Annotated in this window: 54 protein-coding genes and 10 pseudogenes (1 of these 64 running past the window's edge); 50 read left to right on the top strand and 14 right to left on the bottom strand. The window is 46.2% G+C overall.

The window, feature by feature from the left end; all coding sequences use genetic code 11:
• The 31 genes and pseudogenes from JCM19039_RS16095 to JCM19039_RS15950 form a co-directional block, all read left to right on the top strand.
• Positions 1-224: the 3' portion of a D-glycerate dehydrogenase gene (locus tag JCM19039_RS16095; RefSeq protein ID WP_042429100.1), read on the top strand. The gene continues 739 nt to the left of window position 1, outside the view; 224 of the gene's 963 nt are visible here — the last part of the coding sequence; its start codon lies beyond the left edge, outside the window; it ends in the stop codon at positions 222-224.
• Positions 225-245: 21 nt separating this feature from the next.
• Positions 246-1,195: pseudogene (locus tag JCM19039_RS16090) on the top strand (ribose-phosphate diphosphokinase).
• A gap of 18 nt (positions 1,196-1,213) precedes the next feature.
• Positions 1,214-1,489, top strand: a complete 276-nt coding sequence (locus JCM19039_RS16085) for a hypothetical protein (protein ID WP_042429098.1) — start codon at positions 1,214-1,216, stop codon at positions 1,487-1,489.
• Positions 1,490-2,041: 552 nt separating this feature from the next.
• Positions 2,042-2,380 carry a hypothetical protein gene (locus tag JCM19039_RS22470; protein ID WP_052398880.1) on the top strand — a complete coding sequence of 113 codons (339 nt, stop codon included), beginning with the start codon at positions 2,042-2,044 and terminating at the stop codon, positions 2,378-2,380.
• Positions 2,311-2,715 (top strand): ABC transporter substrate-binding protein, encoded by a 405-nt coding sequence (locus tag JCM19039_RS26705; protein WP_052398879.1) that lies wholly within the window; start codon positions 2,311-2,313, stop codon positions 2,713-2,715. Before JCM19039_RS22470 ends, JCM19039_RS26705 begins: the two co-directional genes overlap by 70 nt.
• Positions 2,643-3,671, top strand: coding sequence for an ABC transporter substrate-binding protein (locus JCM19039_RS22460; protein ID WP_081834575.1), 1,029 nt, complete (start codon positions 2,643-2,645; stop codon positions 3,669-3,671). The genes JCM19039_RS26705 and JCM19039_RS22460 overlap by 73 nt, the downstream gene beginning before the upstream one ends.
• A gap of 173 nt (positions 3,672-3,844) precedes the next feature.
• Positions 3,845-5,694: pseudogene (locus tag JCM19039_RS27455) on the top strand (prolyl oligopeptidase family serine peptidase).
• Positions 5,695-6,129: 435 nt separating this feature from the next.
• The gene (locus JCM19039_RS16070) at positions 6,130-6,954 is read left to right on the top strand and encodes a hypothetical protein (RefSeq protein WP_042429095.1); all 825 of its coding nucleotides are present in this window, start codon (positions 6,130-6,132) and stop codon (positions 6,952-6,954) included.
• Positions 6,951-7,727 (top strand): Flp pilus assembly protein CpaB, encoded by a 777-nt coding sequence (locus tag JCM19039_RS16065; protein ID WP_042429094.1) that lies wholly within the window; start codon positions 6,951-6,953, stop codon positions 7,725-7,727. The genes JCM19039_RS16070 and JCM19039_RS16065 overlap by 4 nt, the downstream gene beginning before the upstream one ends.
• Before the next feature lie 17 nt (positions 7,728-7,744).
• Positions 7,745-8,860, top strand: coding sequence for an AAA family ATPase (locus JCM19039_RS16060; RefSeq protein WP_042429091.1), 1,116 nt, complete (start codon positions 7,745-7,747; stop codon positions 8,858-8,860).
• Between the two features lie 87 nt (positions 8,861-8,947).
• The gene (locus tag JCM19039_RS16055; protein WP_081834574.1) at positions 8,948-10,216 is read left to right on the top strand and encodes a CpaF family protein; all 1,269 of its coding nucleotides are present in this window, start codon (positions 8,948-8,950) and stop codon (positions 10,214-10,216) included.
• The gene (locus JCM19039_RS16050) at positions 10,185-10,760 is read left to right on the top strand and encodes a type II secretion system F family protein (RefSeq protein WP_042429089.1); all 576 of its coding nucleotides are present in this window, start codon (positions 10,185-10,187) and stop codon (positions 10,758-10,760) included. The genes JCM19039_RS16055 and JCM19039_RS16050 overlap by 32 nt, the downstream gene beginning before the upstream one ends.
• Positions 10,679-11,143 (top strand): type II secretion system F family protein, encoded by a 465-nt coding sequence (locus tag JCM19039_RS16045; RefSeq protein WP_081834573.1) that lies wholly within the window; start codon positions 10,679-10,681, stop codon positions 11,141-11,143. The genes JCM19039_RS16050 and JCM19039_RS16045 overlap by 82 nt, the downstream gene beginning before the upstream one ends.
• Positions 11,144-11,146: 3 nt before the next feature.
• Complete coding sequence (locus JCM19039_RS16040) at positions 11,147-11,989, top strand: type II secretion system F family protein (protein ID WP_052398876.1); 843 nt, start codon at positions 11,147-11,149, stop codon at positions 11,987-11,989.
• A gap of 126 nt (positions 11,990-12,115) precedes the next feature.
• Positions 12,116-12,340 (top strand): hypothetical protein, encoded by a 225-nt coding sequence (locus JCM19039_RS16035; RefSeq protein ID WP_042429084.1) that lies wholly within the window; start codon positions 12,116-12,118, stop codon positions 12,338-12,340.
• 30 nt (positions 12,341-12,370) lie between these two features.
• A complete protein-coding gene (locus JCM19039_RS16030; RefSeq protein WP_042429082.1) occupies positions 12,371-12,775 on the top strand; it encodes a TadE/TadG family type IV pilus assembly protein in 405 nt (134 codons plus the stop codon).
• Positions 12,772-13,461 (top strand): hypothetical protein, encoded by a 690-nt coding sequence (locus JCM19039_RS16025; RefSeq protein ID WP_042429079.1) that lies wholly within the window; start codon positions 12,772-12,774, stop codon positions 13,459-13,461. The genes JCM19039_RS16030 and JCM19039_RS16025 overlap by 4 nt, the downstream gene beginning before the upstream one ends.
• 215 nt (positions 13,462-13,676) lie before the next feature.
• Entirely contained in the window at positions 13,677-15,047 is a 1,371-nt protein-coding gene (locus tag JCM19039_RS16015; RefSeq protein WP_152550243.1) for a hypothetical protein, read from the top strand.
• 17 nt (positions 15,048-15,064) lie between these two features.
• Positions 15,065-15,355 (top strand): hypothetical protein, encoded by a 291-nt coding sequence (locus JCM19039_RS16010; protein WP_152550242.1) that lies wholly within the window; start codon positions 15,065-15,067, stop codon positions 15,353-15,355.
• A gap of 15 nt (positions 15,356-15,370) precedes the next feature.
• On the top strand, positions 15,371-15,772 hold the full coding sequence (locus JCM19039_RS24535; RefSeq protein ID WP_042429067.1) for a hypothetical protein: 402 nt from the start codon (positions 15,371-15,373) through the stop codon (positions 15,770-15,772).
• A 44-nt stretch (positions 15,773-15,816) separates the two neighbouring features.
• Complete coding sequence (locus JCM19039_RS22455) at positions 15,817-17,184, top strand: VWA domain-containing protein (RefSeq protein ID WP_052398875.1); 1,368 nt, start codon at positions 15,817-15,819, stop codon at positions 17,182-17,184.
• Between the two features lie 101 nt (positions 17,185-17,285).
• Positions 17,286-17,576, top strand: coding sequence for a hypothetical protein (locus JCM19039_RS15995; protein ID WP_042429064.1), 291 nt, complete (start codon positions 17,286-17,288; stop codon positions 17,574-17,576).
• A gap of 195 nt (positions 17,577-17,771) precedes the next feature.
• Positions 17,772-18,062, top strand: a complete 291-nt coding sequence (locus tag JCM19039_RS15990) for a hypothetical protein (protein WP_042429061.1) — start codon at positions 17,772-17,774, stop codon at positions 18,060-18,062.
• A gap of 40 nt (positions 18,063-18,102) precedes the next feature.
• Positions 18,103-19,467 (top strand): VWA domain-containing protein, encoded by a 1,365-nt coding sequence (locus JCM19039_RS22450; RefSeq protein WP_052398874.1) that lies wholly within the window; start codon positions 18,103-18,105, stop codon positions 19,465-19,467.
• A gap of 78 nt (positions 19,468-19,545) precedes the next feature.
• Positions 19,546-19,836: a hypothetical protein gene (locus tag JCM19039_RS15980; RefSeq protein ID WP_042429058.1), complete on the top strand. Its 291-nt coding sequence runs from the start codon at positions 19,546-19,548 to the stop codon at positions 19,834-19,836.
• A 45-nt stretch (positions 19,837-19,881) separates the two neighbouring features.
• Entirely contained in the window at positions 19,882-20,172 is a 291-nt protein-coding gene (locus JCM19039_RS15975) for a hypothetical protein (protein WP_042429055.1), read from the top strand.
• A 15-nt stretch (positions 20,173-20,187) separates the two neighbouring features.
• Entirely contained in the window at positions 20,188-20,589 is a 402-nt protein-coding gene (locus tag JCM19039_RS15970) for a hypothetical protein (protein ID WP_042429052.1), read from the top strand.
• Between the two features lie 150 nt (positions 20,590-20,739).
• The gene (locus tag JCM19039_RS15965) at positions 20,740-21,099 is read left to right on the top strand and encodes a BlaI/MecI/CopY family transcriptional regulator (RefSeq protein WP_042429049.1); all 360 of its coding nucleotides are present in this window, start codon (positions 20,740-20,742) and stop codon (positions 21,097-21,099) included.
• Between the two features lie 9 nt (positions 21,100-21,108).
• Positions 21,109-21,918, top strand: coding sequence for a M56 family metallopeptidase (locus JCM19039_RS15960; RefSeq protein WP_042429046.1), 810 nt, complete (start codon positions 21,109-21,111; stop codon positions 21,916-21,918).
• On the top strand, positions 21,903-22,163 hold the full coding sequence (locus tag JCM19039_RS15955; RefSeq protein WP_152550241.1) for a hypothetical protein: 261 nt from the start codon (positions 21,903-21,905) through the stop codon (positions 22,161-22,163). Before JCM19039_RS15960 ends, JCM19039_RS15955 begins: the two co-directional genes overlap by 16 nt.
• Positions 22,164-22,241: 78 nt before the next feature.
• A complete protein-coding gene (locus JCM19039_RS15950) occupies positions 22,242-22,487 on the top strand; it encodes a hypothetical protein (RefSeq protein ID WP_042429038.1) in 246 nt (81 codons plus the stop codon).
• 40 nt (positions 22,488-22,527) lie between these two features.
• Here the strand turns inward: JCM19039_RS15950 and JCM19039_RS15945 are convergent, their stop codons facing one another.
• From JCM19039_RS15945 to JCM19039_RS15925, 5 genes and pseudogenes are all read right to left on the bottom strand, one after another.
• The gene (locus tag JCM19039_RS15945; protein WP_042429036.1) at positions 22,528-22,734 is read right to left on the bottom strand and encodes a hypothetical protein; all 207 of its coding nucleotides are present in this window, start codon (positions 22,732-22,734) and stop codon (positions 22,528-22,530) included.
• A 231-nt stretch (positions 22,735-22,965) separates the two neighbouring features.
• Positions 22,966-23,310 carry a hypothetical protein gene (locus tag JCM19039_RS15940; protein ID WP_042429033.1) on the bottom strand — a complete coding sequence of 115 codons (345 nt, stop codon included), beginning with the start codon at positions 23,308-23,310 and terminating at the stop codon, positions 22,966-22,968.
• Between the two features lie 321 nt (positions 23,311-23,631).
• A complete protein-coding gene (locus JCM19039_RS15935; protein ID WP_042429030.1) occupies positions 23,632-24,042 on the bottom strand; it encodes a hypothetical protein in 411 nt (136 codons plus the stop codon).
• 173 nt (positions 24,043-24,215) lie between these two features.
• A pseudogene (locus JCM19039_RS15930) lies at positions 24,216-25,714 on the bottom strand (AbgT family transporter).
• Between the two features lie 43 nt (positions 25,715-25,757).
• Complete coding sequence (locus JCM19039_RS15925; RefSeq protein ID WP_042429027.1) at positions 25,758-27,179, bottom strand: amidohydrolase; 1,422 nt, start codon at positions 27,177-27,179, stop codon at positions 25,758-25,760.
• Positions 27,180-29,314: 2,135 nt separating this feature from the next.
• Between JCM19039_RS15925 and JCM19039_RS15915 the strand changes: the two genes are divergently transcribed.
• The 4 genes from JCM19039_RS15915 to JCM19039_RS15900 all read left to right on the top strand — a co-directional run bounded on the left by JCM19039_RS15915 (position 29,315) and on the right by JCM19039_RS15900 (position 33,761).
• Positions 29,315-30,082: an HAD family hydrolase gene (locus JCM19039_RS15915; protein ID WP_052398873.1), complete on the top strand. Its 768-nt coding sequence runs from the start codon at positions 29,315-29,317 to the stop codon at positions 30,080-30,082.
• 72 nt (positions 30,083-30,154) lie between these two features.
• A complete protein-coding gene (locus JCM19039_RS15910) occupies positions 30,155-31,042 on the top strand; it encodes an ABC transporter substrate-binding protein (RefSeq protein ID WP_042429022.1) in 888 nt (295 codons plus the stop codon).
• Positions 31,043-31,059: 17 nt separating this feature from the next.
• Positions 31,060-32,721 carry an iron ABC transporter permease gene (locus JCM19039_RS15905; protein ID WP_042429018.1) on the top strand — a complete coding sequence of 554 codons (1,662 nt, stop codon included), beginning with the start codon at positions 31,060-31,062 and terminating at the stop codon, positions 32,719-32,721.
• An 11-nt stretch (positions 32,722-32,732) separates the two neighbouring features.
• Positions 32,733-33,761 (top strand): ABC transporter ATP-binding protein, encoded by a 1,029-nt coding sequence (locus JCM19039_RS15900; RefSeq protein ID WP_042429015.1) that lies wholly within the window; start codon positions 32,733-32,735, stop codon positions 33,759-33,761.
• A gap of 177 nt (positions 33,762-33,938) precedes the next feature.
• On the opposite strand, the pseudogene JCM19039_RS15895 reads toward JCM19039_RS15900, so the two are convergent.
• The 3 genes and pseudogenes from JCM19039_RS15895 to JCM19039_RS15885 form a co-directional block, all read right to left on the bottom strand.
• A pseudogene (locus JCM19039_RS15895) lies at positions 33,939-35,121 on the bottom strand (acetyl-CoA C-acetyltransferase).
• Complete coding sequence (locus JCM19039_RS15890; RefSeq protein ID WP_042429012.1) at positions 35,122-35,781, bottom strand: 3-oxoacid CoA-transferase subunit B; 660 nt, start codon at positions 35,779-35,781, stop codon at positions 35,122-35,124.
• An 18-nt stretch (positions 35,782-35,799) separates the two neighbouring features.
• The gene (locus tag JCM19039_RS15885) at positions 35,800-36,501 is read right to left on the bottom strand and encodes a CoA transferase subunit A (protein WP_042429006.1); all 702 of its coding nucleotides are present in this window, start codon (positions 36,499-36,501) and stop codon (positions 35,800-35,802) included.
• A gap of 115 nt (positions 36,502-36,616) precedes the next feature.
• Here JCM19039_RS15885 and JCM19039_RS22445 point away from each other — a divergent pair, with 115 nt between their 5' ends.
• From JCM19039_RS22445 to JCM19039_RS28095, 11 genes and pseudogenes are all read left to right on the top strand, one after another.
• Positions 36,617-36,829: a LysR family transcriptional regulator gene (locus tag JCM19039_RS22445; protein ID WP_081834571.1), complete on the top strand. Its 213-nt coding sequence runs from the start codon at positions 36,617-36,619 to the stop codon at positions 36,827-36,829.
• A 145-nt stretch (positions 36,830-36,974) separates the two neighbouring features.
• Positions 36,975-37,508, top strand: a pseudogene (locus JCM19039_RS22440) (LysR substrate-binding domain-containing protein); the annotation flags it as partial.
• 1,281 nt (positions 37,509-38,789) lie between these two features.
• Positions 38,790-40,098 (top strand): annotated as a pseudogene (locus JCM19039_RS15870) (6-phospho-beta-glucosidase).
• A gap of 164 nt (positions 40,099-40,262) precedes the next feature.
• A complete protein-coding gene (locus JCM19039_RS15865) occupies positions 40,263-41,579 on the top strand; it encodes an AMP-binding protein (protein WP_042429000.1) in 1,317 nt (438 codons plus the stop codon).
• A 45-nt stretch (positions 41,580-41,624) separates the two neighbouring features.
• Positions 41,625-42,556, top strand: a pseudogene (locus JCM19039_RS15860) (aldo/keto reductase).
• 67 nt (positions 42,557-42,623) lie between these two features.
• Complete coding sequence (locus tag JCM19039_RS26700; protein ID WP_255343685.1) at positions 42,624-42,746, top strand: hypothetical protein; 123 nt, start codon at positions 42,624-42,626, stop codon at positions 42,744-42,746.
• 264 nt (positions 42,747-43,010) lie between these two features.
• Positions 43,011-44,023: pseudogene (locus JCM19039_RS28100) on the top strand (TAXI family TRAP transporter solute-binding subunit).
• Complete coding sequence (locus JCM19039_RS15845; RefSeq protein WP_042428991.1) at positions 44,020-46,005, top strand: TRAP transporter permease; 1,986 nt, start codon at positions 44,020-44,022, stop codon at positions 46,003-46,005. The pseudogene JCM19039_RS28100 and the gene JCM19039_RS15845 overlap by 4 nt, the downstream one beginning before the upstream one ends.
• Before the next feature lie 92 nt (positions 46,006-46,097).
• Positions 46,098-47,259, top strand: a pseudogene (locus tag JCM19039_RS15840) (acyl-CoA dehydrogenase family protein).
• Positions 47,260-48,359, top strand: a pseudogene (locus JCM19039_RS25865) (AMP-binding protein); the annotation flags it as partial. It abuts the pseudogene before it with no gap.
• Between the two features lie 45 nt (positions 48,360-48,404).
• The gene (locus JCM19039_RS28095; protein WP_373975889.1) at positions 48,405-48,842 is read left to right on the top strand and encodes a hypothetical protein; all 438 of its coding nucleotides are present in this window, start codon (positions 48,405-48,407) and stop codon (positions 48,840-48,842) included.
• Positions 48,843-48,871: 29 nt separating this feature from the next.
• Here JCM19039_RS28095 and JCM19039_RS25855 read toward each other — a convergent pair whose 3' ends face one another.
• The 6 genes from JCM19039_RS25855 to JCM19039_RS15815 are packed head-to-tail and all read right to left on the bottom strand — an operon-like array spanning position 48,872 to position 53,600.
• A complete protein-coding gene (locus JCM19039_RS25855) occupies positions 48,872-49,480 on the bottom strand; it encodes a substrate-binding domain-containing protein (protein ID WP_238545101.1) in 609 nt (202 codons plus the stop codon).
• Complete coding sequence (locus JCM19039_RS25850; protein WP_238545100.1) at positions 49,401-49,895, bottom strand: LacI family DNA-binding transcriptional regulator; 495 nt, start codon at positions 49,893-49,895, stop codon at positions 49,401-49,403. The genes JCM19039_RS25855 and JCM19039_RS25850 overlap by 80 nt, the downstream gene beginning before the upstream one ends.
• Positions 49,896-49,917: 22 nt before the next feature.
• Complete coding sequence (locus JCM19039_RS15825) at positions 49,918-50,886, bottom strand: sugar phosphate isomerase/epimerase (protein WP_042428988.1); 969 nt, start codon at positions 50,884-50,886, stop codon at positions 49,918-49,920.
• A gap of 6 nt (positions 50,887-50,892) precedes the next feature.
• The gene (locus JCM19039_RS15820; protein WP_042428985.1) at positions 50,893-51,924 is read right to left on the bottom strand and encodes a Gfo/Idh/MocA family protein; all 1,032 of its coding nucleotides are present in this window, start codon (positions 51,922-51,924) and stop codon (positions 50,893-50,895) included.
• A gap of 12 nt (positions 51,925-51,936) precedes the next feature.
• Positions 51,937-52,251 carry a hypothetical protein gene (locus JCM19039_RS25845; protein WP_238545099.1) on the bottom strand — a complete coding sequence of 105 codons (315 nt, stop codon included), beginning with the start codon at positions 52,249-52,251 and terminating at the stop codon, positions 51,937-51,939.
• Positions 52,224-53,600 carry a glycoside hydrolase family 13 protein gene (locus JCM19039_RS15815; RefSeq protein WP_238545098.1) on the bottom strand — a complete coding sequence of 459 codons (1,377 nt, stop codon included), beginning with the start codon at positions 53,598-53,600 and terminating at the stop codon, positions 52,224-52,226. Before JCM19039_RS15815 ends, JCM19039_RS25845 begins: the two co-directional genes overlap by 28 nt.
• Positions 53,601-53,864: 264 nt before the next feature.
• Between JCM19039_RS15815 and JCM19039_RS26695 the strand changes: the two genes are divergently transcribed.
• The 4 genes from JCM19039_RS26695 (at position 53,865) to JCM19039_RS15800 (ending at position 57,332) form a co-directional block, all read left to right on the top strand.
• Positions 53,865-54,230: an extracellular solute-binding protein gene (locus tag JCM19039_RS26695; protein ID WP_255343684.1), complete on the top strand. Its 366-nt coding sequence runs from the start codon at positions 53,865-53,867 to the stop codon at positions 54,228-54,230.
• A 47-nt stretch (positions 54,231-54,277) separates the two neighbouring features.
• Entirely contained in the window at positions 54,278-55,135 is an 858-nt protein-coding gene (locus tag JCM19039_RS15810) for an extracellular solute-binding protein (protein ID WP_255343683.1), read from the top strand.
• A gap of 65 nt (positions 55,136-55,200) precedes the next feature.
• The gene (locus JCM19039_RS15805) at positions 55,201-56,496 is read left to right on the top strand and encodes a carbohydrate ABC transporter permease (RefSeq protein WP_042429121.1); all 1,296 of its coding nucleotides are present in this window, start codon (positions 55,201-55,203) and stop codon (positions 56,494-56,496) included.
• A gap of 53 nt (positions 56,497-56,549) precedes the next feature.
• On the top strand, positions 56,550-57,332 hold the full coding sequence (locus tag JCM19039_RS15800; protein WP_193744268.1) for a sugar ABC transporter permease: 783 nt from the start codon (positions 56,550-56,552) through the stop codon (positions 57,330-57,332).
• Positions 57,333-57,671 lie beyond the last annotated feature (339 nt).

Raw genomic sequence — 57,671 nt, 5'->3', positions numbered from 1 at the left:
TGTATGAAGCGCTCGAGCAACGAAAGATTTGGGGAGCAGGTCTCGATGTGTTCGAACAAGAACCATTGCCTAAAGACGATCGATTGCTCACGTCTAAGTACGTGACCGTATCCCCGCATATCGGCAGCGCCAGCATCGCAACACGTCTTCAAATGTGCCATCTCGTTTGCGACAATCTAATTCACGTGTTGAGTGGAGACGAGCCACTCACACCCGTGACATAACAGGAAGGTAGAAAAGTAGAAATGGATTACCATTTAAATGACAAGTTCAAGATTTTCAGCTTAAACTCGAATCAAGCACTTACTGAAGAGATCGTCAAACATTTAGGTTGTGAACTTGGCCGCAGCTCGGTCAAACGATTCAGCGACGGTGAAATCCAAATCTCCATTGAAGAGAGCGTACGCGGTTGTGAAGTATACGTCGTACAGTCCACCTCGTATCCAGGCAACGAGAACATCATGGAACTGCTTATCATGGTTGACGCCTTAAAACGTGCGTCAGCAAAACGCATCAACGTCGTGATGCCGTATTACGGCTATGCCCGACAAGACCGCAAAGCCCGTTCACGTGAGCCAATCACAGCCAAACTGATAGCAAACTTGTTAGAGACTGCAGGTGTCACACGTGTCATTACGATGGACTTGCACGCCCCGCAGATTCAAGGATTTTTCGACATGCCCGTCGATCAATTGCAAGGCGTTCCGATTCTCTCCGATTATTTTGCCAACAAGGGGCTACAAGATATCGTCGTCGTCGCTCCGGACAACGGAGGCGTCGTGCGGGCGCGCAAGATGGCAGAAGCCTCGATGCGCCAATTGCCTTCATTGACAAACGCCGTCCAAAGCCAAACGTAGCAGAAGTGATGAACATCGTCGGTGAGTTCAAAGGCCGAACCGCTATCATCATTGACGACCTAATCGATACAGCAGGGACGATCACACTCGCCGCCAATGCGCTCATCGAAAACGGCGCGACGAGCGTGTATGCATGCTGTACACACCCCGTCCTTTCCGGTCCGGCAATCAGCCGTATCGAAGGATCGCCAATCAAAGAACTTGTCATTACAAATACAATCGAACTAGACGAAGACAAACAGAGCGACAAAATCACCAGCCTGTCCATTGCCCCACTCGTCGCTGATGCCATCAACCGAGTGCACAATGAAGTGTCTGTCAGTACGCTGTTCGATTGATCGGGGAACCCGCTGTGCATGTGCACAGCGGGTTTTTGGCGTGCGGGGTACGGCAGGGGTTGGGCTCGGTTTGTCGGAAATGTGCACTCCGGTGTCGAATATGTGCACATTGGTGTCGGTTATGTGCACTCGGGTGTCGAATATGTGCACATTGGTGTCGGTTATTTGCACTCCGGTGTCCAACATGTGCACTCGGGTGTCGGTTATGTGCACTTCTGTGTCGAAAACGTGCACATGCATCTATACGGAGAGATCGTGCGCACCCCGAGCGAAGACCGTGTGCCCCATGTCTAAAACGAAGCGGTTGTTTTTGACCGCGCTTCGCTCCCTGCCAGACCAAAAACCAGGTGGTTTGTGCAGGCTACTTATGGCAAGGAGCCACTCCGGATAGAGCATGGCTCGGGATTCGCAAGATGATAAGCTGGAAGTGCTCTCTTGCTGTCGGCACCGGTGGTGCCGAAGAGAAAGCGAGCGAGTTGAGATGCCTGCGGTTGGCTTCGGCGCCTCAGGCGCCGACATGTTGCTATTCTCTCAGGTTTTCCTAGCGTCTGTTGTGTCTATCGGAAGTGCTTAGGGTTAGCCGACCAAAATCAGGGCGATGCGAGCAATTGTGACCGGAGAGCGCACCTAGCTGGATATAATCAAGACGATGCGAGCGACTAAGTCCGTGCAGCGCACGTAGCCGTGCACGTGCACAACGGTTCCTTTACACGTATGGGGAGAGAGGCAGGTTCAGATTTTGCCCCCGCCCCCGTACCAGCACAAACCTGCCCGCTCAGCCGTTTCGCTTGTGTCCCCTTTTACCCAGTAGTAGAATGGTAGGAGTACATATTTGGAGGGGTAATTATGAGAAAATTTACGCACCGCATCGTCGGCGGAGCGGTCGTTCTTTCGCTCGCGGGCGCACTGGCTGCTTGTACGGATGACAGTGACGTTGAGCCGGAAGATGTGCCGGCAGGCGATGATGAAGGGGAAGAGGCTGCGGCAGATGGCGGCAATATTGTCATCGCAGTAGATTCGGACGTGGTCGACTTGGATCCTCACGGGTCGAATGATACGTCGTCTACGCACGTGAGAACGAACATTTATGAAGCTTGGTTGAGCACGACGCCGATATGGAGTTGCAACCGGCGCTGGCAGAAGATTGGGAACAGATTGACGAGTATACGTGGGAGTTCTACTTAACTGAGGATGCGGAATTTACGGATGGGACGCCATTTAATGCGGATGCGGTCATCGCGACGCTCGAGCGGGTGACGGATCCAGAAGAGGCGTCACCGCGTGCGTTTATGTATGACATGATTGAAGAAGTGAACGCGCTTGATGATTATACAGTGGAGATTGTGACGGAATATCCGTTTGCGCCATTGCTTGCGCACCTTGCTCATGATGGAGGTGGGATGATTAGCCCAACGGCGATTGAGCAGAAGCGGCGGGAGACCATAACTTGGATATTGATCCGGTGGGTACAGGGCCGTTTGAGTTGGACAATTGGTCGCAAGGAAATGAAGTTGTGCTAACACGAAATGAAGATTACTGGCGCGGCCCGGTCGCGTTGGATTCAGCGACGTACCGCATTGTTGAAGAGCAATCAACGCGGATTGCGATGCTAGATCAAGGGGAAGCCCATGTAGTGAACAGCATCGAACCGGCGAATACGAGCCAAGTAGAAAATAGTGAAAATGGAGACATTGCGTCTGTGGAAAGTTTGCGGATGGACTATCTCGGTTTTAACAACACGGCGGAACCGTTTGATGATCCTGACGTGAGGCGCGCGCTGTCGATGGCGGTGAACAAGGCGGAGATCGTAGAAGGAATTTTTGAAGGATTCGGATTGGAAGCGATCGGCCCCGTGAACTATCAAGTGTTTGGGTTTAGTGATGACATTGATCCGATTGAATATGATGTGGACGCGGCGGAGGAGCTGCTCGCGGATGCCGGTTACGAAGACGGCTTTGAAGCGGAACTGCTCGTTGAGTCAGGCAATTCAATTAATATGCAAATGGCCGAAGTCATTCAAGATCAACTCTCTGAGATTGGTGTGTCGGTGTCGATTCAGCTCATTGAGTGGGCAGCGCTATTGGATGCAACAGATGAGGCGAACTATGAAATGGTGCTTCTTGGTTGGACGACAGTGACGGGTGATGCGGATTACGGTACGTATGCGCTCTTCCACACCGACAGTCACGGACCTCCGGGCAACAATACGTTCTATACGAATGAAGAGGTCGATCAATTGCTTGATGATGCAAGACGGGAAACGGATGATGATGCGCGAATTGACATGTACCGCGAAGTCGCCCAACACGTGAACGATGATGCGCCGATGTTGCCGATTGTTCATGACGAGTTCCGCATCGGTATTTCCCATGATGTAGAAGGTTTATTCAATTGCCGCACGGAGTGTATGACCTTCGTGAAACGACGATTTCCGGCGAGGCGTCTGGCGGATACTAGAGATGAGTCGAGAGTGTGATGGTGACGCGCTCTCATCTTGCACAACCTGAGGGGGAAGAGCGGATCTTCTCTCTTTTTTTGTGGAAAATGTGGATAATTCCGTGAATATGTGAATAATTCTTACAACCTCTTGCAGGATTATCCACAACCTACGGCGAAACTGAACAATAGCAGATTGAAAGGATTGAGAACATGTATTTATCACCGAAAGAGCTCATCGAGATCCCGCAGTACCCGAATGTAGCGTTAAGTGGGGATGGGAGAAACGTGGCATTTGAGGAGCGGACGACCGACTGGAAAAAGAATGAATACCGGCGTCATGTGCGTGTATATAACTGTGAAACGAAAACGAGTACGCCGATGACGATTGGCAACACCGATAGCCGAGCACCGCGTTGGTCGCCTGACGATGCTGCGGTGGCGTATCTATCGCCTATAGATGGGAAAGACCAAATATTTATCCAGAAACTTTCATCAACGGGAACGGTTCAGCACACGTCCGCAGATGAGGGTGTAGAGCAATATGAATGGGCAACAGACGGGAACGGGATCTATTATGTTAGCAAACGCCCGTTATCCAAAACCGAGAAAGAGCGCAACGATACATATGGCGTTTACACCTATCAAGATGAGGACTTTCGCTATCATGAACTCTATTATCAATCGCTTGATGGCGATGCGGTTCCGCTGCTGCAAGAGTTGAATGTTCACATCCACTCCTTCGCGGTGTCGGGTGCGCGGCTTGTGATCAGTGCGGCTCCTACGCCTCGGGTTGTGGACGGGGTTCACCAAGCTGTGCGGATGTATGACTTTGGAACCGAACGCTGGGAGACGCTCGTCGAGGATTGCACGGGCAACGCGCGCCTGTCACCGGACGGGAGCAAAGTATGTTATACACACTTTCGGGACCCGAATCGGCATACGAGCAACAATCAGCTTGCGGTGTATAATATGAGTTCGAAAACGTCAAAAACCATCGATGTACCGATCGATGAGCACGTCACGCCAGTTAATTGGACATCACGTGGCATGTTCATCCAATGGGCGGAGCGAACAAAGCTGTGCATCGGGTTTGTTGATGAGGCAGGCCGTGTTGAACCGATGCACGCCGGCAGCGATGGCGTCGTTATGCTCGCTTCGACGAATGGTGAGTCAATCGCCTATACGAGGGCCACGTCGACCGAACCGTATGACGTCTACATAGACGACCAGAGGGTGACGAATAACAGCACGCACTTTACCGACAAACAGCTCGTCCAAAAAGAAATCATCACGTGGACGACCGCCGGTGGTGAAGAAATTGAAGGTATACTTTCTAAGCCCGTCGACTGGGATCACAGCAAAACCTACCCGCTCATCGTCGCCGTACACGGCGGCCCAGCCGGGACCTCCTTCGCGTTACAAGGAGTCAACCGTTACCAACCAATCGAATCCTTTATTGAAGAAGGCTTTCTCGTACTTGAACCCAATTATCGTGGTAGTGCCGGATACGGAGAATCTTTCCGAGGAGCCAACGTTAAAAACCTCGGAATCGGGGACTACGAAGACGTGATATCGGGAATCGATCTGCTCGTCGAAGAAGGAATGATTGATCCCGAAAACGTTGGCATTATCGGGTGGAGTCAAGGCGGATACATTGCCGCATTCTGTGCGACGTATAGCGACCGATTCAAAGCCGTATCCGTCGGGGCAGGAGTGACAAATTGGTACACGTACTATACGAATACCGACATCACGTCATTCACACCGCAATACTTAGCGAACGATCCGTGGATTGATCCTGACATCTATGCCCGAACCTCGCCCATGACCTACGTCCGAAACGGCGCTCCACCAACGCTCATCCAACACGGAGAAGCGACGTGCGCGTACCCGTTGCCAACGCTTACGAACTGTATCGTGGCTTAAAAGACACCGGCCAAGACGTGAAAATGGCGATCTTCAAACAGATGCCCCACGGAGCAACCAAACCCGGACAAAGCCTCGCCATTATGGAACAGAATATCGAATGGTTTCGGGAGAAGATGTTAACAAATACCTAAAGGATGCGGATAACGCATCCTTCTTTTGTTTCAAAATTATTAAGGAATAAGAGCAGATTTCGATATTTATTAAGAAATTCTTAACAATGTTACAAATTTTAGCTAGGGTACAAATTCACATTTTAAAAGAGTTCAATAGAACTAATTGTGCTAATATTTCGCTGTGTATTTCATTTGCTTATAACCAACATTCCAATAAACTGGTATTAATTGGAAATAATATCTGCCGAATAGATTAAACATAAGTTTAATTCTAAACTTGAGTCCTAATGTGCTCACTTTGCTAACTACCCCAAATATGATAGTTTAATCATTATTAAAACGAATTAATCACAGAATGGTCACAAAGTAAGAATTCGGTCTAGTTAGTTTAGCCGAGTATTTACGATCGTTGATTATATGAAAAAAGAAGTTTCAAACTGGGAGACTGTGAATATGTTAATCATTTTTGACGAGTGTTTGGGAATAGAAGAGTCGAGGTTTAATTGGAGCCAAGCATTTCGCAGTACAGTAAAGCCATCATTTGTCGGTAAGGACAGACAGAGACTAACAGACTTTCTTCATCATGCAAACTCCCCGCTAATTGCAAAATCTGTCAATCTTCATTCTTACAGTATTCAAGAAGATGTTACTTACTTCCATCAAATAGCTAGTGAACATGATGTGAGGCAACTGGTCTACTTTTATGACCCTCACTATTCAATAACCGAAAACTTATACCGTGTTAGAAATTGGCTACTTCCAGAAATTGAAATGTTGTTCATACCTGTTAAAGCAAATTTGCCTGAAATATTTTTTCTTTTGGAATCATTGAATCAGAAAGGTTCAGCGACCATCAAAGAAATTTCATCTCATATACAAAGAGGAATACTTGAACAATCAAGCTGGCTAATTACAACGAATCGAAAGAAACTTTTGACAAAAGAAAAGAAGAATAAGTTGTATCGACAAAAAGAAGCAAAAGATTATCAGTTAGTTCGAATTGATGGTAATAGTTCTACCCAGTTAAAGGTTCAGCAGAAAGGATCGCTTGAACAGCTCTGGAATTTGATCGTTGATAATAAAAGAGAAAACGACCACGTGTACGTTGTGGAAAATGGTCTCTCGTTTCAGTATGTAGGTGCAGATACAATGGTTACGCTTGACCGTCATATGTTGCCTCTTCACATACCGTTTGTCCAAATTATGCTTAGTAAAAATTTATACGAAAATCAGATAGTCGAGAAAAATAAAGAAACAATGGAGATGACCCACGTATGATCGATGCGAAAAGAAAAGCACTCATATTTTTAAGTTTAGCATTTGTCTTGGCGATCATTACGAGTGTTCTTGTATTAAATGAAATCAGAAGTGCTCAGGCTTCTTTAGGTGCAACAACGGAGGTAGCTGTAGCTGCAGAAGACATCCAAACCTACTCAGAGATTACCGAAGACATGGTCGAATGGATAGACATTCCGCAAGCTGAGAATATTCCATCATTTATCACAGATTTTAATGAGATTCAACAATCTGTTGCAATTGTTAATGTACAACAAGGAGAACTTCTAACACAAAACGTTCTTAGGTCAAGTGCCGACATTCCAGAGGATCACCGAATTGTTTGGTTAAATGCTACTGAGAATGTCGTATTGGATCAGCCAGTGGCAGCGGGTGATACAATCGACGTCGTTGTTACGTATACGCCCGAAGAATCAGACTTAGAAACGACGAGAATTTTTGAGAACATTGATGTCATTCAACGAGAAGAGCGTCAAGAGGAAGATAGTGGTCCTCCCAATATAAAAGTATCGTTAAACGTAAATGATGCAGAGCAACTTATTCATATGCAAAACACAGCTTCTTCAATTCGTGTGCTCCTAGCGAACCAAGTTCAACAATTGCAAGAGGATCAAAACGAGCCTCAAGAAGAAGAGGAAGTAATTGAGGAGGAAGATGTTCAAGACGAAGACGAAGAAGACGAAGAAGACGAAGAAGACGAAGACGAAGAAGATGATGATGAAGAAGAGGAAGAAGAGGAAGATGATGACGAATAATTCAGAGGTGTCTTTGAATGATGAATGTATTGTTAGTATCAAATAACAATGCTCTAGTAGAACAAATTACTCAGTTGCTAAATACAGAAGAACTAAATATTGACGTCTCTGAAGAGTGGACCGATTCGTTAGAAGAATATGTGTATGTGTTTATCGATGAACGAGTCATCGACGATCAAGAGCCTATCCGTATTCCACCGCATGTATATGCAGTAGGTCTCATGGATGACCCCTCTTTTGAAGTAACTAGAAGATGGATGAAAGCAGGTGTAAAGGATCTTCTCATTGTTTCTAAAGAGTTAGATAGATTAAAGGAAATTGTACAGTATACCCGCGATCATGTTCGTTTTGGTGGTCAGCATGCAGCAGCAATTGACCTATCGAATAAAGGCAATGTGCATGCTTTCTATAGCTCAAAAGGAGGCAGTGGCAAGACTTTACTGTCAACAATGGTTGCCCAGTGTTTAAAAGTCGAGCATAACAGTAAAGTCATTATGATTGACTTGAATGCACAATTTGGTGGATTGGAAGTCATTTTAGGATTAAACCATAGTCGTTCATATGTTGATTTATTGCCTGTGCTTAATGAGCTTAGTATTCACCACATCCAAAATATTACTGCAACTGAAGAACGAACAGGATTGGATGTGTTGCTAGGACCATCAAACCCTGAAACGGCCGAACAAGTGGATGATGAACTCATCGCAAGAATGATTCGTATCTGCCAAGAACACTACGATCATGTGGTGATTGACATGCCGAGTGACTTGAATTCTTTAAGTTTTACAGCACTGAACGAGTCAAAAAACATCTATTATGTTCTTACACCTGATAGCTTAGGGTTACGAAGTTTAAAACATGCAATTACTGTTTTTGAACGTTTTCAAATAGGAAAACGTCAGCATCTGTCTCTCATTTTAAATCGTGTGCACCAAAAGAATGAGTTAACGGAAAGTGATATAACTAAATTAATTGAAATTCCGGTCACGGGTACACTTCGAGCTGATTATTTTGGCATTCAGCCAATGTTAAATATGGGAATTCCTTTCTATTTGAAGAAAGGTCAAAAAGCAAAGACGAAACTGACAAAAGATGTGCAGCGGTTCATTTCAAAGACGATGATAACCAATTGATGAATATATAGGTGATGATGATGTCATGGATTGATAAAGCTTCAAAACAAGTGAATAGCTCACGGTCTAATCAACAGTGGAACATCCATGATCAAGAAGTGGATAAATGGGTTCGTCATTACAAAAAGTCGTCTAATTAAAGAAGCAAACCTAAAAACCATTACTACGTTAAACCCTAACGAGCGTAAACAAACCATTGAAAGACTCGTTATGAACATGATAGAAGACGAAAAAGTGATTCTACCGAGTAAAATCATGCAAGAAATTATTGAGCAACTCATTAATGAATCTGTTGGTTATGGGCCGCTCGAAGCATTGCTGCAACAAGAAGAAATTACCGAAATTATGGTGAATGGCCCTAATGACGTATTTATTGAGAAAGATGGGAAGTTAATGCGGAGTGATGTTCGTTTTAAGGATGAACAGCACATCCACCATATCATTGACCGTATTATCGCCCCACTTGGACGTAGAATTGATGAAAGTTCACCGATGGTAGATGCGCGCTTAATGGATGGCAGCCGGGTGAATGCAACAATTCCTCCAGTGTCTTTAGATGGTCCATCAGTATCCATTCGTAAATTTACGAAAGATCCTTTTTCATTGGATGATTTAATTGCTTTTGGATCTTTTCATGGGACGATGGGCAAGTTTTTGCAAAGTGTTGTGCAAGCGAAATGCAACATCCTTGTTTCTGGGGGAACAGGTAGTGGAAAAACAACATTGTTGAATGTCCTTTCTTCTTCAATTCCCCGTGGTGAGCGTGTGGTCACGATTGAAGATATGGCTGAGCTTCGCTTTGTATATGAGAATCTTGTTAGGTTGGAAGCTAGGCCTTCGAATATGGAGGGGACCGGAGAAATAACCATTCGCCAACTTGTAAAAAATGCACTCCGGATGAGACCAGATCGAATTATTGTCGGCGAAGTGCGTGGCGACGAAGCACTCGACATGCTGCAAGCGATGAACACCGGTCATGAAGGTTCATTGACGACTGTTCATGCGAACAGCCCCAAAGATGCTTTAGGGCGCTTGGAAGCAATGGTCATTATGTCGGGTCTCCCATTAAGTGTTGAGGTCATTAGAGGGTATTTCGTTGGTGCACTAGACTTGATAGTCCAGAGTGAGCGTTTAACTGATGGCAAGAGAAAACTCGTGAGTATTGCTGAAATGAGTGAAGTTGATGGTAAAATTCAGATCAATGATATTTTTAGATTTAAGCGTGAAACGACAGATGCAGATGGAAACGTAGTAGGGCACTTTGAAGCGACAGGTTATGTACCAAAGGTGTTCGACCGCATTCAATCTTTTGGAATTCATTTGGATGAACAAATCTTTAAAGAGGGGGCGCTCTAATGAATATTACCCTCTTAAGTATGGTTGCGACGTTGTTATCTGGTGCGGTTGCAATTTTTTCCTCTGGAAAAGTAAAGAAGCTTCCAAAACGAATAAACGAGTAAGCGAATGGTTTGATACCGAAGAGGGCGGAAGAAGAAGTTTTCTTTACATTATTGGTGATCGTTATGATCAATCTGAGCTATCTGAAAACCTTCGATCAAAGATTCTAAAGGCTAACATTAATATTAAAGCTTCTGAATATATGGCGATTTGTATTGCCGTGTTTGCTGGATTGTGGGCCTTCTCAAATTTTGTATTACAGTTGCTCTTTCCGCTCGATCTCGCATTTTCATATGCAATTGTTTGGATTGGTTCAAAAGTTATATTGAAATCATTAAGTAACAAAAGGTCAACAGAATTGAACCGACAGTTGCCAGAGATATGCAGGATGATGAGTAAAACAATGAAGGCTGGTCTTACATTAACCCAAGGTTCGATAAGATTGCTGAAGAAATATCAGGACCGGCTGGGGAAGAGTTTGAGATTGTATCATATGAATTAAGTCTAGGCGACAACATGGAAGCTGTACTCAACCGCCTGATAGAGCGCGTAGATAGTGAAGAGTTAAAAATATTTGTCCATACTGTGCTCATCCAGAGAATTGTCGGTGGTAATCTTCCAGAAGTATTAAGTCATATGGCTGGGACATTGGAGGAAAGAGAGCGAGTTCATAAAGAGATCAAAACATTAACAGCCGAATCAAAACAAGTTTCATACTTGCTACCTGCAATGCCTGTCGTGATGGTAATTATGATGAATTTGGTTATGCCAGGTTTCTTAAATCCGTTGTTTACACCATTTGGTCTTGTGCTACTCGCAATTGTCATTGTGCTACAAGTACTTGCATTTGTCATTATTAGCAAGATGTCTAAGGTGAGGGTGTAGAAGATGAATCAATCATTTCTAGCCTTAATTACATTTATCATCGGGATCATTCTTTTTCTCATCTTCATAGCATTTGTTTACATCTGGCTGTTTGTTGCTAGAAAGCAAGGGTTGAGATCCTATGTAGGTGAACGACCTGAGACCAAGCGAAAACGACCGCTAAAAGAGCGTCTATGGTCACCTATTCTAAAGCTCTCCGATAAAATCGGTCCGACAGCTTATAAATACCCGATGTTTGCAAATGTAGAAAAGGATAAACAGTTCCTTATCTGGGCGGGTAGACCGCTGAATCTTACGATTGAGCAGTATTATGGCATGCGGTATGTCCTTGCTTTTGGTAGTTTACTTTTCTTTTGGATTTATCAGATGTTAGGTTTGCCTTTTGGGTTACCCCTCCTGCTTATCGTACCTATTTCAGGGTTTTTCTTCCCGCAAATCTGGCTCAGGTTAAAGGCGAAGGAGCGTCAAGAAATTATAAGCGTGAGCATGCCTGACTTTCTGGACATCGTCAGTATATCTCTAAAAGCAGGCGCTTCATTAGATGGAGCACTTCGACAAGTGGTCGATAAGATGGACGGACCATTAAGTGAAGAAATCGGTAACTACAACCGGGAAATTAGTCTAGGTGTCCCCCGAAAAAACGCGTTGCAGCGTTTATTGGATCATAATTATGCGAAGGAATTAGAATCACTTGTTCAAGCGTTAATCCAAGGCGATGATCTAGGTGTTCCAATTTCAACAACTTTTACTGTTCAGCCGACGATCTACGGCAAACGAGAAGTTTTAAGGCGAAAGAAAAAGCAGCGAAAATTAGTCCACAAATTACACTCGTCACAACATTTCTAATTGCACCGTCTGTATTTGTCCTAATTGTTGGCATGCTTTTGCTAAACGTTATGTACAACCCAGAAGGGTTCGGACTTGAAGTATTATTCTAATCATGTCATATCCTGTCAAGGAGGTGAAACTAAGATGAAAAAGCTATATGTAAAGGCAATGCACCAAGTGGAGAATGTCAAAGCAACATTGAAGGAAGAAAAAGGTGCTCTATCACTCGAGTGGGTCGCATTAGGTCTATTAGCAATCGTATTCATCTCTGTAATTATTGGATACCTTGCTGACAATAGTGATGGTGTCGGCTCAGCAATCGTAGGTAAGCTCGAGGAGTTTGTTGAACAAATCGGGTCTGGCGAATAATAAATATGAAATGATGAGGTGTGAGTCACCATGCGTTCATGGAAAAAATATGTAAAAAATCAAAAAGGCGCGCAAGTGCTCGAATTTGTAGCTGTTTTTCCGTTGATTATTTTTGCCTTTATGTTCATCTGGCAAATGGCATTGGTGGCTTATGGAATCGTCGTTACAGAAGCAGCTGTACGGGATGGCGCCCGTGCAGCTGCAGTTAGTGAAGATCATGAGAGTGCAGCTAGGGAGGCTATAGATAATTCATCAATGGGTGTTCAGGTTAACGAAGTAGATTCAAACGTGACAAGTACTTCTTACGGTGAGGAAGTAATTGTGACGCTTGAAACATATGTCCCTACAATTAATGTGCCATTTATAGGTAGCCTGGAACAGACCGTTTCCTCTCAAGCTTCGATGCCGTATGAGGTAGGAGATGATGATTCTTGAAGCATTTAAACCGAATGCGAAATGAACGAGGTTCAACATCATATATCGTCATTTTCATTTTGCTCGGCTCGATCCTCATCAGTTTTGTTTTTTTTGATTTGTTTACGACATTTTCTGGAAAGCGTATTAGTCAAACAGGTGCTGATGCTGTGGCAATTGCTGCAGCTACCGAGATGAAACGGGCTTATGAGCCTCATCTTGCTGAGAAAATTGATGATGAAATTGAAGATTTGCTTGATGAGATTGAAGAATATATGGAAGAAGAGGAAGCAAGTTGGGATGAAGCAATGAGTGAATTTTACGTCCCTAACGAGTTAGAGCAAAGGTTATTAAACTCATCGGCAGAACTTGAAATAGAAGTACCCGTTGATTATTTTGACGATGTATTTGATGATGCAGGGTTAACAGCGATCATTTGTGAAGGCATTTATAATCAACAATCGCGGATTGACGAAGTCACCCGATACTATGCAGGGCAAAACCGCGTTGAAGATGATTTCTCCATGCAATTTCCAGTTGATGGGGAAGCGAAAGTCATTATAAATACCAAACATCCAGTGTCTTTCATCACTGTAGGCGACGGCGAGTTCTCTAGTGAAAGCAGTAGAACGGTTACATCAGAAGCTGCAGCAAATGTTGTCTTGCCTGTAGAGATGGAATTCATTCCAATGAGTTGTTCAACGTAGTCAACATGACCATACACACATCTCTTAATCGTTTGAAAGGGAGGGGAAATCATGATTTCTCAACCAAGTAATAGAGGAAAATGGGTCATGTTATTGATGGCTTTTGCATTAATCTTTGCTCAATTCTTTTCTGGCGTAGCACTTGCGGACGATGACAATCGTGGCATAATTTATGATAATGAAAGAGAGACACGTCTGACAGATTCAGATTTTGATTGGGGCAACAGTGGCGGAGCCGGCAATTACCCAGCGGTCCAGGGCCATGGGCGCCACCAGGAGCAGGTCAACCAGGTCACGGAGCACCTGGAAATGGCGTTCCAGGTGCTGACTCTCCGGGCTCAGGTGTTCCTGGCTCGGGAGGCGACGGTGACGGATTTTGGAGTGGTCTTTGGAATGGGATTACCGAAACAGGTTCTGCCATTATTGAAGGCGGCGCTGATTTGTGGGATGGATTTACGTCTTGGACTGCGGATAAATGGAACTCAGTTACTAGCTGGACAGCGGACACATGGAATTCATTCACTGGATGGGTCGGTGATGTCTGGGATTCAATGCCAACGTGGGTTCAAAACCTCATAAAAACGATCGGTGTCATCGTGGCTGTAGTCGCTGTAATCGCTCTATTGGTCGTGGGTGGCGTAATTACACTCGTCGTTGGTGTCATAGCAGCGATTGGTGCAGCAATAGCAGCTCTTGTATACTTTGCTCTTAATGCCAACAGTGAAGATTTTAATATGCTGCACTCGTTATTATGGGCTACGGGGGGTGCACTGGTCGGTGGGTTCGGTGCTGCCTTATACAGCTCTGGTGCTCTTGCAGCTGGTTTTACAGCAGTTTCTACAGCGGTACGTGGGGTAGCTACACAGTTTGTAAATATGGTTGGTAGGTTTGTTATTACAATTGCTCTTTCAAAAGCATTAGGCGGCTGGGCATTTGTTTTTAAATTTATGGCGGGTGTCGCTGGGAAAGCTTTTGCAATTTCTGCAGGAACCTCTTTCATATTCGACCTTGCGACGGCTGGAATTAATGCGTTAACAACAGGTGAATTTAATTTCTCAGTTACAGATTCCTTAACGAATGCCCTGTTCGCAGGATTGACAGGCGCTGTAACATTAGGTGTTGCACCTGCGTTTAAAAAAGCGACAACAATAGGGAAAGTAGGTATTGCTACTTTTGCTGGCATCGCAACAGGTACGATTAATGTAATAAAGGAACTTGTAACGAATGGTACAGCGAGTTTAGGAGATTTTGTCATTGGTGCAACGCTCGCGGCTATATTTGTACCAATCACTTCTAAGTTTATTAGTCCATTGAAAGAATCGGTCAAGAAATGGCCGATTGGAAGATTGGCGATTGGTCTTGGGTTAGCTATTGACTATGTATACGGCAAGGTAAAAGAAGGGATACGGTTTGTTGTTGATGGTGTGCTCGGTCGACATAATCTACACGAAGACCCAGTAAACCTCTCCCATAGGGAAATGAGAATGATTGACCCCAACAATCCCCCAGTCAATGATGTAAGTACAAAGGAGACCAATCTACAACCGAAAGAACTCATAGACATTGAAGACGAATACTATAAATAATCTTTGAGGTGTTGATGTTGTCAGACACATTTTGGAAGAAACTACGATGGTGGGTATACATTGGCGGAGTAGGTGGGGTTGTTGTTTTTATCTATTTCGCCGACACACAGGCAGAAGCGATGGAGAGCTTTTTCAGTGACCGAATGTGGCTATTTGTTGTTGTTTTAATAATTGCGTGTATACTCTTTGTCCTGATCCCTCTCATTGAAATTCGACTAAGCCGAGGAGTGTTAGACTGGAGAACTATTGGTTTAACATTAGGTGTTGTTGCGGCATTAATTCTCTTCTTCTCACTCACAAGGCTATGACAGGAGGTTTTTATAATGGGTGAACCATTTACGCTATTTACAGAAAAAATCTCAGCACCTGATGATGCGAAACCTTACCAAGTCATGGTGAGCGCAGAGTTTCATGATCAAGGCGTGTTTAATCGTCTGCTAGCGATGGCGAAAGACCGACCTCGTCTCTGTGTATTGTACCGAGAACGTTTTATGTACACATTTAAAATTAAAAAAGAAAAGAAATATACGTTTGATATGGTCTACCGAAACGACAAGATTGATTACACCGAACAAACACTTTTAAACTTATTGGAAGAAAACGAATGGTTATACAAGTTCGAGGAAGAACGGTTGCAAGAAGAATTTTGCAAAGACGGAATGCAGACGATGGAAGACTTTCTGTTAAAAGCAAACCGATTGATACAAGAAAACAATACCTACTAATCTATCCAATCATTAGACAGATAACCTCGGAAGGGATGTTCTTCATGGTAAAGAACAGTGTGTTTGCTGCACTCTCGTTTTCAATTCTTCTCATAAGTGCGTGCTCTGACGACCCATCAAGCGACGAACCCGACGTTCAAGACGATGTAGAGTTGACGGATGAAAGTGATGATGAAAATGAATATGAAGAAGTATTGGGAGACATCGAACGATTTGCAGGGGAGGACCCAGAAGAATGGATGAGGACCGAGCCAGGAACATACGTTGGTGACGACTACGATGAGCAAATCATTTTAGATACAATGGAGCAGGTTATTCACAATGGGGCGGATGATGAAGAAGTATTCTACACGTTGTTGGACCTGGCCGCTGAAGATTTCCGTGACTACCAAGCATTTCTAGATGGTGCAGAAGTGGATTATTCCGCTGCGTCTGATCGCCCGGATGGAGAAGTTGATGTTGAGGATGAAGACAATCTGCAATTAAATGTTCAAGTTCTTTTTGATGCTAGTGGCAGCATGGCTGCATCGGTTTCTGACGGTGTCAAGATTGACGTGGCAAAAGATGCAGTTCAGGACTTTTTGAGTGAAATGCCTGAGTCAACAAACGTTTCTTTACGAGTGTATGGACATAAGGGTAGCAATCAGCGCGAAGGCAAAGAAGAATCTTGTGCAGGAACAGAAGAAGTCTATCCGTTGTCCGGATACGATGAAGAATCCTTTCGTGAAGCACTCGATCAATTTGAGCCTACCGGATATACCCCGATAGCTGCTTCAATTGAAGCAGCTCAAGATGATCTAGCAGCTCAAGATGATGAAAATGTAGAAAACATCATCTACATTGTAAGCGATGGAGAGGAAACATGCGGAGGCGATCCCGTACAAGCGGCTGAAAACTTGAATGGCAGTGACATTGAAGCGGTCGTAAATATTATCGGATTTGATGTTAGTGAAGAAGAACAGGAACAGTTAATAGAAATTGCCAATGCCGGTCAAGGTGAGTATTTACCTGCGGATTCTGGTGAGCAATTAGCACAAGCATTACGGGAAGAACAAGAAGCACTTGTCTCCGAGTGGAGAGACTGGAGTGTAGAGAATACCGAGGGCAACAGGAGCGAGCAATTGGAGTATGAAGAACAATCCAGAGAAATGGAATCAGAGATGACCGAATTAAGTCGTGAAGAACAAGACAACCTTTCAAGTATTTTGCAAACTCTAACTGAAGCGTCAGATAAAGATCTAAGAGAAGTTGAAGACATGATCCGAAACAGGGGAACGGAATTACGATCATACATGGGTGATGAGTCTAGGGACTTCAGAAGAGAAGCAAGGCAAGAAGGAATCGATCAACGCAGAGAAACTAGAGAAGAAAGCAGAGATGAAAGAAGTAACGTTGGAGATGATGATGAATAATTCCAGAGCTGCCCATCAGAAAAAATGGGCAGTTCTTTTCATAAATGGCCAGCGCGTGAACAACTAGTAACAGTAGCCATATGAAACTAGAGGTGCACAACTTGATATACAAGATCTTAAATTTCTCATCAACGTTTACAATTATCATCATGATTGCAAGCATATTTTCACTTATTTCTTTCTCTAACGAGTTAAATGCTTTAGCGGAGAATAATGTACTTCGATATTCATATGCAACATTATTATTAGTATTTGGCTCTTTCGCTGTAATGAATTTGCGACGAAAATCAAGGGAAGATAAAGTATTAACGAAAGAAGATGCGATACGAAGTGTAGGGGAACTGTTTGTGTTTATCGTTTTTATCACTGTATTTACTGGAATGCTCGGTTGAATGTTATATCCTTAATAAACTAGAGGCAATTACTTAACCATAATTCAGCAATGAAGAAATGCTAATTGATAAACCTTCTATTGTATAAAAGGTGACCGTGGAATATATAAAAAATTATCAAATCTTAAAAAAGGTTTTATTGGATGGGTCTGTTGCTTGTACAGCGGTCAGCAGTAAAAGTAAGAGGTGCAAACCTTGCTATACAAAATCTTAAATTTCTCTTCAGTAATGACAACAATAATATTAATTGTAGTTATTTATATGCTGTTTTTTATGAATAACGAGTTAAGAGCTTTTTTAGATAGCGATGTACGTAAATACGCGTTTATTTTAACGTTCTTATTATTGGGTTCTTTAGCTATGATGAATGTACGACGGAATTCAAGGGAAGATAAGGTCTTAACAAAAGATGATGCGATACGAAGCGTCGGGTTGCTCATTGCGCTCATGTTGTTTATGGCTTTTTTCAACGGAATGCTTTGGTGAATGAATCCCCCTGAATAAATACCCGAAAGGATGTCCGACCGTGAAAAAATATAGCATTCTCGGAATCTCACTTTCTTTGATGGTTCTCGCGGCGTGCGGAGGAGATAACGAAGAGGAACCAGAGCCGGAAGAAGCGGCAGATGAAGAAGCAACTGAAGTCTCAGGAGACGAATCAACGGATGAAGAGGAGACGGTGGACATCGGCGACCTCACCCGCTTCCAAGGCGACGATGTTGCAGAATGGCTTCGTGCGGAGCCGGGGACGTTTCATGGCGATGACTATGACGAGGAATTGGTGACGGCAACGTTAGAGCAAGCCATCAGTGAGGGAGCGGACGAAGAAGAACTCTACTATACGTTGTTGGATCTAGTCGCTGAAGACTATCGTGATTTGCAAGCTTTCATTGACGATCCGGGTATCGTGTTTGAAGGCGAATCAAGGGATGCCGATGAGCGTGAGGAAGAAGAGCTGGAAGCGGAGCTGAACGTGCAAGTCTTGTTCGATGCGAGTGGCAGTATGGCCGCTTCTGTTTCCGACGGCGTCAAGATGGACGTAGCGAAAGATGCTGTTGAGGACTTTTTGGGAGAGATGCCGGAAGGCACGAATGTGTCCTTGCGCGTGTACGGCCATAAAGGAAGTAACCAACGAGACGGAAAAGAAGAATCCTGTGCAGGGACCGAAGAAGTGTATCCGTTAAGTGCATATGATGAGGACGCTTTTAGTGACGCACTCAATCAATTCGAGCCGACAGGCTATACGCCTATTGCTGCCTCCATCGAGGCTGCCCAAGATGATTTGGCTGATGCAGACGGTGAGAACGTGCAAAACATCGTCTACATTGTAAGCGATGGTGAAGAGACGTGCGGCGGTGATCCTGTTCAAGCTGCTCAAGACCTTAATGAAAGTGATATAGAAGCGGTCGTAAACATAATCGGATTTGATGTTAACGATGACGAACGCGATTCTTTAATGGAAATTGCCGAAGCGGGACAAGGGGAATACTTGGCTGCAGATACGGGCGAGGAAATGAGAAGGCAGTTGCAAGAAGAATATGCGGAGCGGATCTTAAATTCACTCACTTGGGAACGAGAAAGTCATGTCGATAACTACGGGCAAACGAGAGATTTTCAGGTGGAAGCATTTGACGTTGATACAGAAATGCGTGTGCTCATAAATCAAGAACGCAATCAACAGCGCGAAGCTTTAAGAGAGGTTGATCTCGGCAGTCTCGATCCAGACATGATGATCGACTTCATCAATGAAAGGCGGGATGAAATCGGTGATTATCGAGATGAACAGATGGGGCTGATCCGAGAAGAAATCCGAGACGGCTCAAGTGAACGCCGCCATGAAATTGGCGATGAAGCAAGAGAAGAACGACGAGATATCCGAGATGATCGATAGCAGCCTCCACATTTGGAGGCTTTTTTCATAAAGTAATGGCTTAGTAGAAGGATCAGAAATCGTAGAGGAGTGGCAGAGATGTCAGACTCATTTTGGAAGAAATTGCGATGGTGGGTATACATTAGCACTATTGGTGGAGCTTTTTTATTCCTGTATTTGATGAATGCACAACCCAGTTTTATGGAAAGAGTTTTCGTTGGCAACATGTCTATGTTAATTATCGTAATTATGATCTCATGCATGCTCTTTATCCTAATCCCTCTCATTGAGATTCGATTAAGCCGAGGGGTGTTGGATGGAAGGACTGTTGGTCTTACATTTGGTGTCGTGATAGCACTGCTCATCTTCTTTTCGGTGACACGACTATAACATGAGGGTTATATAAGATGGATCATGCGCAAAGGAGTGGCAGAGATGTCAGACTCATTTTGGAAGAAATTACGATGGTGGGTATACATTGGCGGAGTAGGTGGGGTTGTTGTTTTTATCTACTTCGCCGATACACAGGCAGAAGCGATGGAGAGCTTTTTCAGTGACCGAATGTGGCTATTTGTTGTTGTTTTAATAATTGCGTGTATACTCTTTATCCTAATCCCTCTCATTGAAATTCGACTAAGCCGAGGAGTGTTAGACTGGAGAACGATAGGCTTAACCTTAGGTGTTGTGGTGGCACTACTCATATTCTTCTCACTCACAAGGCTATGACAGGAGGCTTTTATAATGGGTCAACCATTTACACTTTCTACAGAAAAAATCTCAGCACCTAATCATGCGAAACCTTACCAAGTTATGGTGAGCGCAGAGTTTCATGATCAAGAAGTTTTTGACCGTCTGTTAGCGATGGCGAAAGACCGTCCACGCCTTTGCGTTCTCTATCGTGGACGATTATTGCACTTATTTAAAATTAAAAAAGAGAAGAAGTATACATTTGATATGGTGTATCGAGATGACAAAGTTGACTACACTGAACAGACGCTTTTAAATTTATTGGAAGAAAACGAATGGTTGTACAAGTTTGAGGAAGAACAACTGCAAGAAGAGTTTCTCAATGAAGGAATGCAGACAATGGAAGACTTTCTATTAAAAGCAAACCGATTGATTCGTGACAACAATACCTACTAACCGATTCAATCCTCAGACAGGTAACCTCGCAAAGAATGTTCTTCATGGTAAAGAAAAGTGTCTTTGTGCATGCTCGTTTTCCCTTGACTGATTAAACGATGTAATGTAGTGTGAACGACAATACATCGTTCGAAAAGAGAGTGAAGGTTCATGCAGAAAATGTCGCAATCTGAAAAACAGATTATGGAGATTATTTGGCGGAATGAGGGGGCGCTTACGACTGCAGAGATTTTGCAGCGTCTGCCTGACGGAAAAGACTGGAAGCAAAATACAGTGATTACTTTTCTTGCCCGTCTCATTGAGAAGGATCTTGTGAAAGCGAACCGAATGGGTCGTGCGAATCACTATGATGCGTGTCTAACAGAGGAAGAGTACCGCGCGTTGGAGACGAAGCAATTCATTAGTGACGTTCATAAAGGCTCGGTGTCAGGATTTCTGCAGACTCTTACTGATAGTGGCGACTTAACGAAAAAAGATATTGAAGATCTCATGAAGAAATTACGGGAGTAGGTGCTACCGATGACGGAGTTTTACGTGCATATTATCATTATGTCGCTTGTCGCCAGTAGCATGTTGACGATCTTGATGCTTACGAAACGAGTGACGCAAAAATGGTTCTCGGCGACTTGGCATTATTATTCGTCTTTATTCCTTTTTCTTTTATTCGTTGTACCGGTTTACGTTTGGTTTCAAATGAGCACACCGGCTAATCCTGCCGTCTCAATTCCGACTGGCAACGAAGTTGGAGCAACGCTCGTCAATTACGTGTCGATCGTGTTACTCGTGGGGTCGATCCTCTTCTTCTCGGTCTACCTTTTCAGGATAGTGAAAATGACAAGGCTGTTGCGAACGACATGCGAGGAATCCTTTGATGAGACCCATCTGATTGCGCTTGCGTACGCCAAAAAAACGCTCAAAATTAAACGGAAAGTTACCATTTATTTATCCCCTTACATGACGACCCCGTTTATTTACGGAATATTTAAACCGAAAATTGTGCTTCCGTCATTTGATTTTAGTGATGAAGAATTAAAGCATATCTTTCTGCATGAACTCACGCATTATAAGCGCGGCGATTTATGGACAAAGCCTCTCTTGTCCATCATTCAATCGGTTCATTGGTTTAATCCGATCGTGCATCTGGCGAGACGAGAGATTGATCGTTTTGGTGAGTATGCGTGTGACGAGAGCATTACAAAACAAATGAATCGGGACGAACGTACAAGATATTGTGAGCTCCTCCTGAATGTACTCTGGAACGTCGTTGATCAAAAGCACGGTCATTATGCGGCGATGAGCAGGATCGCAAAAGCTTGGAAAGAAGAATGAAGACGGTTTTAGCAACAAGAGGGAAGCGACAGCGAACCGCTCTCATTTCAGGTTCGATGTTCACTTTAATCTTAGCCGTTGCCGGGACGACGGTTGGTTTGGCAGCGGATGCGCACACAAGTGACCCTCATGTAGTTGCAGATGACGCTCAACTTGTAGACGATGGGATGGATGGAGAAACGCAGATGTCGGATGATCCATTAGTTGAGAGTGATCTTAAAGATGAAAACTTTGAAAACGACTAACAGCCGGCGCGCTAGTTTGGCGTCGGTTTTACGTGTGGTTTTAAACTACAAAACATAGTTTTTGGAGGTGAGATACATATGGTGATTGAGCGTGACAACGTGGTTTTGGCTGTTCTTTGGAAAGCGTCTATGTGCTTACCGAGTGTTGGGATTAGAAAGAGGTTAGTCGGCTGGTCGCATGAACAAGTCGTGAACAGCCTGCTGCGGTTAATGGCGAAAGGCTCGGTGCGTGCGCAAATCATTGGGGGAACGAGTTATTATTGTACGACTATTTCAGAAGAGGCGTTCAGTAAACAGTTTTACGGCGGAGAAGATAACGAGTAATCGAACAACGGAACGCGGCTTTTAGCCGCGTTCCTGTGTGTTAGTCGCCAAAAATGTGATCGTCTTTAAGGTCGCCTTTAGTACCATACAAGTGAATGCCTTCGTCATTTGAAATCGGTGGTTCAGGAGAATCTAGTGGAACTGCAGAATCTTGGTTGTGATCTTGGCTAAGCCCAAACGCAGTACCAGTTACCCCGACGACGAGCGTTGTTGCAAATGCCAATGATAAGATACGCTTTTTGTTCATCGGTGAAGCCCTCCTTTTTGATTTGAGGTGTGTAGCTTTAAAGCAGAGCGTACCGTATAGTTGTTTTGTAATTAAATGCTAGATTAATATAATTGCTTTCTTTGTTTAGTACAATGATCAAAGTTTGATAATAGCCCCCTACTTTTGTATGGGGAATTAGGGAGCTATTCATTGTGTGATGGGAGCGCACATGGAGAGTAATATTCCCCTCACCTTTTTGTATAAATCGATTCAGTCGACGTCTTCATCAAAGGAAGACGTGCCTTGATCGCCGATCGTTTCATGTACCGAAACCGATGGTGCTGCTTCAGCTTCTTCTTTACTAATGTGTTCTGCGTCTGAATCTGGACCTCCCCAGTGAACATTAGCATCATCAACATCAAAGGAAGACGTGCCTTGATCGCCGATCGTTTCATGTACCGAAACTGATGGTGCTGCTTCAGCTTCTTCTATACTAATGTGTTCGGCGTTTGAATCTTTCAGATTATGGCTATTATCGCTGGTAATTGCTGATACGGAAACACCAGTCACAAATGTCAATCCTAAGGTTAGAACACTTTTTCTCATACTTCTCATAAATAAAAACTCCTTTTCCTTTTTAACTACATGATGTAGTTTATAAAAACACTACATCATGTAGTTTTTATTGTCAAGTGCTCGTTATATAGATGTTTTTAAATCATCTTTGCTTGCTTGTAAAAATGGGCTTTATCAAAAGTCATTTTTCATAATTAATCAACCTATACTTCAATGACGGAAATCATTTCAAAACAAAAAACCCGTAACAATTTTTTAAATTGTTACGGGTTTGGAGGATTAAGTGTACTTTTTATTTTTTTATAATACAATTTATTCAAATTACTTAGATATTTTAATGTGAAAATTGACCTTCCATGCTTACAGATGATGGTGATTGATTATAACTGCGAAACTGTATAGCCCTTCGTTGTTTATTGTAATTCCACCACTTAAGGGTGAGTCTGTAGAAGATCTTGTCCATGTGTAATTACCCGTATTATGGTTGTAAATACCTACAGATATAACTCCAGGTTGAGGGTTCCAACTAACGTCATATTGTATATTGGCTCCCTCTCCTAGATAAAGACTAGTGCCTGTATACCAAGTCTCGCCAGAAGCCAAGGTACCACTAAATCCATACTGCTCAATACCTATTTCTTCTTCACTAAATAGAGTTTCTTGAGCTTGTCCCATTGATATACTGGCTAAGGATAACGAAAAGGCGAATAAACAAGCGATGACAAGTTTAACAATGACTTTTCCAGATAGATATTCACTCTTCAATAACATGAAAACCCTCCTTAAAATTTTGTTGAGCAATTCAAACTAAATTATAAAGTCAACTCCCTTCTAAAAAAAATTTGATGGTACTAAAGATATAATAACACAAAAAACATAATTGTCAAAAAATAAAATAAATTTAATCTATTATGAGGTTAAGGGAAAAGCTTCAAGCTTCTTCCCTAATCCAAATAAATCCCTACGCCTGGGCCGATCGGCAAGCCGAGCATTGTCCAGATGATAAACAGTAAGATCCAGGCGCCGAGTAGAATAAAGGCGTATGGAATCATGAGAGAAATGATGGAGCCTAGTCCCATGCGACTGTCGTAACGTTTCATGAATCCGAGTACCATGATCAGGTATGGATTGAGTGGTGTAAGTACCGAGGAGGCGGAGTCGCCAATTCGATATGCGAGCTGGGCGTATGCAGGATCATACCCAAGGAGCATGAGCATCGGTACGAATACGGGAGCCATTAACGCCCATTGTGCGGAGCCGCTCGTAATCATTTGATTTAAGAGGGCGGCGAGCAGGATAAAGGCAACCATGAGTCCTAGCCCGGTAAAGCCAATACCTTCTAAAAACTCCGATGTATTTACGGCGAGTATCGTGCTTAGGTTTGTCCAGTTGAAGTATGCAATAAACTGGGCAATGGCAAAGACGAGTACGATGTAAGGAACCATGCTTTTCATTGCTTCTGTCATATGGTTAGGAATGTCAGCTGTTTTCTTTATTGTACCGACGGTTACGCCATACGCGACGGACACGATGATAAACCAGACGAGAATAATCGGCACGATGTTTGAGAGAAGCGGTGATTCACCGTCTTCACCCCGCAACACGGAGTTCTCGGGCAATAAGGCGATTCCGATGAGCGCTAAATAGATGACGGTTCCAATAACAGCATAAATGAGGCCTTTGATTTCTTGTTTGCTCGGAATGGTGGCGGTCTCACCAAGTACAGCAGGTTCGGCATACGTATCGTTGAATTTGCCTAAGCGCGGTTCAATGATCCGTGTGGTGACGAGACCGACAACGAGGATGACCATGAACGTGGATACGCTCATAAAGAACCAGTTGTCGAGCGGTGTGACGCTAGCCTCCGGGATGATTGACTGGGCGGCTTCTTCGGTGATGCCGGCAAGAAGGGCGTCAGTCCCAGCGATAATGATGTTGGCGGTAAACCCGGCAGCGACGCCAGCGAACCCGGCGCACATTCCAGCAATTGGATGCCTGCCGAGGGAATAAAACACCATAGCGGCAAGGGGCGGAATGATAATCATCGCGGCGTCAGAGGCGATGTTGCCGAGCACGGCTGCGAAGATGATCGCATACGTGACGAGTGCTGTCGGTGCCCGCATGATGGTAGCTTTCATGAACGTATCAAAGAGGCCGACTTGCTGGGCGAGCCCAATGCCGAGCATCATCGTCAAGATGAGGCCGAGCGGGGCGAAGCGGTAAAGTTTGTAATCATTGATTCGAGCATGAAGAGTAAGCCTTCACCTGAAAATAAACTTCTTGCTTCGATGACTTCGCTCGTCGTCGGATGTTCGACAGCGACGTTAAACTGGCTCACAATCCAAGAAATAATAATAATGGCGATGGCAAAATAAACAAATAAGATGAATGGATGGGGCAGTTTGTTTCCTAACCATTCAACACGATTTAGAAAACGATTCATCAAAGATGACGGTTCTTGCTGCATTATGAATCACCTCGGTGCGTTAGTTCTGTAGTTTAGATGGTTCGATTCCTGGTGGAATCGGGCATTCATAATGCGTTCCATCTAACCTTTGATGTAATTCTTCTTTTGCCTGGTCAATCAGGTCAGGGTTTTCTAGCAACTCTGCCGCTGTGCCGCTCATTAATTCCGCGGCGTACAACATGCCGGTCATCGCATAGGATGTTTTTCCTTGTGCAACCATTTGCCACGTGTGGAAGGGTGTCCCGAACGCATAGCATGTGGTGTAACATTGCACGGTTGGAGCGATCGTGCTCACATCACCGACATCGGTTGACCCAGACAGACGCTTCATGTCCGGCGTGGATGGAATCGTCGTAGCGGCAAGGTCGTGAGCGACATCGTTTGTAGAGATTTTGCGTACTTCGTCAATGGCGTTCTGGATCTCACTCTCGCTTAGCGTATCGTAAAACTGTTTGGCGAGCTGCTTTTCTTCATCTGTGTAGTCCGGTTCCCCAAACGCTAGCATCTCTTTGTTCATGACGTCTTCAAGTGTGTGGTTGCGCACGAAGTTGGAGCACGCTTTCTCAAACGTCATCTCGAGCTTAGTTTCGGTCATGAGTGCGGCACCTTCGGCAATTTTCTGGACACGCTCGTACACTTCTTTTGCCTTTTTGACCGTCATTCCCCGCATCAAGTAGAGAACTTCTGCCTCGGCCTGCACGACGTTTGGAGAAACGCCCCCGGTGTTTGTGATTGCATAATGAAGCCGGGAAGTTTCTTCGATATGTTCCCGCAAATAATTCGCTCCGATATTCATCAGTTCCACCGCATCGAGGGCACTTCTGCCAAGGTGTGGGCTAGCTGCTGCGTGGGACGCTTTTCCTTGAAAGCGAAAAGATACTTGGTAATTTGCGAGTGTCTCATACGCCCATACCGTATTGTAGTATCCGGGATGCCACGTGATGGCGGTATCAATGCCGTCAAAAGCACCTTCTCTTGCCATGAACGTCTTGCCGGAACCCCCTTCTTCGCCTGGGCAGCCATAAAATTCAATCGTTCCAGGCAGGCCGTTTTCTACCATATAATCTCTTGCTGCGATTGCTGCTGCCATCGCACCGGTCCCAAGCATATGGTGACCACAACCGTGCCCGTTGCCGCCTGCTTCTTTCGGTTCAGGTGACGGTTGGTTTTCAATCTGGCTTAAGTCTGATAATGCGTCGAATTCACCGAGAAAGCCAATGACCGGTGAGCCACTGCCGAACCGTGCCCGAAAGGCGGTGGAGATGCCGGCGATGCCCCGCTCTACTGTAAATCCCTCTGCTTGTATGTAATCTGCGAGCAGCTTTGCAGATTGCTCTTCCTCAAATCGTAGTTCAGGTGTATTCCAAATATGCTTGGCCAATTGCTCATAGGCGTCGCGATTCTGTTGGATCTGCTCAGTTAGAAATGACTGATGGGACATGGGCAATCCCCCTCCTTCGTTTACGTTAAAAGCCATGCTACCATAACGACCATTGGGTGGGAAGATTTTTTTCTATGATGCGTTGATTGCTAGATCGTTTTACACGATTTTCAGCTCCGGTGGTGACGAGGATTGCTCATTTTTTGGGAATTTCTAGGGGATTAGTGATCTATATAGAATGAACTTAACATTTTCCTCGTTGCGCAGTTTGTTCCAACTGGAGCGCAGATTCCAAGCTGAAGTGCCAACGATATTTCGGCCCCGCCGGGGCCGAAACGAAACCGGACTCGGTTCGGCGCGACTCGCGCCGACGTGTTGCTAGGTTTTTGGCTAGGAAATACAAAGGATGGTTCTCTGAATCCGTTAACGCAGGGGTGGCGGCATATACAGCCAAGACGAACGAATGTTCTGCGCGCGAGTTTCCTCCATCTGCGCGCAAGTTTTCGCTTTTGAACGATTTTAGCGCCGATTTCGCCAAACTTGCGCGCAGTTTGTTCCAACTTGCGCGCAGATTCCAAGCTAAATGCCAACGACACGTCGGCCCCAACGGGGCCGAAACCAAACCGAACTCGGTTCGGCGCGGGGATTGTACAGGTGACCCGGTAATCTGTTCCCGAGTTTGCTCATTCTGTTCCCTAGTTTATGAGAATAGACCGCTTTTCCTTCGATTTCCCCCAACTTGAGAACAGTTCGGGCGCAACTCGAGCACAGTTGCCACTTTCCCAAAGCTTACCATTGGTTCTTGAAGAAATTCTTTCGTTCAACTTTCTAGATCGCTTTAGAACACCGCAATTTCCCTTATACTGGGCGATTTTTGAACGCTCGTGTTTATACAGAACCTCAACCTGTTTATACATATAAACCTCAAGAGCTAGCAACCATCGGCACCGGAGGTGCCGAAGATAAACCGAACGGTCGTCGGCATGACTCATGCCGACCTCTCGTTAGCATTGGTGCTGTTTGATTTTGTTTGGAAAGAGAGGGGTGGTTGTAATATAGATTGAACTTTAGATCTTCCTAATTTGCACTGTTGGTTCTTGCTCTACACCACGGGTTGAAGGTTGTAGTCCAGACTATAAGTGCAACATCGGTGTCTAATGTACAGCCACCGTGTTTGCTATGCAGTCCAGACTACAAGCGCAACATCGGTGTCTTCAAGACAGCCACTGTGTTTTCTATGTACTCCAGAGTATAAGTGCAACATCGGTGGCCAAAAGACGCCCACCGTGTTTTCTTTACACTCCAGAGTATAAGTGCAACATCGGTGGTCAAAAGACGCCCACCGTGTTTTCTTTACAGTTCGGAGTCTGAGGGCGCACTTCCATCCTCGACATCGGTTTGCGTTTCTGACTAATGCCCAAGATGTATGGAAAGAAGTCCAAATGCCCCATATATTCATTAATGTGACACTTGGGAAAGAAAATCATGATTTTAAACGTGAATGCGCACATAAACGGAGTCAACGGCCACAAATCGCGATATATGTGACCGTTGAGTGCCGAAAGTGCCCGGTTTGAGGGCTGGATTGTCACATAAAAAGTGGGAGGTCGTAACGGTCCTTATGCCAGGAGGTGACCACCGTTCATTTCTTTTTGCCCGCACCCGGCGTGCCAATTTGATTTCTGCGTGACTATTGCTGAGAGCGGTATATGTGTTGCCCTTTTCTGTGAAACTGCGCGCAAGTTTATGAGAATTGCACAGGTTTGAACCCGCGCAGGGCAAACATGCGCGTAGAAGTCAGGAACTCGAGCGCAGAATTGACGCAGAGATGCCCGCGTCGCGATCGCAATTAGGGTTGCCTTTCTAGAGCACTGCGCCTGTCGCGTTGATGATTTTCCGCGCGTAATGCTTCAGAAAGCAATCGGGTAAAACGACTTGAGGTTAACGAATTCTGATAACTCCTAATATATTTATTATATAGAACCATAATCCTTGTGCTCCTTTTAGATGAGTAATATTGCTTATCTGCGATGATAAGGCACATATAGGGAGGTAATAAGCTGTTGAGTTGGAAATACGCTTTTTTAAACTCTATTACAGTATAATTTCAGTTTTGACAGAAATGTGTCTATTACATAACATATAATATATATTAAACAATTAATATTTAATAAAGTGGAAGGAGTGACCCGCATTTGAATTCAACGTCATTCGATACCGTTTTATTTGATAAAGATGGAACGATTATTGATTTTTCATCGATATGGATGCCTTGGCTCCAGGAAGTCGTTGAAGAGGTGTGTCGCACGGTAGATATTTTGGATACACCTTCTTGGAAAAAGCAAGCGTTTCATGCTGTAGGCATTGAGAATGGCACACGTCTCGATCCCGAAAGTCCGCTTGCGATTGGCAGCATGCAGGATACATATACGATTCTTGCGTATTGTTTGTACAACCTCAACCATACACCTTGGAGTGAGGCGCTTTATGCCGTTATGGAAGCGGTTGAACACATCAATGTTCAAAAAAGTTATACGACTCAAATGCAAGCGATCGACGGTGTTGAGAATTTTATTCTTGAATGCAAAGCAGCAGGAAAGAAAATCGGTGTACTGACCGCCGATGATCAAGATCAAGCCATTTTGCACCTTGAGCAACTTCATTTGAATCATCATTTTGATTTTGTCATGGGCAGTGATCAAGTCGAACGTTCAAAGCCGTTTCCGGATATTGCTGTGAAAGCGGCGAAGGCGCATGATTTTGATTTGAGTCGTGCAATTATGATTGGGGACACCGATGCAGATATGGGTGTGGCAAAAAATGCGGATATGGCTCGAGCATTGGGTCTTGTTACATATGCGTATCCGCAAACCCATCATTTGCGTCGAGCGGATGAGATTTATACTACGTATCCTGCTATGAAGGATGCTCTATTTGGAGGAGATGAAAACAATGAAAAATAAAAAACGATGGATGATCGCTCCCGTTGCAGCGATGACGCTAGCAGCTTGTGTGGAGACAGCGAGTCAGTAACGGTGTATACACACAATGATGAAGAGGAAATGAACGCATTTGTGGCAGCAGCAGAAGAAGCGACAGGTGTGTCTTCAGACGTATTGCGCATGTCTAGTGAAGAGGGCTGGAGTCGTGTTGATGCAGAGTATCCACATGTGGGTGCGGATTTGCAATGGGGAACGTTGCACAGCTTCGCGTTAATTGCAGAAGAACAAGATATGCTCGTTTCGTATGATTCACCCGCGTGGGACGATGTGCCAGATGAATTCAAAGACCCTAACGGCCAATGGTACGGTTGGTCGTATTGGTTCAATATGGTCGCGGTCAATGAAGATCTCTTAGAATCCGAAGGGTTGGACCGTCCAGAAAGCTGGGAAGATCTATTGGACCCTCAATATGCAGGGGAGATTGTCATGCCTGACCCAGGTACGTCAGGAACAGCGTTCCTCTTCGTATCTACAATGTTCCAACTGCTTGGCGAAGAAGAAGGTTGGGAGTATTTCGATCAGCTTCATGACAATGTTGCACAGTATGTGCAGTCTCATTCAGCGCCAGTGCAAATGGTTGCCCAAGGTGAATATGCAATCGGCATCTCATGGGACCAAGCGGTGTTAGACCGGATTGATGAAGGCTACCCGATTGACTACATTATCCCAGAAGAGGGTGTTGGCTATGACTTGGATGTTGTCTTCATGTTTGAAGGTACTGAAAACCAAGAAGCAGCAGAAAAAATCATTGATTTTATCGGTTCTGACGAAGGCATGGAAGTTGCAGCCGAACATCGCTCAATGGTAACAAAACCTGGCATCGGTGAAGACGATCAAGAATTTGATTTCATTGACTATGATGCAGTTTGGGCAGCAGAAAACCGTGACCGCATTATGGAAGAATGGCAGGAAAGGTATTAAAGAGAGGAGCGGAATAAATGGCTGGTAAACAACAGACATCGACCGTGAACTCTGTGTCAAAAATGGGGGCGGGATTTAAAGTGGCAGCATTCATCATTGCTGCCTGCCTGCTTCTTTTTATACTGATTCCTGTATTGGCAGTGTTACTGCGCAGTATCGGAATCGGATCAGGACAAGGGTTGACGCTAGAATTCTATACGCGTTTCTTTACAACGAGCAATCATCTTGAAGCCTTAACGAACAGTGTTTCGGCAGGTCTGATCTCGACATCAGTCATTTTAATCATCAGCATTCCGTTTGCTCTGTATGTTACGAGAACACCGAGAAGTCCAATCTCAAGAGTATATCGAGGAATTGGGCTTCTCCCACTTGTTGCGCCACCGTTCATATTCGCTCTCTCGCTCATCATTCTTTTTGGTCGTAACGGTGTCGTGTCCAATGTGATGAACGATTGGTTCGGGCTAGAACTAAGCATTTACGGATTTTGGGGCGTCGTCATTGCCCAAGTGCTCGGCTATTTTCCAATTGCTTACATGATGATTGAAAGTTCTCTCCGCTCCGTGAACCCGAGCTTAGAGCATGCGTCACAAGATTTGGGTGCAACCCAAGGAAGAACGATTTTCTCTATCACACTACCGATTGCCGGTACGGCGATTTTAAAAGCTGGGTTGCTCGTTTTCGTGATGGCACTCGCTGATTTCTCAAATCCGCTCATCATCGGTGGGGGAACCCCGTTCCTTGCGTCATCCGCATACCTTCAAGTGATCGGTCAACAAAACTTGGAGATGGCCGCTGTACTCGGGGTGTTTCTAATTATTCCGAGCTTGCTCGTATTTTTATTCCAGACGTATATACTTAAAGATCATGAAACGGCTTCGATCAATAACTCTACAGAGAATAACCCGCTGAATCCGGTCGTCAAAGCGGTTGTTGTGTTTATTAGTACGCTGATGGCTATTTTTATCGTCGTTATGTTTACGATGGTCGTGCTTAGTGCGTTTGTGCAAATCATCGGTGTGAACAACACGTTCACGCTAGACCACTTCTCTGACACAACCGGCTGGGGATACATTTGGAACAGTGTAATTGTCTCGTTCTTCGCGGCGCTCATTGCTGCAGGACTCGGGATTTTGCAAGGGTACTTCACTGTTCGTAAAAATATGGCAGCAAAAAAATTAATGGAATTTATTGCGCTGTTCGGACTTGCCGTTCCAGGAACTGTTATGGGGATTGGTTATGTATTAATTTTCAACGGACCGCCGTTCTTCTTAACAGGTACCGTGTTGCTGCTCGTCATGAACATGGCGTTTAGAAAGATTGGAGTCGGTTTAGAGTCGGGGATTAGTCAGCTGCAACAGCTCGATTCTTCGATGGAAGAAGCGTCGGCTGATCTTGGTTCTGGCCCGGTCGGTACGTTTAGAAAAGTCGTACTGCCGCTCCTCACGCCAGCATTTATGTCAGGGTTTGTGTACACGTTTATGACCGCCATGGTGAGTGTTAGTTCCGTTATCTTCTTAATTGCACCAGGAACAAACCTTGCGGCCGTCTATATTTTAAACTTGGCCGATCAAGCCGCGATCGGGCGCGCGTCCGCCATGTCTTTCATTTTGATTGTAATTGTCATTTTGTGCATGGGCTTAATTAAATTCATTGAACGTCGAGCGAATACGTCAGCATAAGGAGAGCGAATATGGCAGATCAAACGAACACGTTGCTTCGCATTGAAAATATCGAAAAGTCTTTTGGCGACACGACGGTGCTTAAAGACATTTCAATAGACGTCGCACAAGGCGAACTCATTACGTTTATTGGCCCGAGTGGTAGCGGAAAAACGACATTGCTCCGCATCGTCGGTGGATTTCACGATCAATCGTCAGGTGAGATTGTCATAAGTGGGGCGTCTATGAATGGCGTGCCCCCAGAAAAACGGGAGACCGGCATGGTGTTTCAAAACTATGCCCTCTTCCCGCACATGACGGTTTACCAAAACGTGGAATACGGGTTAAAGATTGCAAAAGTCACGAAAGAAGAGCGCCGCACGAGAATTGAAGAAGCGCTCCAGCAAGTTCATTTGCACGAGTACGCCGATCGCAAGCCGAGCGAACTGAGCGGTGGGCAACAACAACGTGTGGCAATCGCCCGTTGCCTCGTTCTTAAGCCGAAAGTGCTCCTATTGGACGAGCCGCTCTCCAACTTGGACGCCAACTTACGTGCGTACATGCGAGATGAGATTCGTCGATTAAAAGAAGAACTGAACCTTACCATCATTTTTGTCACCCACGACCAAGATGAAGCATTAAGCATTTCGGATCGTGTGCTCGTTCTCGACGGTGGTCTCGTGCAACAACTCGATGACCCGAGCACGGTCTATCAACAACCGGCCAACGAATTCGTCGCCAACTTCGTCGGCTATGCGAACATTATTGAAGGTACGGTTGAAGGCGGTGTATTCAAGGCAACAGAAGAAGAAGGGTTTCAATTAAACGTTAATGGGTTGGATGCCAAATCCAAACTCGTCATTCGTCCAGAACACTTTGAAGTGAACGAAGACGGACCGATCCGTGGCAGAATTACAAAAACCGTCTATCATGGTAGCTACACGAGATGCTCAGTCCAAATCGGACAACTTGAGCTGCTCGTAGACGCTAGAAAAGAAAACGTAAAAAGAGATATGGACATCCGACTGTCCCACCCCACGCATCTGCATTTTATAGATTAGTAGAACGCGCCACACCTGTAAGTTACTCGCTAACACGAATCACGGGGTACAATCTATGTCGGGATTCCTGCTAAATAACGGTATATAAATCATTAAAATCCCACATAGACAGGGTCTATGTGGGATTTAGATATCTAAAATGAGGGGACGATTTTACGCCCGCTGGGGTTGCACGATTTATACTGATTCTACGATCGTGGCAACACCTTGGCCGCCACCGATGCAGAGGGAGCGACGCCGGTTTTTGCGCCTCTTCGTTTCATTTCATGAATGAGCGTGACGAGCACGCGAGTCCCGCTCGCACCGATCGGGTGTCCGAGGCTGATTGCGCCACCATTCACGTTAATTTTCTCACGCGGGAGGTCTAAGTCGCGTTGGACGGCAAGGGACTGGGCGGCGAACGCTTCGTTCATCTCGAACAAGTCGATGTCGCCAACAGATAGACCTGCTTTCTCCAGCGCTTTTTTCGTGGACGGTACCGGGCCGATGCCCATCATACTTGGGCTCACGCCGGCGCTTGCATTGGCACGAATGCGCACGAGGGGCCGGAGGCCAAGCTCGTTAGCTTTTTGTTCACTCATGACGAGTACAGCGGCGGCGGCATCGTTTATACCGGAGGCGTTTCCTGCGGAAACGCTGCCGTCTTTTTTGAAGGCAGGGCGCAGTTTGCCCAGCTTTTCGGCGGTTGTACCGGCGCGGATGTGTTCATCTTGCAAAAAGCGTTTCGGGTCGCCTTTTCTTTGTGGAATTTCAACCGGCACAATTTCGTCTTCGAACGATCCAGCTACTTGAGCTTGCTCGGCTTTTTGGTGACTCCACGCGGCGAACTCGTCTTGTTCTTCACGCGAGAAGCCGTACTCATCGTTAATGTTCTCGGCGGTAATGCCATATGGTAGTTTTCCATCGCACACGTTAGCCCGTCTGCCACCATGCTATCGACGAATTTCTGGTCGCCCATGCCGAAACCACTTCGGGCATTCATCGTAAGGTACGGTGCTTGGCTCATGTTCTCCATCCCGCCCGCAACGACAATCTCTGAATCTCCGGCGAGAATCGACTGCACGGCCAAATGGACCGATTTCAGCCCAGAACCGCACACTTTGTTGATTGTCATGCTTGGCACAGATTCTGGTAATCCAGCACGGATGGCTGCAATTCTTGCTGGGTTTTGACCAATGCCTGCTTGCAAGACGTTGCCCATGATTACCTCATCGACTTGGTCGCCAGACACACCTGCTCTCTTTAACACATTTTCAATGACGGTTTTGCCGAGGTCGGGCGCGGATACATCTTTCAGGCTGCCTTGAAAGCCGCCAATGGCCGTGCGCACGGCGCTTACGATCACTACGTTATCACTCATTTATGAAGAGCTCCCCTCTTTTAGAGATTCATCGAGTGTGAACGACGCTTCGGTGCTCGCTCGAACCGCTTGGATGTCATGTCCGTTCAACACTTCACGTAGGACCATACCCTCATCGGTGAAATCGAAAACCGCCATATCGGTAATCACGCGATTTACGACACCTTGCCCGGTGAGCGGCAGGTCGCACTGCTTTTTAATTTTGGCTTCGCCGTGTTTGTTCGTATGACTCATAATGATGACCACTTTGCGGGCACCTTGGACGATGTCCATCGCCCCGCCCATGCCTTTCACCATCTTGCCAGGAATCATCCAGTTCGCCAGATCGCCAGACTCCGACACTTCCATGCCCCCGAGAATCGTCAAGTCCACATGGCCGCCACGAATCATCGCAAACGACTCCGCATTATCGAAAAACGCAGCCCCAGCCTTGGCCGTCACCGTCTCCTTGCCCGCGTTAATCAAATCAGGATCCTCTTCGCCTTCAATCGGGTAGTTGCCAATGCCTAACATCCCATTTTCAGAATGTAAGAAGATGTTTTTGTCAGCAGGAATCTTGTCGGCGATCATTGTTGGCATTCCGATGCCTAAGTTGACGATCATTCCTTCTTCGATTTCTTTTACCGCTCGATTGATAATAATTTCACGTGTATCGCTCATCGTACGTTCCTCCTCTTCTTATGCGTGGGCTTTGCGGACGGTCCGCTTTTCAATTCTTTTTTCATAGTTTTGTCCGAGCAATAGATCTTGAACGTAAATGCTCGGAGTGTGGATGTAATCCGGGTCCAAGTCGCCCACTTCTACGAGTTCTTCCACTTCGGCAATCGTATGTTTGCCGGCCGCTGCAGCAAGTGGGTTGAAATTCCGAGACGTTTTCCGATAAATCAAGTTCCCGTATGGGTCACCTTTCCATGCTTTCACGAGAGCGGCGTCTCCGCGAATGCCGGTTTCAAGAATGTACATTTTCCCGTCAATTTCTTTGTGTTCTTTGCCTTCAGCAATTGGTGTGCCGACGCCTGCAGGGGTGTAGAAACCGCCAATGCCTGCGCCGCCTGCACGAATGCGCTCCGCGAGTGTTCCTTGAGGAACGAGCTCCACTTCGAGCTCACCACTCAAAAATTGCTGTTCAAACACTTTGTTTTCCCCAACGTAAGACGCAACCATTTTGTCAATTTGCTTGTTTTGGAGAAGAAGTCCGAGTCCCCAATCGTCCACCCCGCAATTGTTGCTTACGATTGTGAGATTTTTCGTGCCTTGATTTGCGAGCTCTACAATTGCATTTTCAGGGATTCCGCATAGGCCGAACCCGCCAACAATCACGGTGTCACCGTCTTTAATTTTTTTTATACTTTCCGTAAAAGAAGAAGATACTTTTGACATCTCAACTCTCCCTTTCTATGAGAAATTGTGTTACTCCCACTTTACTATAAGCGCTTACATAAGTAAAATAGATAAATAACATTTTAGTATTCCAAAAAGGAATGAGTGGAAGTCGATGCGAATGAAACAACTTCGTTACTTCATAGAAGTGTACCAACAAATGAGTTTTTCCCGAGCGAGTGGAGAGCTAGGCATCTCCCAACCCGCGCTCAGCAAAATCATCGCTCAACTCGAAGACGAGTTGCACGTGCAATTGTTTGATCGCTCCTCCGACAACTTCGTGTTACTCATGAGGGGGAGACGATGTATACGTATGCCCAAAAAGTGATGCGCGAAGCTGAAGACATGAAACGAGCCGCCGAAGATATTCGCCTGCACCGAAAAGGGCGCTTCACCTTTGGTCTGCCGCCTGTCATCGGTTCGAGCTTCTTTCCGCACATCATCTCCACCTTTAAAGGTGCTATCCTGACGCCGACTTGCGCATCGTTGAAGAAGGTGCAAAAGATATGGAGCGTTCCTTACTCGAAGGCAGTATCGACGTTGGCGTCGGCATTTTGCCCATTAATGAAGCGGCCTTCGACGTCGTGCCACTCGTCGAGAGAAAATTGCTGCTCGTCGTCTCAGAAAGCCACCCGCTCGCCGAGCGTGAACACGTTGCGCTCACAGCGCTTCGCGACGAAAACTTCTTGTTGTTCATGCGCGGGTTCTCTCTGTACGACCGGGTGCGTGAAGCGTGCATTGACGCCGGTTTTGAACCGAGGATCGTTAACGAAAGCACCCAATGGGACTTCCTGCTTAAACTTGCGCGTGAAAACATGGGCATCACTTTTCTGCCGGAAACCGTTCTTGCCGACGCTGCCATGAGCGGGGTCAAAACGATCGACGTTCACCACCCGTCAATCCATTGGAACCTCGCCTTAATATGCCGAAAAAACAGCTACCAATCCCCTGCTGCTGAGGAATGGATTCGCTGGGTGCGCGCGTACTTTGGGGACGATGTGAAATGAGGTTGGCCATTATTCGTTGCGAGCCAACAACAATTGCAATTTCACATACCAATATGACTTCATAACATCCACAAAGAAGAGTGGATAGCGAACTGCATAAGTTGCAGTGAAGGTCTTCAGTAATTGCAACACACTTCCGTTCCAAGCACTCGGCCTAAAAAAGTCGACCCTTTTCTGATACAAAGGCTAGTGAGAGTTTGGCACGAGTCTTGCTGAAGACGGTTCGGTGTATCTTCGGCACCTCCGGTGCCGATGGTAGCTAGCTCTTGATGTTGATATGATTCATCTGGGTTGACGTTCGGTGAATCGAACGATCATAGGTCGACGCATTATGAGGTGGACTGTGGTGTTCTGAAGCGATCTATATAAGTTGAACGAAAGAATTTCATCAAGAAACAATGGTGAAATTGGAAAATGGAAACTGTGCTCCAGTTGCAACCGAACTGTTCTCAAGTTGCAACCGAACTGTTCTCAAGTTGAGGGAAATCGCGGGGGAAACGGTCTATTCTCATAAACTAGGGAACAGAATGAGTAAACTCGGTAACAGATTACCGCGTCAAATGTACATTCTTGCCGTGAAATACCCGCATCCTGTCGGCGTGAGCCGCGCCGAACCGAGTCCGGTTTCGTTTCGGCCCCGGCGGGGCCGACGTGTCGTTGGCACTTCAGACTGGAATATGCGCTCCAGTTGGAACAAACTGCGCAGGAGTTTGGCGAAATCGGCGCTAATATCAGTGAAAAGCGCAAACTTGCTCCCAGAACGGCCGTTCGTCTTGCCCGCATGTGCCGCCACCCCTGCAGCAACGGGTTCAGAGAACCATCCTTTGCATTTCCAAGCCAAAAAATTAGCATCCTGTCGGCGCAAGCCGCGCCGAACTGAGTTCGATTTGGCTTCGACCCCGCTGGGGCCGACAGGTTGCTCGCTTCTTAGCATTAAATCTGTGCTCCAGTTGGAACAAATTGCGCGCAAAATGGGACCCAGCACGCGCTACCCCTCCAACCCAACACCTAACAGCGCAAATCAGGAAAATCTTAAGTTCATTCTATCTAGACCCCGGATCTCCTAATCGTTACCAAAAGTGAGCAGTCATCGCCACTTAAGTAGTAAGGAGTGTCTGAACGTCACTGAATTTCACGTACCGTAGCTTTCTATTCACTCGCACATTCAACGAGAATTCGACAAACGAGTCCCTGCTCGTCCTGCTATAATGAGCGTAAACAGGCAAAGGCTGATGATGTGAAGGTCGCGACGATTGGTGGTGGCTCAAGCTATACGCCGGAATTGGTCGAGGGCTGATTGATCGGTATGGGGAATTCCCCGTCGAGGAGCTGTGGCTTGTCGATATTGCTGAGGGGCAAGAGAAGTTGAACATTGTCGGCAATCTTGCGAAGCGGATGATTGAGCGGGCAGGAGTGCCCATTCGTGTGTTTTTGACGTTGAATCGGGAAGAGGCGCTACGTGGTGCAGATTTTGTGACCACACAATTTCGGGTTGGCTTGCTCGAGGCAAGGGCCAAGGATGAGCGTATTCCGTTAAAGCACGAGGTGCTCGGTCAGGAGACGAACGGTCCAGGCGGGTTGTTTAAAGCGTTGCGCACGATCCCTGTCATTTTACAAATATGCGAAGAGATGGAAACGCTCTGTCCAAATGCGTGGCTCATTAACTTTACGAATCCAGCCGGCATGGTGACTGAGGCGGTGCTTAGATATTCGAATATTGAAAAAGTGGTTGGTCTATGCAACGTGCCGATTGGGATGGAGATGAATGTGGCGAAGCGGTTTGATGTGGACCATGAGCGTGTTCGAATTCAGTTTGCCGGCTTAAACCACCTCGTCTATGGATTGGATGTGTATGTTGATGGGGTAAGCATTAAAGAAGAAGCGATCCGCCGTTTGGGGGAGAGCAGTACAGTGAAGAACATTAAAGGGCAAGACTGGGAACCGGAATTCATCCGAGCGCTCGGTGTTTTGCCGTGTTCGTATCATTTGTACTATTACAAATCAAAAGAGATGGTAAAGAAGGCAATGGAGAGTGAGACGCGGGCGGAAGTGTACAGCGGTTGGAAGAGGAGCTGTTCCAGCGCTATAAAGACCCAGATTTATCTATGAAGCCACCTGAGTTGGAGGAGCGGGGCGGTGCGTATTATTCAGATGCAGCGATTCGTTTAATGACGTCGATCTATAATGATAAAAGAGACATCCAAGCAGTGAACACGATGAATCGGGGCGCAATCCACGGCATACCGTATGAATCAGCAGTAGAAGTGAGTTGCATCATTACGAAAGACGGCCCGGTTCCGCTCACAATTGGGGAGCTGCCAGTTGCTGTTAATGGCTCGTCCAGCAGGTTAAATCTTTTGAGCGATTAACAGTCGAGGCCGCGGTGACCGGGGATTACGAGAAAACTGTACTCGCTTTGGCGATCAACCCGCTCACGCCATCAGATACAGTTGCTAAACAAATTGTGGATGAGATGCTTGAGGCGCATAGGCATATTTACCGCAATTTTATTCCTCTAGTCCAAAATATACAGACTGACTTCCAACGAATGGATTATTTTATTCAAATAATGATTTATGCTAAGATATAATTGGTTGGTAGCCATTTTTGCTTCTCCCATACATGAGTGTGGGAGAATTTTATTATACATAGAAAATATAAACTGAAATCGGAGATGCTGGAGCTTGTCGATTGGATGGTTTTCCTGTAACGTGAAAAGTGTAACTATTCGGACAAAACAGCGGAGGGATTTTGATGACGGAGATGGTATTGACGGATTTTTTTGATCGAGCGGTACACATTTACGGTGACAAGCGAGCAATTATTGATCAAAATGATAACGTTTACACATATAAAGACGTGAACGACCGCGTCAATCGATTATCTCACGGTCTGCACTCGTTTGGTGCACAAAAAGGAGATCGGGTCGTGTACCTTGCACCAAATACGCTGGAAATGTATGAAGGGTTTTATGGTGTTTTTCAGTTAGGTGCGGTCATGGTTTCTTTAAATACGAGATTGAAATCTGAAGATTATTTATACATTCTCAATCATAGCGAGAGCCGGGTGTTGTTTGTTGACCACGAGTTATACCCTCTCGTCGAACCGATCATTCCGAAATTAGAACAGGTGCAAACGATTGTCGTTCATGGTGCTGAGCGTTCGTCTGGGGCGTATTACAGTTATGATGACTGGTTGGCAAACCAATCCAAAGAGTCATTCCAACGGGCAGAAGTGAGCGAAAATGACGTGTGTTCGCTTCTTTATACGAGTGGAACAACAGGCAAACCAAAAGGGGTCATGCTCACTCACCGGAACAACTACTTGCACGCACTCTCGTCCATGCACCATCTACGTGTGAACGACGAAGATACATTGATTCATATTTTACCAATGTTCCATGTGAATGGTTGGGGCTCGCCATTTTACTATACGGCGAACGGCATGACCGAGTCCGCCCCACTCACACTCGCCTCGTACATGTCATCTGAAGATAGAGACCAAACCGGAAATGCCTATTATGCTGCAAAAGCAAAGCAAGGCTACGAGATGATTGGCACGAGAGTACGCGTGTTCAATGAGCACGGTCAAGACGTCCCTGCGGACGGAGAAACCGTTGGCGAGCTTGTCGTTCGGGGTCACGGGGTGATGAAGGGATATTGGAAGAACGACGAGGAGACGAAGAACACGATTCGTGATGGCTGGCTACACACCGGCGATATGGCGACGATTGATGAAAGAAATCGTGTTCAAATCGTCGACCGTAAGAAAGATATTATTATTAGCGGCGGAGAGAACATCTCGTCTCTCGAAGTGGAGGATGTTTTCTATCGTCATCCGGCAGTGAAGGAAGCAGCAATCGTGGCGAAGCCCGATGAGAAGTGGGGAGAGACGCCACATGCCATTCTTGTGTTGCGCGAAGGTCATGAGGCAACGGAGGAGGACATGATCGGCTTTGTGAGAGAGCACCTCGCGCATTTCAAATGCCCACGTCATGTCACTTTTTTAGATGAATTGCCGAAAACGGCAAGTGGAAAGATTCAAAAAGTCTATTTGCGTGAAATGGTTTAATACCTCTCATTTCGTGTAATAAAGAATAGACAAGGAGTGATAAGCATGGCAAACCACGTGCAACTCGGTAAGTCTAACGTAAAGGCGCATCCGGTTGGGCTCGGCACGAATGCTGTTGGCGGGCATAACATTTATCCTGATATGCTTGATGAAGAAGAAGGACGCAATGTCGTGCGAACGGCCATTGACAATGGCATTACGATGCTTGACACAGCATACATTTACGGGCCGGAACGGTCAGAAGAACTCGTTGGAGAGGTCGTGAGGGAGTATAACCGCGAGAAAGTGATCATTGCGTCGAAGGCGGCACACCGCTTTCAAGGAGAGAACATGGTGTTCGATAACTCCCCTGCCTTCTTAACAAAAGCAGTGGATGACAGTTTAAAGCGGATGCAGACAGATTATATTGATTTGTTTTACATTCATTTTCCGGATGAGGACACGCCGAAGGCTGAAGCGGTCGGGGCGTTGAAGGAGCTCAAGGACGCGGGCAAGATCCGCTCAATTGGGGTGTCGAACTTCTCACCCGCCCAGTTAAAAGAGGCGAACGCAGACGGCTACGTTGATGTGTTGCAAGCGGAATATAATTTGTTAAACCGCGGTGCTGAGACGGAGTTTTCCCGTATACGGAAAAAGAGAACATCACGTTCATCCCGTACTTCCCGCTCGAGTCGGGACTTCTCGCCGGTAAATACGACGAATCCACGACGTTCAACGATTTGCGAGCGAAGAAGCCATCGTTCCAAGGCGAAGCATTTAAAGCGAACTTGGCCAAGGTGGAGCGTGTGCGAGAAATTGCTGATGCAAAAGGGGAAGAGGTCGCGCACATCGTGTTAGCGTGGTACTTGACCCGGCCCTCTGTCGATGTGATCATTCCCGGAGCAAAACGGGCAGATCAAGTGAAAAGCAGCATTCGCGCCGCAGAGATCAGCCTCACCCAAGAAGAAATCACAGCCATCGATAACATCTTCTCATAACTAAACGTCGCCGAAAGGCGGCGTTTTTTGTTTGGGGCAGGGAGCGAAGCCGTAGAGGGCATGGTGGGTGGTGGCGGAATGCGGGAAAGCTGGCGACCTTCCGCACCGCCATGACGAAGTGAGCGAGCGGGTGCGGGGTGAGAAGTCTGCGCTCAAGTTAAATCCAACTGCGCGCAAGTTTGGTGGATAGGGCAGGAAAAGGGAGTAGAAACCGTCAACTGGATCGCAGAATTGAAGAACTAGAGCGCAGATCTACCACTTGGCAGGGGTACCGACCACCAGACCACCGTCAACACTTTTCAAAAAACCCTACAGTAGTTTTTTAATACAATTATGTATCCTTAACTCAATTTTGAATCGAATCAAGGTGACATCTTCTGTTTTAAAGCGCTTACATCCTGGTATGGATCTTGCATAACGTAAGGCAAGTTCAAAGCGCAAGAGGAGGGTACGCATGAGAAGAAGATGGATCGGCGTTAGTGTGGTGGCGTGTTTACTCGGAGTGAGTGCATGTGCAATGGGTGAGGATCGCGGGGACAATCAGCATGCGCACATTTCAGGCCCGACAGGCTCCGGGTGGTATCCGTTGTCTACGTTACTTTCGGACATTTGGCTAGATGAGATTGCAGAGCTTGATGTGACGGTGGTGGAAGGCGGTGCTATCGGCAACATTCGTGAGGTGAATACGGCGAGGGATGTGCAATCAGGACTAGTGTTTGCCTCGGATTTCATGGACAGCATCCAAGGTGCAGGCGCATTTGCGGGCGAACCGCAGGAAAATGTGAAGGCGATTGCTGCGTTTTACCCGACGATGTGGAACATTGCTGTGTTGGAGGATAGTCCATATGAAACGCTGGAGGACGTCGTTTTGCACGGTGCAGATGCGATTAATGGGAATCCTGGAGATGCGAGTGAAGCGACCTTTCGGAGATTTTTGAAACGATGGGTTATGATGAGAAAGCGTTAGAAGAAGCGGGTGTTTCGCTCAATTTCGGTGGGTATGGCGATGCGGCCAATCAGTTGCGGGACGGGATCATTGATATTACTGTGCAAGGCGGTGGGCCAGGGGTTCCGGCTCTAACAGAGGTTGATTCAACCCGGTCGCTTCGATTGCTTGAAGTACCTGAAGATGTCATGAACGAGATGGATGAAGCAGGTTACGGCTATTCAACGGGAATGACCATTCCTGCAGGCACATATTCCAATCAGACAGAAGACGTTGACGCGCTCGCAAGCTGGGCGATGATGATCATGAACGATGCTGTGAATGACGACCTTGTGTACGAGATGACCAAACAAATCTGGGAGAGTGTCGATCGTGTCCAGGAGGAACAACCGAGCAGAGGGGCATGGTTTGACCCCGAGCATACATTTGATGTGATTGAAAATCCTGAAGAGAACATTCACCCTGGTGCACTTCGCTACTATGAGGAGATTGGGGTGTATGATGGGGGTGGAGAGGAATGACTTCGGGATTAAACGTAAAAGCTGACGGAAAAATTGATTTGACGATTGCTGAAGAGAAGATGAATACAGATATTGAACGGGCGTATTACAATCCGAAACAAGAACATTTTTGGAAGCGCTTACGGATGTTTGTTATTGCTTGTATTGCGATTGGTCTTGCCGTCTATGTACTATACTATGCAGCATTTGGAGGGTTTCCGGCGTGGCAACATCGAATGATGTTTACGTCAATTGGGCTCGTGTTGTGTTTTAGTTGTTTCCCATATAAAAAAGGGAAGCAGCAAGGACACCCGATCTTTGATGTGTTGCCACTCGTCCTTTCTATTGGGCTTTTGCTTCATGGGTTTTTCGCTTACCCAGAGATCGCTTTGCGGCAAGGCGCTTCGAGTGTATTTGATCAGGTTGTCGCAACGGGAATGATCTTTCTTATTATTGAAGGGGTAAGGCGAACGATTGGTCATGCGATGGCCATCTTGGCGCTGTTCTTCTGGCTGTATATTTTTATCGGGCCGATGTTTCCTGGCATTCTCGGTCACCAAGGCTTTAGTTATGGACGAATGACGGATGCGTTGTTCATTACGACCAATGGTATTTTCAGTGACCCGATTTATGTGGCGTCGACGGTGCTCATCATCTTTCTCATTTTTGCCGCTTTTATGATGCGCACCGGTGTTGGGCAGTTCTTTATTGAATTTGCGTTTGCGTTAACGGGCAGGATTCGTGGAGGCCCTGCACTGGCGTCCGTGTTGTCGAGTGGTTTACTGGCTACGATTACCGGGAACGGCGCGGCGAATGCGTCCATGACAGGTCCGTTTACGATTCCGCTCATGAAGAGAGTTGGCTATAGCAAAACGTTCGCCGGAGGAGTGGAAGCTGTTTCATCTCAAGGTGGGCAAATTATGCCACCCATTATGGGGGCTGCAGCATTTGTTATGGCAGAGTTTACAGGCATTCCGTACATCGAAATCGCCGCGTATGCGCTCATTCCTGCGTTGCTGTTTTTCATCGTCGTCGGAGCTGTCATTTACTTTCAAGCAAGAAAGCTTGGTTTAGAAGGAATTCCGAGAAGGCAGTTGCCGAGCTTGAAAGAAATTCTTTTGAAAAAAGGGTACCTCATCTTGCCGCTTGTCATCATTATCGTGTTGATGGTGCAAGGGACAAGCCCGATGAGAGCGGGGCTTTTCGCACTGGGAGCTGTACTCGTGCTTAGTCTACTGCGTAAAGAAAGTCGTTTGAACGTAATTGGGGTGCTGTCGGCATTAGAAGCAGGCATTAAAAATGCCATCCCAACGGTGATGGCGTGTGCAGGTGCAGGTATTATTGCTGGGTCGGTCATTATGACCGGGCTAGGGATGAGTTTTTCCCGATTTGCGATTGAACTTTCAGGGGGACAGCTTCTCCCGATGCTACTCATGATCATGGTCGCGTGTATCATTCTCGGGATGGGCATGCCAACAGTATCAGCGTACGTTATTCTCGCGACAGTGGCAGCGGGTGCGCTCGTACAATTAGACGTTCCCGTCATCGTTGCCCACTTTTTTGTTTTCTACTTTGGTATTTTCTCAGGAATTACGCCGCCAGTGGCGATTACGTCATTTATTACTGCGGGCATTGCTGGGAGCAATCCGCTTCGTACGTCCGTCTACTCGCTACGCATAGGCATGGCTGGGTTTATTCTGCCGTATATGCTCGTCTACAATTCTGCTCTCTCGCTTGAAGGAGAGGTTGGCAGTGTCATATTTGGGCTCATTACCGCGACGCTTGGATTGATTGCTTTTGCCGCCTTTGTTGAAGGGTGTATGTTGAAGAAAACAAACGTCATGGAGCGCGCTGCCCTCCTAATCGCCGCCGTCTTACTCGTGTACCAAGAACTGTATACCGATCTTTTAGGCATCGCCATAATTCTTGCTATTCTCCTTTATCAATGGAGGAAACCGAATTCATACAAAAATGAATCGACTGATACAGAATTGAATCAATAACCGTGCTGAACCGCAATAAACCCCTCCAGTACGCACTGGCATGAACTTTGCAATTACTTGTAGGGAGAACAAGACATTGAGGAGGAACGAGCATGAATTTTAAATTAAGTGAAGAAAATGAGCAAATGAAAACGATGGTAAGGAATTTCGTAGATAAAGAGGTCGATTTGTATGCAAATGAAATCGAAGAAACAGAAGAGATTCCAAAACATCTCATTGATAAAGCGAAGGAATTGGGATTGTTCGGATTAAGCATTCCTGAGGAGTACGGAGCATCGGCCTAGATACGGTCGGGAAATGCAACGTATTAGAACAACTCGGCCGCACGCACAATGCATACGTATCGATGATCGGTGCGCATACGGGAATTGGCAGCATGGGACTCGTTCGTCTCGCGGATGAGCATTTGAAACAAAAATACTTGCCTGACATTGCGTCTGGTGAGAAAATTGCTTGTTTTGCTTTATCGGAACCAGGTGCAGGGTCAGACGCGACCAACCTATCCACAACAGCAGAAAAACATGGGGATCATTGGGTATTAAACGGGACGAAGCACTTTATTACGAACGCCCCGTTTGCTGACGTATTTACCGTTTTTGCCCTTACCGATCGTGAAAAAGGCGCAAAGGGCGGCATTACCGCATTTCTCGTTGAGCGTAACTTCCCCGGCATTCATGTAGGGAAACCGGATAAGAAAATGGGGCTGCGCGGATCGAAAACCGCCCAAGTCGTGTTTGAGAATTGTGAAGTGCCAGCCGAGAATGTCATTGGCGAAGTTGGGATGGGGTATGTGAGCGCCCTTACGATATTAGGAGAAGGACGTGTGTGCCTCGGTGCTCGCTCGATCGGGTCATGTGACAAACTGATTGAACTGTCAACCGAATATGCATTAGAGCGAAAGCAGTTCGGCAAACCGATTGGAGATCAACAAGCCGTTCAATTTATGCTTGCTGACATGAAAACCGAAACAGAAGCAGCAAGAGCGCTCACATACCGAGGCGCGTGGATGCTCGACCAAGGAGAGAAAGCCATTCAAGAATGCGCGATGGCAAAGCTGTATGCCACCGACGTGTACAATCGTGTCGCTGACAAGGCTGTACAAATTCACGGGGGATGGGGTACATGGCCGAATACCCTGCAGAACGCTATTACCGGGATGCCCGCATTACGAAAATCTATGAAGGGACCAATGAAATTCAACGCGTCATCATCTCCAAACAAATGCTCAAACAGCAGGCAAAGGTCATGAGCTAAATGCTTACAAAAGCGTGGCTCACCCATTATCCTGACGGTGTCCCAGAACGAGTTGACGTTCCCGACATTTCCGTGGATGCATTGTTAAAACAATCGGCAACACAATTCGGTGAACATACAGCCATCATCGATGACGGGCGAAAGATGACGTACGCCGAGCTAGATCAACAAGTCGACCAATTCGCCGCCGCTCTGCACGCACGTGGCTTACAAAAAGGCGATCCGGTTTTGCTCATGTTGCCAAACGCCCATGAGTATATCCTATCGTACTATGCGATACTCAGAATGGGGGCGATCGTCGTACAAGTCAATCCGATGTATCAATCCCAAGAACTCGCTCATATGATCAGCATCGTGCACCCGCGCTTATTCATTGGCGAAACCAAACAACGCACAAAAATATCAAAATACAACATTCCATCCATTTACATTGATGGAGAAAACGAAACCGAAGACTTGTCCACCATCATTCATAATGCTGACACCTATCAAGACGTAACGACCGAGATTATCCCCGCTGAAGATGTAGCAGTCATTCAATTTACAGGAGGAACGACAGGCGTTCCGAAAGGCGCCATGCTGACACATGCCAATCTTGTTGCGAACGTCATTCAAACGTTCGCATTTGCCAAAGGCACACTCGTTCGGCCTGGTGAAGTATTTTTAGGGGTATCTCCATTTTTTCACGTTCTTGGGATGTCGAGCGTCATGAATCAGGGAATTTATGCCGCAGCCACAATTGTGACGATGAGGCGGTGGCGCGTAAAGGACGGTGTTCGGCTCATTAACGAGCACCAGCGACGTACTTTCCCGCCGTCCCGACGATGTACATCGGATTGTTAAACTATGCGAAAAAGCATCCGATATCGTTTGGCAATTTCAAAGTGATGACCGGTGGGGGAGCCCCGATGCCCGTTGAAGTTATCCGCGGTGTCGAACAACTCACAGGCGCGGTCATCTCGGAAGGCTACGGGCTATCTGAAGCCTCACCAACGACTCATCGCAATCCGTATCACGGTTTGCGCAAGGTCGGGAGTATTGGTGTCCCGCTTCCGAGTACGGAATGCCGAATCGTTGACATTGACACAGGAAAAGATGCCCACATCGGTGAAGCAGGGGAGTTGCTCATTAAAGGACCGCAAGTGATGAAAGGGTATTGGGGTGAGCCTGAAGCAACGGAGCAACAGCTCAAGGACGGCTGGCTTAGGACCGGTGACATTGCCACTGTCGATGCCGATGGTTATTTTTATATCGTCGGTCGCAAAAAAGAAATGGTCATTGGCAGTGGCTACAACATTTACCCTAACGAAGTGGAAGACTTGCTCTATGCACATGAACATGTGCTAGAAGTGAGTGTATACGGCGTTCCCGACCCGTACCGCGGAGAAACGCTTGCCGCATCGGTCGTCCTTACCGAAGGGGCTGACACGACAGCCGAACAATTAATTAAATGGTGCATCGAACATTTGGCTGCGTACAAAGTGCCAGAGATCATTGAATTTCGTAGCGAATTGCCAAAAACAACTGTCGGCAAAGTGTTGCGAAGAAAGCTCGTTGAAGAAATGGTCGATAAACGAAAATAAACGAAAGCGGTGTGTATCACCGCTTTCGTTTATCCTTGCCATCTCGAGCACGATTGTCGTCGAATGAGCTGGTGGGGCACAATCACTTGCTCGGGCAGAGAGGTGCTGTCTTCGAGTTGCTTGAATAGCAGTTTCATTGCTTGTGTACCGAGTTCGAAGATTTGAATGTCGATGCTTGTAACCGGTGGTGAGGCAAGTTCGGAAATCATATAGTTATTGAACGCGACGAGCGACAAGTCGTCGGGCACACGTAGCCCTAGCTCTTGGACAGTCCGCAAAATCCCGAAAATGACCATGTCTTCGGCAATGATTGCCGTCGGTGGCTCAGGGACGCTCATGACACTAATAAAGGCATCCTGGCTACCGGTATGTTGGTCTGTATAATAGGCGAGATAGTCGTCGCGGACGGGCAAGTTCATTTGCGCGAGCGCTTCTTTGTAGCCGTATGTCCGGTCTTGAGATACGACGGCATCGGAGCGGTTTAAGATGAGACCGATGCGTTCATGTTTTAATAGTGTCAAATATTCGGTGGCGAGTCGCCCGGTGCGCACGTTGTCGTTATTTACATACCAGACGTCTTTTGGGTTCGTGACAGCAGGTCTGCCGAGCAAAACAAACGGAAAGTCTTGTTCGAGCAAGTAGTGTACAAGCCGGTCGTTCTAATGAGAAAAGCAGGATAATGGCATCGACACGTTTCTCTTGAACCATGCGCTGCACTTCCTCAAAAACTTCTTCGTCCGTTTGACTTGTCGTCAAGTACAGTCCGTAGTTCTTTTTGTGCGCTTCGGTGCTAATGCCGCGAATGACTTCTGGGAAGAACGGATTTTGAAAAGAAACATGAGCGGAGCTTGGCATCACAAGTCCGATCGTCTTCGTTAACTGGCTAGCAAGGCTGCGAGCGGTATGGTTTGGGTGGTAGTTTAAGTCGGCAATGGCTTTTCGTACACGTTTCGCCGTTTCAGCACTGATCTTCGGGCTGTTTGCCAACACTCTAGAAACAGTTGATGTGGCTACTTTTGCTTCAGATGCAACATCTTTGATCGTTACGCTCATGTTCATGGTTCCTCCTCGGTCGTTACGCCCACCACATGTCAGATGCCGGTTCTTTTATGATGACAGACTGTAAGTTTCTTACAGCTGCTGCAAAGCCTTCTTCTATGGACATAATCGGATCTTCGTGCTCAATGCTAATGGCATGGTCATATCCGTACGTACGTAGGGCGCTAATCATGTCGGCCCAGTCGTAAACCGGGTGTCCGTATCCAACGGATCTAAATGACCAGGCGCGGTTTGGGACATCGGAATAAGGCTGCATGTCAAGGACGCCGTGGCGGTTCATATTTTCTTTGTTCATATAGGTATCTTTCGCATGAAAATGATGAATGAGTCCAGCTTCTCCAAGGATTCGGATCGCTGCGACCGGGTCAATGCCTTGCCACCACATATGGCTAGGGTCAAAGTTCGTTCCGATCACATTCCCTGTTTCTTGAGATAATTTTAGCATGGTATGTGGAGAGTGGACAGAAAATCCTCCGTGCATCTCAATGCCAATTTTTACGCCGTGGTCTTCAGCCACTTTCGCAACATCTTTCCAATAAGGAATGATTTTTTGTTCCCATTGCCAATGATAAATGTCAGAGTATTGGGTTGGCCACGGTGCGACAGGCCAATGGGTGACCGAACTGTTCTCCCCACTACCGGGCGTTCCGGAAAATGTGTTGACGACGGGAACGTCAAGTTGGTTCGCAAGTTTGATCGTATTCATAAGCTCCTGATGTGCCGTTTCCGCTTCGTTTTTATCTGGGCTGAGTGGATTGTTATGGCAGCTGAGCGCGCTAATTTCCAGCTCGCGCTCCTCCACTTCTTGAAGGTACCTTTTCCTTGCATCCGCATCTTCTAGCAATGCTTCTGTTGGGCAATGATCGTTGCCCGGATTTCCCCCTGCGCCGATCTCTACCGTTTCAAGACCGGCATTTTTTACTGTATCAAGCATCGTTTCAAAAGATTGTTGTGCGAATAAAACGGTAAATACGCCTAGTTTCATCGTGGATCATACCCTTTCTTTCGTAATTGAAATTGTACGTTTCTCTTTGGAAGATTGTAGCGCAGCCAATATAATTTCAAGCGACCTGAGACCATCGGTTCCTGTAACAGGTGGTGTATCTCCTGTCGCAAGGCTGTGAATGAACGCATCAATCACACCAGAATTTCCTTGGGAATCATTCGTTTGAATTTCGCCGAGCTGAAGCGCTTCTGTTTCACCGTCTACACGATCAATAATGAGCGAGTGTTCGGGATCGTCTTCGCAGCGGATCATGCCTTTTTCACCGTAAATGATCGTCGAATTATCTTCTGCAGCACGGTACGACCAGCTGGCAGAAAGTGAGATCAGTTTGCCAGTTTCTGATTGTAGAATGCACAAAGCGTTGTCTTCAACGTTGCCATGAGGTTTCGATAGGTTGCTCGTAAACGCAGACACTTCAGCAATCTCTTCTCCGAGAAGGAAGCGAACGAGGTCAGCTTTGTGTACGCCGAGGTCACCGAGTGCGCCAACGATGGCTTTCGATTGATCAAAAAACCAACTGTCTTTGCCGTCGGCACTCCAGCCTTCAGGTCCGCCGTGACCGAACGTTGTGCGAACGCTGTAAATTGCGCCAATTTCACCGTTTTTGATCAGTTCGCGTGCTTTCACATGAGACGGAACAAACCGCTGGTTATGGGCAATCATCAACGTTTTGCCGGTGCGTTTCTCCGCGTCAATCATTGCCTCAGCTTCTTCGACAGAAGCGGCCATCGGCTTTTCGCAAAGCACATGTTTGCCAGCATCCAATGCGGCAATGGAAATGCTCGCATGGTGTACGTTTGGTGCACAAACACTAATGATATCCACATCACTCTCGAGCAATTCTTCTACGGTCGTGTACGCACGTGCCCCGTATTGATCCGCCATTGCTTGTGCCCGGTCTTTATTCGGATCAAAAATCCCTGCAATTTCTGCGTGCTTATTTGCGTGATACTCCGGTAAATGTCGATGAACAGCAATGCTGCCGCAACCGACAATTCCTACTTTAAACGTCGTCATAAAGGCCTCCTGCTAGTTTTCTTTTTGTCGTACCGTCCATCCGTTGCCTTCGTGCAACGTTTTGTAGTCTGTAAGTTCTTCAGTTGTTGAACCGATGTGTATGATGAGTGTTTCTTTCTCGTTTCTACGTTCATAGGCGACACCGTCAGTGGTATCAATGAACTGAAACGATCCGTCGCGAAGCGCAGCGTGCTCACGTCGCAACCCGGTCATCGCCTTGTAGAACGCGAATAGGTCGTGGTCTTGTTTTTCTTCGTCCCATTCCATCGTTTTCCGACAGCCCGGGTCGTGACCACCGTCTAAGCCAACTTCGTCCCCGTAATACACGCACGGCGTGCCCGGAACGTGAATTGAAATAACACAGCTTGCTTCATTTTCTCTTTATCGTTCTCACACAGCGTTAAGAGGCGCGCCGTATCGTGTGAATCGAGTAAGTTAAACGCAGCGTTGGTCGTTTGTTCAGGGTAGGTGACAAGCAGCCGCTCAATGCGTTGCTGGAATGCCATTCGGTCAATGCGTTGTTTGCAGAAGTAATCCAACACCGCATTTGTGAACGGATAGTTCATGACAGCATCAAACTGATCGCCTTGAAGCCAAGGACCCGATTCGTGCCACACTTCGCCGAGTATGTAAGCGTCCGGATTGACGCTTTTTACAACGTGTCTGAATTCACGCCAGAAAGCATGGTCCACTTCATTGGCAACATCAAGACGCCATCCATCTACGCCAATATCTTCAATCCAATAGCGGGCGACTTCTAGGAAATACGCCTTCACTTCAGGGTTTTCAGTATTAATCTTTGGCATTTTCGGTTCAAAAGCAAATGTCCGGTAGTTCGGCTTCGGTTCGTTCGTTACAGGAAACTGAGGGAGGTGGAACCAGTCTTTATATGTTGAGTTTCCCTGCCTTTCCAGCACGTCTTGAAACGGTGGGAAGTAGTAACCGCTATGATTGAATACCGCATCAAGCAGTACGCGGATGCCACGCTCGTGACAACGATTCACAAGCTCTTTCAGCAATGCGTTATCGCCGAAATGTGGGTCAACGTTCATATAGTCGATCGTGTCGTATTTATGATTCGTTGTGGCTTTGAATACAGGTGTGAAGTAGATGGCGGTAATGCCAAGCGTTTCCAAATGATCAAGGTGGTCAATCACACCTTGCAAATCACCGCCGAAAAAGTTGTCAGGATTTGGTTCAACCTCTCCCCAAGGTTCTTTATTGGTTGGGCTTAGCGAGTCATCGCCATTTGCAAACCGCTCCGGAAAAATTTGATAAAAGATCGCATCTTTCACCCATTCAGGTGGTCGAATAATGTCGATTTGATTTAAAAAAGGATAATGAAAGCAATCATCAAGGTTTTCTTGAGAACCCTTTGTGAAACCATTCTCGTGAAAAAGAACTTCTTCATTCCCACTAGATAATCGAAAACAGTATGTGAGCCTTTTATTAGGAGGCTGAATTTTAATTTCGTAATGGTCATGCCATTCATCTGAAGAACGACACACAAGCTTCTCCTCGGTCCGGGTTTCATCCCACGCATATTTATCACCGTAAATGACGTGAATGGTAGTTATTGCATTGTTGGCCGTTCGTACACGTAAATGAACGGTACTTTCATTAATGGCATAAGCCATATGGGACTTCGGTTCGTGCAAGACTGCAGCGAGTTGCATACACATCCTCCTTATTTTTGTGCAATCGATACCATTATTGTCTCACTAAATAATGAAACCGCTTACGTAATTGACAGTCGCTACCATAACGTCATTGTATGCCTTTTTATATTACGGTTCAATAGTAATTTTTATGTAATTTAAGAATCTTTTAAAAAAACACTAGGCAAACGACCATATGTATGATTAAATAACTGTGAAAGCGGTTACTCATTCATTTTGTGCAAACGTTTGCTTAGAAATGATTTTAGGGGGAATGACTGAATGTCTAAAAAGTACGGGTTTTTATTTATGAGTGCAGTGCTCATGACTACTTTGGCAGCATGTGCACCAGACAGAGACGAAGAAACCGAAGCAGGTGGAGAAGTATCAGAAGGGGAAGAGCCAGATAAGCCAGATTCCCTTCATGTATGGGTAAACGAAGAAGACGATCAGATCGCAGCCGTTCAAACGATCGTAGAAAGATATGAAGAAGAAACAGGCATTGAAGTGCAATTAACGTCTATGGATATGTTCGATCAAGTGGAGAACATTGCGCTTGACGGACCGGCAGGATCTGGACCGGACATCTACTTTGCACCACATGACCATACAGGGAACTTAGCGGTTCAAAACTTGGCTGAGCACTAGAATTAGGGGAATACGAGGATCGATTTACTGAGGAAAGCATCCAAGGGATGACATATGATGGCGAGGTTTACGGTGTGCCGCTCGTATCTGAAACGTACGGTTTACTGTACAACACCGAGCTCGTTCCTGAAGCCCCAACAACGATTGATGAGCTTGAGGCGATTGCTGAAGAGTTAACCGATACATCGCAAGATGAGTTTGGCTTTTTGATGGAACATAACAATATGTATTTTGCTTACCCATTCCTGACAGGGTTTGGCGGTTATATCTTCGCTGAAACGGACGGAGGTTATGATACGTCTGACATTGGGCTCGCAAATGAAGGAGCGATTGAAGGTGTCGAGCGGATGCAAACGTGGAGTGAGAACGGTTGGATTCCACCATCGATCGACCCAGAAATTCAAGATGGTCTCTTTACAGATGGAAATGTTGGGGTATCGTTAACCGGACCGTGGAATATCCCGTCGTATTCAAGTGCGATTGGTGAAGAGAACTTAAGATCTGCACCGTTACCTGAATTACCAAACGGTGAAGTTGCGCCGTCATTGATTGGATTTAAGTCGTGGATTCTTTCGCCATTTTCTGAAGAGAAGTATTGGGCGCAAGATTTGATGATCTTTATGACTGAAGATGAGAACAACATGGAGTATTACCGTGTCGCTGGTGAGATGCCTGCGGTAACGCACTTGTTGGAGGACCCAGAAATTGCGGATGATGAATTGATGCAAGGGTTTGCTGAGCAAATTCTTAACGGTTCACCGATGCCGAACGTTCCGGAAATGAACCAAGTGTGGGAGCCGATTGGTGATGCGCTACAATTCTCAGCACAAGGGGAAGATTCTGAAGAGGTGTTAGAAGAAGCCGTCGATTTGATCCATGAAAACATTGCAACGATGGGTAACTAAATAGAAGAGAGAGGGGCGGAATGCTCCTCTTCTTATCATTCAAGGGGGTGGAACGCTTGTCTATGATGCCAGAAACCGAGCCAAAGCATACGCGACACAAGCCTGCACTGGCACTTGTCCTTTCCATTCTATATGCCGGTCTTGGTCAATTGTATAACCGCAGATGGGGCAAAGGGTTGACCCTTATTCTGTTTATGACGGCGTTTATCATCGTATTTGCCGATTTTATCGGACTGGGGTTATGGGGAATTACGACGCTTGGGACACTCCAAGGTGTTGACCATTCCATCATGCTTCTCATCCAAGGGCTTATTTCCATTTTTATTCTCGTTGCGTTTCTTGTCTTCTACGTTGTGAACATTATCGATGCGTACAAAGAAGCCATTCGAATTCAAGATGGGCACCGCTCATTTACAATAAGAGAATCTTTCAGAAGTACATATGATAAAAGTTTTCCGTATTTGTTGTTATCCATCCCGATGGTCCTCATGTCCTTTATCGTAATACTACCTCTCATTTTTATGGTTTTGCTGGCGTTTACTGATTATCACTTATACAATGCACCGCCAGCGAATCTATTAAACTGGGTTGGGTTTGATAACTTTATTGCGTTATTTACCGTCGATATTTGGCAGAATACATTTTTCAGTGTGTTGTCATGGACGGTCGTGTGGACGCTTGTAGCGACGACGTTGCAAGTGAGTTTAGGTTTATTTTTAGCCGTGCTCGTTAACGACAAACGGGTGAAGTATAAGCGCCTGATCCGCACTGTGCTCATTCTACCGTGGGCCGTACCTGCGTTTGTGACGATTCTTATTTTTTCTGCGATGTTTAATGATGGCTTTGGTGCCATCAATCGCGATCTACTAATCCCGCTGTTCGGGTTGGAGATTCCTTGGCAGTCGGATCCATTTTGGACACGAACAGCGCTCATTATGATTCAAACATGGTTAGGGTTCCCGTTTGTGTTTGCGCTATTTACAGGAGTGTTGCAAAGCGTATCAAAAGATTGGTACGAGGCTGCGGACGTGGATGGCGCTTCGCGATTTTCAAAGTTTACGAAAATCACGTTGCCCCACATTTTATACGCGACAGCACCGCTGCTCATCATGCAATACGCAATGAACTTTAACAACTTTAATATCATCTACTTATTTAATGAAGGGGGACCTGCAATTCGTGGGCAAAATGCCGGTGGTTCAGACATCCTCATCTCGTGGGTGTACAGCTTAACGTTCCAAAACCAGAACTACAATATGGCTGCGGTCATCTCCTTGATCATTGGGTTAATTGTCTGCTCGGTTGCGTTTTGGCAGTTTAGGCAAACGAGGTCGTATAAAGAGGAGGGGAAAGTATTTTGAAACGGTGGAAGGATCGAATTGAAGTTTCAACCATTTACATCATCATTCTCATTATGTTCACCATCATTATCTATCCCTTACTCTGGACGTTCGGCATGTCATTAAATCCAGGCTCGAGTATGTACTCGGCGACGATGATTCCAGACAATTGGAGTTTCACCCATTACGAGTGGCTCTTCTTTGATCCCGCAAGTAACTACGTGACGTGGTATAAAAACAGTCTCATGGTCGCCGTAGCCAACTCGTTTTTCTCGGTACTTACCGCGGCGCTTGTCGCGTACGCCTTCTCGAGATACCGCTTTGTCGGTCGGAAAAACGGATTGTACGTGTTGCTCATCTTGCAAATGTTCCCCGTGCTTATGGGAATGGTGGCACTCTTCATCCTGCTTAACTTCATCAACATGCTCGATTCGCTTGTCGGGTTAACGCTCATTTATATTGGCGGCAGTATCCCGTTCCAAGCGTGGCTCGTCAAAGGGTATTTTGATACGATTTCTAAAGATTTGGATGACGCTGCACGCATCGATGGCGCAGGTCACTTGCGCGTCTTCTTTACGATCATGTTGCCGCTAGCAAAACCAATTCTCGCCGTCGTGGCCTTGTTTGAATTTATGGCGCCATTTATGGACTTCTTGCTCCCGAGAATCGTTTTGCGGAGCGCAGAGAACTACACATTAGCCCTCGGGCTGTTTAACATGGTAAACAATCAGTTTGCCAACAACTTCACGACCTTTGCTGCCGGTGCCATTCTCATTGCCGTACCGATCGCCGCCATCTACTTGTTCTTGCAACGTTACTTAATCGCAGGACTTGCCCAAGGTGGGACGAAAGGCTAATTGATCGTTGTTAGAAGGAGAAAGGTGTGCGATGCGCACCTTTCTTTATGTATGTGCGGGCGACATCAGCGCGCAGATTGCGCTCTAGCCCACAGTGCTCGGTGGGGTTTCGGCTCGGCGCCGGAGGGGCCGACGGTTGCTAGGTTGTTCGGCAGACTGCCTGGCCGATGACCTGCGCTCTAGTTTCAACGTTCTGCGCGCAAGTTAGCGGAATTCCCCTGTATTACCGGCCATATGCATCAAACTAGAGCGCAGATTGCCCCAACTTGCGCGCAGATTGCGCCCCCGCCGACAGTGCTCGATGGGTTTGGCTCGGCACCGGAGGGCCGACGGTTGCTA

The sequence above is a fragment of the Geomicrobium sp. JCM 19039 genome (assembly GCF_000698145.1).
Taxonomy (GTDB): domain Bacteria; phylum Bacillota; class Bacilli; order Bacillales; family Marinococcaceae; genus Geomicrobium_A.
The sequence above is the reverse complement of the archived record's forward strand: the minus strand, read 5'-3'. Positions and strand labels throughout refer to the sequence as shown.

What these genes read in the sequence shown, in the direction of transcription:
- JCM19039_RS16085 (WP_042429098.1), top strand. Translation starts at nt 1,214, where the DNA reads ATGTGCACAGCGGGTTTTTGGCGTGCGGGGTACGGCAGGGGTTGGGCT.
- JCM19039_RS22470 (WP_052398880.1), top strand. Translation starts at nt 2,042, where the DNA reads ATGAGAAAATTTACGCACCGCATCGTCGGCGGAGCGGTCGTTCTTTCG.
- JCM19039_RS26705 (WP_052398879.1), top strand. Translation starts at nt 2,311, where the DNA reads ATGGAGTTGCAACCGGCGCTGGCAGAAGATTGGGAACAGATTGACGAG.
- JCM19039_RS16070 (WP_042429095.1), top strand. Translation starts at nt 6,130, where the DNA reads ATGTTAATCATTTTTGACGAGTGTTTGGGAATAGAAGAGTCGAGGTTT.
- JCM19039_RS16065 (WP_042429094.1), top strand. Translation starts at nt 6,951, where the DNA reads ATGATCGATGCGAAAAGAAAAGCACTCATATTTTTAAGTTTAGCATTT.
- JCM19039_RS16060 (WP_042429091.1), top strand. Translation starts at nt 7,745, where the DNA reads ATGATGAATGTATTGTTAGTATCAAATAACAATGCTCTAGTAGAACAA.
- JCM19039_RS16055 (WP_081834574.1), top strand. Translation starts at nt 8,948, where the DNA reads ATGATCAAGAAGTGGATAAATGGGTTCGTCATTACAAAAAGTCGTCTA.
- JCM19039_RS16050 (WP_042429089.1), top strand. Translation starts at nt 10,185, where the DNA reads ATGAACAAATCTTTAAAGAGGGGGCGCTCTAATGAATATTACCCTCTT.
- JCM19039_RS16040 (WP_052398876.1), top strand. Translation starts at nt 11,147, where the DNA reads ATGAATCAATCATTTCTAGCCTTAATTACATTTATCATCGGGATCATT.
- JCM19039_RS16035 (WP_042429084.1), top strand. Translation starts at nt 12,116, where the DNA reads ATGAAAAAGCTATATGTAAAGGCAATGCACCAAGTGGAGAATGTCAAA.
- JCM19039_RS16030 (WP_042429082.1), top strand. Translation starts at nt 12,371, where the DNA reads ATGCGTTCATGGAAAAAATATGTAAAAAATCAAAAAGGCGCGCAAGTG.
- JCM19039_RS24535 (WP_042429067.1), top strand. Translation starts at nt 15,371, where the DNA reads ATGGGTGAACCATTTACGCTATTTACAGAAAAAATCTCAGCACCTGAT.
- JCM19039_RS22455 (WP_052398875.1), top strand. Translation starts at nt 15,817, where the DNA reads ATGGTAAAGAACAGTGTGTTTGCTGCACTCTCGTTTTCAATTCTTCTC.
- JCM19039_RS15980 (WP_042429058.1), top strand. Translation starts at nt 19,546, where the DNA reads ATGTCAGACTCATTTTGGAAGAAATTGCGATGGTGGGTATACATTAGC.
- JCM19039_RS15975 (WP_042429055.1), top strand. Translation starts at nt 19,882, where the DNA reads ATGTCAGACTCATTTTGGAAGAAATTACGATGGTGGGTATACATTGGC.
- JCM19039_RS15970 (WP_042429052.1), top strand. Translation starts at nt 20,188, where the DNA reads ATGGGTCAACCATTTACACTTTCTACAGAAAAAATCTCAGCACCTAAT.
- JCM19039_RS15965 (WP_042429049.1), top strand. Translation starts at nt 20,740, where the DNA reads ATGCAGAAAATGTCGCAATCTGAAAAACAGATTATGGAGATTATTTGG.
- JCM19039_RS15960 (WP_042429046.1), top strand. Translation starts at nt 21,109, where the DNA reads ATGACGGAGTTTTACGTGCATATTATCATTATGTCGCTTGTCGCCAGT.
- JCM19039_RS15950 (WP_042429038.1), top strand. Translation starts at nt 22,242, where the DNA reads ATGGTGATTGAGCGTGACAACGTGGTTTTGGCTGTTCTTTGGAAAGCG.
- JCM19039_RS15945 (WP_042429036.1), bottom strand. Translation starts at nt 22,734, where the DNA reads ATGAACAAAAAGCGTATCTTATCATTGGCATTTGCAACAACGCTCGTC.
- JCM19039_RS15940 (WP_042429033.1), bottom strand. Translation starts at nt 23,310, where the DNA reads ATGAGAAGTATGAGAAAAAGTGTTCTAACCTTAGGATTGACATTTGTG.
- JCM19039_RS15935 (WP_042429030.1), bottom strand. Translation starts at nt 24,042, where the DNA reads ATGTTATTGAAGAGTGAATATCTATCTGGAAAAGTCATTGTTAAACTT.
- JCM19039_RS15925 (WP_042429027.1), bottom strand. Translation starts at nt 27,179, where the DNA reads ATGTCCCATCAGTCATTTCTAACTGAGCAGATCCAACAGAATCGCGAC.
- JCM19039_RS15905 (WP_042429018.1), top strand. Translation starts at nt 31,060, where the DNA reads ATGGCTGGTAAACAACAGACATCGACCGTGAACTCTGTGTCAAAAATG.
- JCM19039_RS15900 (WP_042429015.1), top strand. Translation starts at nt 32,733, where the DNA reads ATGGCAGATCAAACGAACACGTTGCTTCGCATTGAAAATATCGAAAAG.
- JCM19039_RS15890 (WP_042429012.1), bottom strand. Translation starts at nt 35,781, where the DNA reads ATGAGCGATACACGTGAAATTATTATCAATCGAGCGGTAAAAGAAATC.
- JCM19039_RS15885 (WP_042429006.1), bottom strand. Translation starts at nt 36,501, where the DNA reads ATGTCAAAAGTATCTTCTTCTTTTACGGAAAGTATAAAAAAAATTAAA.
- JCM19039_RS22445 (WP_081834571.1), top strand. Translation starts at nt 36,617, where the DNA reads ATGCGAATGAAACAACTTCGTTACTTCATAGAAGTGTACCAACAAATG.
- JCM19039_RS15865 (WP_042429000.1), top strand. Translation starts at nt 40,263, where the DNA reads ATGACGGAGATGGTATTGACGGATTTTTTTGATCGAGCGGTACACATT.
- JCM19039_RS15845 (WP_042428991.1), top strand. Translation starts at nt 44,020, where the DNA reads ATGACTTCGGGATTAAACGTAAAAGCTGACGGAAAAATTGATTTGACG.
- JCM19039_RS28095 (WP_373975889.1), top strand. Translation starts at nt 48,405, where the DNA reads ATGAAAGGGTATTGGGGTGAGCCTGAAGCAACGGAGCAACAGCTCAAG.
- JCM19039_RS25850 (WP_238545100.1), bottom strand. Translation starts at nt 49,895, where the DNA reads ATGAGCGTAACGATCAAAGATGTTGCATCTGAAGCAAAAGTAGCCACA.
- JCM19039_RS15825 (WP_042428988.1), bottom strand. Translation starts at nt 50,886, where the DNA reads ATGAAACTAGGCGTATTTACCGTTTTATTCGCACAACAATCTTTTGAA.
- JCM19039_RS15820 (WP_042428985.1), bottom strand. Translation starts at nt 51,924, where the DNA reads ATGACGACGTTTAAAGTAGGAATTGTCGGTTGCGGCAGCATTGCTGTT.
- JCM19039_RS15815 (WP_238545098.1), bottom strand. Translation starts at nt 53,600, where the DNA reads ATGCAACTCGCTGCAGTCTTGCACGAACCGAAGTCCCATATGGCTTAT.
- JCM19039_RS26695 (WP_255343684.1), top strand. Translation starts at nt 53,865, where the DNA reads ATGTCTAAAAAGTACGGGTTTTTATTTATGAGTGCAGTGCTCATGACT.
- JCM19039_RS15810 (WP_255343683.1), top strand. Translation starts at nt 54,278, where the DNA reads ATGACATATGATGGCGAGGTTTACGGTGTGCCGCTCGTATCTGAAACG.
- JCM19039_RS15805 (WP_042429121.1), top strand. Translation starts at nt 55,201, where the DNA reads ATGCCAGAAACCGAGCCAAAGCATACGCGACACAAGCCTGCACTGGCA.
- JCM19039_RS15800 (WP_193744268.1), top strand. Translation starts at nt 56,550, where the DNA reads ATGTTCACCATCATTATCTATCCCTTACTCTGGACGTTCGGCATGTCA.